The organism is Hymenobacter antarcticus (assembly GCF_039539545.1).
GTDB lineage: Bacteria > Bacteroidota > Bacteroidia > Cytophagales > Hymenobacteraceae > Hymenobacter > Hymenobacter antarcticus.
The window spans coordinates 57,672-113,702 of the sequence record NZ_BAABDI010000005.1; the positions used below are offsets into that span (position 1 = coordinate 57,672).

General features: G+C 62.9%; 51 protein-coding genes (2 of these 51 running past the window's edge). 26 read left to right on the plus strand and 25 right to left on the minus strand.

The features are described from left to right. From ABD819_RS05590 to ABD819_RS05620, 7 genes are all read right to left on the minus strand, one after another. Positions 1–687 carry the 5' portion of a universal stress protein gene (locus ABD819_RS05590; RefSeq protein ID WP_345121888.1) on the minus strand. The gene continues 189 nt to the left of window position 1, outside the view, so 687 of the gene's 876 nt are visible here — the first part of the coding sequence; its start codon is at positions 685–687; the stop codon falls past the left edge of the window. Positions 688–850: 163 nt separating this feature from the next. Beyond that, positions 851–1,696: a universal stress protein gene (locus ABD819_RS05595; protein ID WP_345121890.1), complete on the minus strand. Its 846-nt coding sequence runs from the start codon at positions 1,694–1,696 to the stop codon at positions 851–853. A 373-nt stretch (positions 1,697–2,069) separates the two neighbouring features. Next, entirely contained in the window at positions 2,070–2,933 is an 864-nt protein-coding gene (locus ABD819_RS05600) for a universal stress protein (RefSeq protein WP_345121892.1), read from the minus strand. A 135-nt stretch (positions 2,934–3,068) separates the two neighbouring features. Further along, entirely contained in the window at positions 3,069–4,523 is a 1,455-nt protein-coding gene (locus ABD819_RS05605) for a BON domain-containing protein (RefSeq protein WP_345121894.1), read from the minus strand. Positions 4,524–4,934: 411 nt separating this feature from the next. Further along, positions 4,935–6,476, minus strand: a complete 1,542-nt coding sequence (locus tag ABD819_RS05610) for a L,D-transpeptidase family protein (RefSeq protein WP_345121896.1) — start codon at positions 6,474–6,476, stop codon at positions 4,935–4,937. A 36-nt stretch (positions 6,477–6,512) separates the two neighbouring features. Further along, positions 6,513–7,520 carry a 2-hydroxyacid dehydrogenase gene (locus ABD819_RS05615; RefSeq protein ID WP_345121898.1) on the minus strand — a complete coding sequence of 336 codons (1,008 nt, stop codon included), beginning with the start codon at positions 7,518–7,520 and terminating at the stop codon, positions 6,513–6,515. 12 nt (positions 7,521–7,532) lie between these two features. Next, entirely contained in the window at positions 7,533–7,691 is a 159-nt protein-coding gene (locus ABD819_RS05620) for a hypothetical protein (protein WP_345121900.1), read from the minus strand. A gap of 153 nt (positions 7,692–7,844) precedes the next feature. On the opposite strand from ABD819_RS05620, the gene ABD819_RS05625 reads away from it, so the two are divergent. Continuing rightward, on the plus strand, positions 7,845–8,669 hold the full coding sequence (locus ABD819_RS05625; RefSeq protein WP_345121902.1) for a universal stress protein: 825 nt from the start codon (positions 7,845–7,847) through the stop codon (positions 8,667–8,669). A gap of 370 nt (positions 8,670–9,039) precedes the next feature. Further along, on the plus strand, positions 9,040–9,594 hold the full coding sequence (locus ABD819_RS05630; protein ID WP_345121904.1) for a hypothetical protein: 555 nt from the start codon (positions 9,040–9,042) through the stop codon (positions 9,592–9,594). A 144-nt stretch (positions 9,595–9,738) separates the two neighbouring features. Here ABD819_RS05630 and ABD819_RS05635 read toward each other — a convergent pair whose 3' ends face one another. After that, positions 9,739–10,215: an energy transducer TonB gene (locus ABD819_RS05635; RefSeq protein WP_345121906.1), complete on the minus strand. Its 477-nt coding sequence runs from the start codon at positions 10,213–10,215 to the stop codon at positions 9,739–9,741. A 196-nt stretch (positions 10,216–10,411) separates the two neighbouring features. Here ABD819_RS05635 and ABD819_RS05640 point away from each other — a divergent pair, with 196 nt between their 5' ends. Next, complete coding sequence (locus tag ABD819_RS05640; protein WP_345121908.1) at positions 10,412–10,711, plus strand: hypothetical protein; 300 nt, start codon at positions 10,412–10,414, stop codon at positions 10,709–10,711. 272 nt (positions 10,712–10,983) lie between these two features. Further along, positions 10,984–13,824 carry a S8 family peptidase gene (locus ABD819_RS05645; protein WP_345121910.1) on the plus strand — a complete coding sequence of 947 codons (2,841 nt, stop codon included), beginning with the start codon at positions 10,984–10,986 and terminating at the stop codon, positions 13,822–13,824. 262 nt (positions 13,825–14,086) lie between these two features. Here ABD819_RS05645 and ABD819_RS05650 read toward each other — a convergent pair whose 3' ends face one another. Both ABD819_RS05650 and ABD819_RS05655 read right to left on the minus strand, forming a co-directional pair. Continuing rightward, complete coding sequence (locus ABD819_RS05650) at positions 14,087–15,418, minus strand: Y-family DNA polymerase (protein ID WP_345121912.1); 1,332 nt, start codon at positions 15,416–15,418, stop codon at positions 14,087–14,089. A 113-nt stretch (positions 15,419–15,531) separates the two neighbouring features. Further along, positions 15,532–15,984: a LexA family protein gene (locus ABD819_RS05655; RefSeq protein ID WP_345121914.1), complete on the minus strand. Its 453-nt coding sequence runs from the start codon at positions 15,982–15,984 to the stop codon at positions 15,532–15,534. Between the two features lie 230 nt (positions 15,985–16,214). Between ABD819_RS05655 and ABD819_RS05660 the strand changes: the two genes are divergently transcribed. Beyond that, entirely contained in the window at positions 16,215–16,463 is a 249-nt protein-coding gene (locus ABD819_RS05660; protein WP_345121916.1) for a hypothetical protein, read from the plus strand. Positions 16,464–16,553: 90 nt separating this feature from the next. Here ABD819_RS05660 and ABD819_RS05665 read toward each other — a convergent pair whose 3' ends face one another. After that, a complete protein-coding gene (locus tag ABD819_RS05665; protein ID WP_345121918.1) occupies positions 16,554–17,243 on the minus strand; it encodes a TIGR02117 family protein in 690 nt (229 codons plus the stop codon). Positions 17,244–17,544: 301 nt separating this feature from the next. Here ABD819_RS05665 and ABD819_RS05670 point away from each other — a divergent pair, with 301 nt between their 5' ends. Genes ABD819_RS05670 through ABD819_RS05680 form a run of 3 tightly spaced genes read left to right on the plus strand, consistent with a single transcriptional unit; the run spans position 17,545 to position 20,386 of the window. Then, positions 17,545–19,140, plus strand: coding sequence for a MutS-related protein (locus tag ABD819_RS05670; RefSeq protein WP_345121920.1), 1,596 nt, complete (start codon positions 17,545–17,547; stop codon positions 19,138–19,140). Positions 19,141–19,174: 34 nt separating this feature from the next. Further along, positions 19,175–19,621: a hypothetical protein gene (locus ABD819_RS05675; protein WP_345121922.1), complete on the plus strand. Its 447-nt coding sequence runs from the start codon at positions 19,175–19,177 to the stop codon at positions 19,619–19,621. A 33-nt stretch (positions 19,622–19,654) separates the two neighbouring features. After that, entirely contained in the window at positions 19,655–20,386 is a 732-nt protein-coding gene (locus ABD819_RS05680; RefSeq protein WP_345121924.1) for an EcsC family protein, read from the plus strand. 76 nt (positions 20,387–20,462) lie between these two features. Here ABD819_RS05680 and ABD819_RS05685 read toward each other — a convergent pair whose 3' ends face one another. Both ABD819_RS05685 and ABD819_RS05690 read right to left on the minus strand, forming a co-directional pair. Continuing rightward, positions 20,463–21,008 carry an REP-associated tyrosine transposase gene (locus tag ABD819_RS05685; protein ID WP_345121927.1) on the minus strand — a complete coding sequence of 182 codons (546 nt, stop codon included), beginning with the start codon at positions 21,006–21,008 and terminating at the stop codon, positions 20,463–20,465. Positions 21,009–21,194: 186 nt separating this feature from the next. Continuing rightward, entirely contained in the window at positions 21,195–23,474 is a 2,280-nt protein-coding gene (locus tag ABD819_RS05690) for an aconitate hydratase (protein WP_345121929.1), read from the minus strand. A gap of 248 nt (positions 23,475–23,722) precedes the next feature. Here ABD819_RS05690 and ABD819_RS05695 point away from each other — a divergent pair, with 248 nt between their 5' ends. Together ABD819_RS05695 and ABD819_RS05700 are read left to right on the plus strand one after the other, a co-directional pair. Continuing rightward, entirely contained in the window at positions 23,723–25,033 is a 1,311-nt protein-coding gene (locus ABD819_RS05695; protein WP_345121931.1) for a peroxiredoxin family protein, read from the plus strand. Between the two features lie 137 nt (positions 25,034–25,170). Continuing rightward, positions 25,171–26,043 (plus strand): universal stress protein, encoded by an 873-nt coding sequence (locus ABD819_RS05700; RefSeq protein ID WP_345121933.1) that lies wholly within the window; start codon positions 25,171–25,173, stop codon positions 26,041–26,043. Here the strand turns inward: ABD819_RS05700 and ABD819_RS05705 are convergent. Then, the gene (locus ABD819_RS05705; RefSeq protein ID WP_345121935.1) at positions 26,035–27,447 is read right to left on the minus strand and encodes a cytochrome P450; all 1,413 of its coding nucleotides are present in this window, start codon (positions 27,445–27,447) and stop codon (positions 26,035–26,037) included. The genes ABD819_RS05700 and ABD819_RS05705 overlap by 9 nt on opposite strands. Positions 27,448–27,589: 142 nt before the next feature. On the opposite strand from ABD819_RS05705, the gene ABD819_RS05710 reads away from it, so the two are divergent. Next, complete coding sequence (locus ABD819_RS05710; protein WP_345121937.1) at positions 27,590–27,889, plus strand: hypothetical protein; 300 nt, start codon at positions 27,590–27,592, stop codon at positions 27,887–27,889. Between the two features lie 378 nt (positions 27,890–28,267). On the opposite strand, the gene ABD819_RS05715 is transcribed toward ABD819_RS05710, so the two are convergent. Beyond that, positions 28,268–29,275: a polyprenyl synthetase family protein gene (locus tag ABD819_RS05715; protein ID WP_345121939.1), complete on the minus strand. Its 1,008-nt coding sequence runs from the start codon at positions 29,273–29,275 to the stop codon at positions 28,268–28,270. 174 nt (positions 29,276–29,449) lie between these two features. Between ABD819_RS05715 and ABD819_RS05720 the strand changes: the two genes are divergently transcribed. Then, positions 29,450–30,310, plus strand: coding sequence for an alpha/beta hydrolase family protein (locus ABD819_RS05720; protein WP_345121942.1), 861 nt, complete (start codon positions 29,450–29,452; stop codon positions 30,308–30,310). Continuing rightward, positions 30,307–30,804, plus strand: coding sequence for a 2-amino-4-hydroxy-6-hydroxymethyldihydropteridine diphosphokinase (folK, locus tag ABD819_RS05725; RefSeq protein ID WP_345121945.1), 498 nt, complete (start codon positions 30,307–30,309; stop codon positions 30,802–30,804). Before ABD819_RS05720 ends, folK begins: the two co-directional genes overlap by 4 nt. On the opposite strand, the gene ABD819_RS05730 is transcribed toward folK, so the two are convergent. The 3 genes from ABD819_RS05730 to ABD819_RS05740 all read right to left on the minus strand — a co-directional run bounded on the left by ABD819_RS05730 (position 30,751) and on the right by ABD819_RS05740 (position 36,251). After that, complete coding sequence (locus tag ABD819_RS05730; RefSeq protein WP_345121947.1) at positions 30,751–32,046, minus strand: ArnT family glycosyltransferase; 1,296 nt, start codon at positions 32,044–32,046, stop codon at positions 30,751–30,753. The genes folK and ABD819_RS05730 overlap by 54 nt on opposite strands. Positions 32,047–32,293: 247 nt before the next feature. Beyond that, entirely contained in the window at positions 32,294–33,184 is an 891-nt protein-coding gene (gene fabD / locus ABD819_RS05735; protein ID WP_345121949.1) for an ACP S-malonyltransferase, read from the minus strand. Between the two features lie 169 nt (positions 33,185–33,353). Beyond that, entirely contained in the window at positions 33,354–36,251 is a 2,898-nt protein-coding gene (locus ABD819_RS05740; protein ID WP_345121951.1) for a T9SS type B sorting domain-containing protein, read from the minus strand. A 293-nt stretch (positions 36,252–36,544) separates the two neighbouring features. Here ABD819_RS05740 and ABD819_RS05745 point away from each other — a divergent pair, with 293 nt between their 5' ends. The 6 genes from ABD819_RS05745 to ABD819_RS05770 all read left to right on the plus strand — a co-directional run bounded on the left by ABD819_RS05745 (position 36,545) and on the right by ABD819_RS05770 (position 42,595). After that, a complete protein-coding gene (locus ABD819_RS05745) occupies positions 36,545–37,303 on the plus strand; it encodes a succinate dehydrogenase cytochrome b subunit (RefSeq protein ID WP_345121954.1) in 759 nt (252 codons plus the stop codon). A gap of 104 nt (positions 37,304–37,407) precedes the next feature. After that, entirely contained in the window at positions 37,408–39,342 is a 1,935-nt protein-coding gene (locus ABD819_RS05750) for a fumarate reductase/succinate dehydrogenase flavoprotein subunit (protein ID WP_345121956.1), read from the plus strand. Between the two features lie 132 nt (positions 39,343–39,474). Next, positions 39,475–40,230 (plus strand): succinate dehydrogenase/fumarate reductase iron-sulfur subunit, encoded by a 756-nt coding sequence (locus tag ABD819_RS05755; RefSeq protein ID WP_345122148.1) that lies wholly within the window; start codon positions 39,475–39,477, stop codon positions 40,228–40,230. 78 nt (positions 40,231–40,308) lie between these two features. Next, positions 40,309–40,611 (plus strand): DUF3817 domain-containing protein, encoded by a 303-nt coding sequence (locus tag ABD819_RS05760; RefSeq protein WP_345121958.1) that lies wholly within the window; start codon positions 40,309–40,311, stop codon positions 40,609–40,611. A 45-nt stretch (positions 40,612–40,656) separates the two neighbouring features. Next, positions 40,657–41,898, plus strand: coding sequence for an MFS transporter (locus ABD819_RS05765; RefSeq protein WP_345121960.1), 1,242 nt, complete (start codon positions 40,657–40,659; stop codon positions 41,896–41,898). Positions 41,899–42,067: 169 nt separating this feature from the next. Next, a complete protein-coding gene (locus ABD819_RS05770; RefSeq protein WP_345121962.1) occupies positions 42,068–42,595 on the plus strand; it encodes an NADPH-dependent FMN reductase in 528 nt (175 codons plus the stop codon). Between the two features lie 383 nt (positions 42,596–42,978). Here the strand turns inward: ABD819_RS05770 and ABD819_RS05775 are convergent, their stop codons facing one another. After that, on the minus strand, positions 42,979–43,506 hold the full coding sequence (locus tag ABD819_RS05775) for a DUF2062 domain-containing protein (protein WP_345121964.1): 528 nt from the start codon (positions 43,504–43,506) through the stop codon (positions 42,979–42,981). 87 nt (positions 43,507–43,593) lie between these two features. On the opposite strand from ABD819_RS05775, the gene ABD819_RS05780 reads away from it, so the two are divergent. Further along, positions 43,594–43,827, plus strand: coding sequence for a hypothetical protein (locus tag ABD819_RS05780; RefSeq protein ID WP_345121966.1), 234 nt, complete (start codon positions 43,594–43,596; stop codon positions 43,825–43,827). Here ABD819_RS05780 and ABD819_RS05785 read toward each other — a convergent pair. Then, the gene (locus tag ABD819_RS05785; protein ID WP_345121968.1) at positions 43,811–44,128 is read right to left on the minus strand and encodes a DUF2062 domain-containing protein; all 318 of its coding nucleotides are present in this window, start codon (positions 44,126–44,128) and stop codon (positions 43,811–43,813) included. The genes ABD819_RS05780 and ABD819_RS05785 overlap by 17 nt on opposite strands. Positions 44,129–44,233: 105 nt before the next feature. On the opposite strand from ABD819_RS05785, the gene ABD819_RS05790 reads away from it, so the two are divergent. The 5 genes from ABD819_RS05790 to ABD819_RS05810 all read left to right on the plus strand — a co-directional run bounded on the left by ABD819_RS05790 (position 44,234) and on the right by ABD819_RS05810 (position 49,716). Further along, positions 44,234–45,175: a YihY/virulence factor BrkB family protein gene (locus tag ABD819_RS05790; RefSeq protein ID WP_345121971.1), complete on the plus strand. Its 942-nt coding sequence runs from the start codon at positions 44,234–44,236 to the stop codon at positions 45,173–45,175. A gap of 288 nt (positions 45,176–45,463) precedes the next feature. Next, a complete protein-coding gene (locus ABD819_RS05795) occupies positions 45,464–46,915 on the plus strand; it encodes a DEAD/DEAH box helicase (protein ID WP_345121973.1) in 1,452 nt (483 codons plus the stop codon). Between the two features lie 143 nt (positions 46,916–47,058). Continuing rightward, positions 47,059–47,388, plus strand: a complete 330-nt coding sequence (locus ABD819_RS05800) for a low molecular weight protein tyrosine phosphatase family protein (protein WP_345121975.1) — start codon at positions 47,059–47,061, stop codon at positions 47,386–47,388. 18 nt (positions 47,389–47,406) lie between these two features. Beyond that, positions 47,407–48,720, plus strand: a complete 1,314-nt coding sequence (locus ABD819_RS05805) for a hypothetical protein (protein ID WP_345121977.1) — start codon at positions 47,407–47,409, stop codon at positions 48,718–48,720. A 36-nt stretch (positions 48,721–48,756) separates the two neighbouring features. Beyond that, positions 48,757–49,716 (plus strand): zinc-dependent peptidase, encoded by a 960-nt coding sequence (locus ABD819_RS05810; RefSeq protein ID WP_345121979.1) that lies wholly within the window; start codon positions 48,757–48,759, stop codon positions 49,714–49,716. A 35-nt stretch (positions 49,717–49,751) separates the two neighbouring features. Here ABD819_RS05810 and ABD819_RS05815 read toward each other — a convergent pair whose 3' ends face one another. Next, complete coding sequence (locus ABD819_RS05815) at positions 49,752–51,284, minus strand: alpha/beta hydrolase family protein (protein ID WP_345121981.1); 1,533 nt, start codon at positions 51,282–51,284, stop codon at positions 49,752–49,754. A 167-nt stretch (positions 51,285–51,451) separates the two neighbouring features. Next, on the minus strand, positions 51,452–52,450 hold the full coding sequence (locus tag ABD819_RS05820) for a fasciclin domain-containing protein (RefSeq protein ID WP_345121983.1): 999 nt from the start codon (positions 52,448–52,450) through the stop codon (positions 51,452–51,454). Between the two features lie 214 nt (positions 52,451–52,664). Between ABD819_RS05820 and ABD819_RS05825 the strand changes: the two genes are divergently transcribed. Next, the gene (locus ABD819_RS05825) at positions 52,665–53,570 is read left to right on the plus strand and encodes a hypothetical protein (RefSeq protein WP_345121986.1); all 906 of its coding nucleotides are present in this window, start codon (positions 52,665–52,667) and stop codon (positions 53,568–53,570) included. Positions 53,571–53,652: 82 nt separating this feature from the next. On the opposite strand, the gene ABD819_RS05830 is transcribed toward ABD819_RS05825, so the two are convergent. The 3 genes from ABD819_RS05830 to ABD819_RS05840 all read right to left on the minus strand — a co-directional run. Continuing rightward, positions 53,653–54,375, minus strand: coding sequence for a pirin family protein (locus tag ABD819_RS05830; RefSeq protein ID WP_345121988.1), 723 nt, complete (start codon positions 54,373–54,375; stop codon positions 53,653–53,655). Positions 54,376–54,506: 131 nt separating this feature from the next. Beyond that, the gene (locus tag ABD819_RS05835; protein ID WP_345121990.1) at positions 54,507–55,331 is read right to left on the minus strand and encodes a helix-turn-helix domain-containing protein; all 825 of its coding nucleotides are present in this window, start codon (positions 55,329–55,331) and stop codon (positions 54,507–54,509) included. Positions 55,332–55,447: 116 nt separating this feature from the next. Beyond that, positions 55,448–56,031 carry the 3' portion of a hypothetical protein gene (locus ABD819_RS05840; RefSeq protein ID WP_345121992.1) on the minus strand. It continues 223 nt past the right edge of the window, so only the last 584 of its 807 coding nucleotides appear in the window; the start codon falls outside the window, past its right edge — the gene reads right to left on this strand; its stop codon occupies positions 55,448–55,450.

Genomic DNA, 56,031 nt, shown 5'->3' on the forward strand with positions numbered 1-56,031 from the left:
GGCCAGCACGCCCTCGCAGTAGTTGCTGTACTCGTAGCCCCGCAGCTCGGGGGTGATGTCGCCCACCAGGCCGCTGGCCTGCACGGCCCGCAGCGCCGCGCCGCAGCCGGCATCGTCCTCCACCCCGCTCGATACGTGGGCCACCACCACATCGGCGCCCGCCTGCGCGAGCAGCTGGCAGAGCGGCTGCGCGGCCGGGGCCAGAGCAAACGGCTCCCGGTCGGCCGCAATCAGCATGCGGTGGGGGGCGCGGGTGGCCGGCGCCCGCATGGGCACCACCAGCAGCGGGTAGTGGCCGGCACGCAGCAGCTCGGCGCAGGACATGGCCACGCTGGCCGCCGAAGGATGATTGAGGTCGGGCTGGCCCAGCACAAACAGGGTCGGCCGGTGGCGCTCGGCCACATCCTGGGCCACGGCGGGCAGCAGGTCGGTGGCAATTTCGACGGTGGTGGGCGTGCGCAGGGCTTCGGCTTGCCGGTAGAGGGCGGAGGCCGTGTTGGCCTCGTGGCTTAGCTCAACCGTGTGGTAGCCCTCGCCCACCAGCGCGTAGGGGTCGTAGAGGGAAGCCCGGTTGACGTGCAGCAGCACCAGCCGGCCGTGCAGGGCTTCGGCCAGGATGTCGGCGTAGTGCACGGCATGCCGGGCCGACTCGTAGAAACCAGCAAAGGCAACGATGGTAAGTAGCATGGCTGAAGGGTTTTTAAGTACTCAGTCATAAGTGGTCAGATTTGAATCAGTTTTTTGACTGACAGTGCCTTGCTGTCTCATTACTGACTACTTAATTCTGATTACCTGTTTGACGTAAAAGCAGCAGTGAGCCGCCGGCGCAGATTAGGCTGGCCGGCTCGGCTCATTCATCCCAGGCGGTTATTTCGGCCGATAGCAGCAGCACCGGCACCGGGCTGTGGCGCAGCACATGGTCGATGATACTGCCCTTGAAGAGCTTGTGTATCCAGCCGTGGCCCAGGTCGAGCAGGCCCACCACATCGGCCGACAGCTCCTGCACGGCCTCCAGAATGCCCGCGGCCGGCAGGCTCCCGATGACTTTGTGCAGCCCGCTTTGGGGCATGGCAGCGGCCAGCCCGCAGTGCTGAGCGGCTTTCAGCCCCTCCCAGCCGCTGGCCCGCTCTTCTTCCGTCAGCACGGAAACCGTCACGATATCGAGCCCCAGAATATCGAGCAGCGGGGCCACGGCCGTAGCCGAAGTAGCCAGCCGGAAGCCCCGGTCCTCCACGGCCAGGGCCAGGCGGGCGGGCAGGTGCAGGGCGGTGTCGGGCAGGTGCTCGGGCACCAGCAGCAGCGGGTAGCCGGTGCGGTGGGCCAGCGGCAGGGCCCGGTTGCTCAGCCACTCATCGAGCTGGCCGTGGGTGGCCGTGAGGCCGGCCACCAGCAACAGCGGCTGGTGCTGATGCACGGCCTGCTCCACGGCCTCGTACCAGCTGGTTTCGATGAGCTCGGCGGTAGCGGGCACGGGCAGAGCATCGGCCACCCGCTGCAGCGAGCGGCGGGTTTCCCGCACGTAGCCTTCGTCGATGTAGGGCAGCACCATGCCGTATTCGGTGGCCGTGGGCGTGGGCAGAAATACGTGAACCAAGTGCAGCTCGGCCCCCAGCGGCGCGGCCAGCACCGCGGCGTAGGCCCGCGCTCGTTCGGAGGCGGGTGAAAAGTCTGTTAAAACGACAAGATTGGGTTTCATGGCGAGGGTCGCTAAGTAGGCAGTCAGCGTTGAGCAGTCAGTAGCAGGGCAGCAAAATGCTGCTAATCAGAAAAATGAGCAAATCCTGACTCTTGATTACTTATGACTGACTACCTGGTCATTGGTCTGTGTGGGCCGGCAGCTGTAAGCCGTCGTTTTTAAGTACTTGTGCAGAAGTAAGCGTGTTCAAGTCGGACCGGCTGAAGCAACAACGACTTCGGTCCAACGGCAACCGGTCGGACCGCCTAGGGCGGTCGGACCGGGGCATCCGCTTACTTCTGCACGAGTACTTAGCTACTATAATCATGTAATCATATGATTTACAATAAATAAGGCGCTTAAAAGAGTACTCCCGGCGTGGCGGGTCAAGCCATCAGGTCAGGCTGGGCATCCAGGTGGGCTGGCCCTGGACCGTGGCCGGCACCAGCAATACCGGCACGGGGCTGTGGCGCAGCACTTCTGCCGTGACGCTGTGGTGGAAAAGCCGCCCCAGAAAGCTGCGCGGCCGGGCAATGAGCACCAGCATATCAGCCTGCGTGTCAATGACGGCCTGCAGCACGCCGGCGGCCGGGCGCACATGCGCGGCCTCATACAGCTCCAGCGGCTGGGCGGCGGGCACCAGTCCGCTCATTTTCAAGTGGTTCAGAGCGCGCTGGCCGGGGTAGGCCTCGCGCTCGCCGGGCACCAGCACATGCACGGCGGTGTAGGCCGCGTGCCAGCTGGTGAGGAGCGGTAGCAGGGCCTGCGCGGCCTCGTTGAGGTGGAACTGCTCGGCATCCACGGCCAAGGCAATGCGGAGCGGCAGGCGGAGGGGTACCGCACTTTCGGGCACCAGCAGCAGCGGGCGATGGGTGGTGCGCAGCACGGGCAGCGCCTGATTGTGCAGGAGCTGGTCGAGCAGGGTGTGCTCGGCGCTCAGGCCCATCACCAGCAGCAGCGGGTCGCCCTGGCACACGGTTTCCTGCACGGCCGTGACCAGGGGCTGCACCGATACCTTCACTTCGGCCGGCACGGCCAGCTGATAGGCCCGCTCGCGCAGCAGGGCAGCGGTTTCGGACTGGGTGCGGAAAGTGTGCGCGGCCGTCACGGTCACCAGCTCGGGGTCCAGCACGGGGTCGTGGTAGAGGTGCAGCAGCTCCAGGTGGGCCTGCTGCGACGCACCCAGCACGGCGGCGTACCGCGCGGCCTGTTCCGCCGCGGCCGATAAGTTAGCCAGTACAACAATGCAGGGGCTCATGGCAGCAGGGGATAAATGGCGGTTTTGAATTAATTAAAAATTAAGAATTAAGAATTAAAAAGTTGATGGCCAAAATTTTAATTCTTAATTCTTAATTCTTAATTCTTAATTCATTTATACAAGGCGAAAAATGCGCTAGCCCCGGTCGTGGCCGGCGGCCACCCGCAGGTGGTTGTTCACGGTGTGGGCACCCATTTCCAGGGCATCGAGGGCGGCCTGTTTGCGCTCGTGCCAGGTATGCACGGTGCCGTTGAGGGTGACGCGGCCATTGTCGACCTGCACTTCCACATCCTGGGCGTGCAGGGCCGCCGACCAGAAGTAGCACGTCCGAACACGGGCCGCCAGGGCGTGGTCGGGGCTGAGGCCATCGGCCGGAAAGGGTGCGGTAGCGCCCGCTGGCACGGTACCCGCCGGCTGGTCGCCGCCGAATACTTCCACCCGGTTTTCGATGGCCGCCACGCCGTTCACGCCGGCGGCCACAGCCCCGGCCTGCTCCTGCTCAAAATGGCTGTTGGTGCGCCCGTAGAGGTACACTTTGCCGTTGTACACGTTCACGCTGAAATCCGTGCAGCCCACGTAGGGGTCGCGGGCCAGGGCCGCGACCACATCACGCCGGATGTCGCTGTCGGTGAGCAGCTGCCCGGCCCGCACGCGCAGCAGGTTGTGCACGTCCCACACGCCCACCACGTCGCGGGCATCCTGCTCGGCGGCCTGCTTGGCGCGCAGGTTGCTCACGGTGCCGGTCAGAGTCACCACGCCGGCCTGCACCTGCACGGTGGGCTCGTAGGAGAGCACCCGGGGGTCGAAGCGGAACGTGTCGCGCACGGCGGCCCCGATTTCGGCATCGGCTTTGGGGGCAAGCTTATCGGGGCGCAGGTGGGGGTCGAGGGCCCAGCAGGCCACAAACAGGTCGCGGGCATCCACGCGCACGGCCCCGGCCTGGTGGGCGGTGGCCACCACCCGGGCCTTCTCCTCGGCCGTGCCCACCGTGCCCGTCAGGTGCACCACCTGCTGGCTGGTGCGCACCTGCACCAGCACGCTGTTCACCCGAATATCCCAGTCCAGCAGCTCCTGAATCTGGGCCGTAATTTCCTCATCGGAATTCACCAGCCCGCTCCCGCGAATGTCGAGGTGCCCGGCCTCGATGCCGCGCACCCCGCGCACGCCTTCCAGCACCCGCAGCACCAGCTGCTTCTCAACCCACGACTGCACCATGCCGGTGAGGGTGGCCACGCCCTGGGCCACGGCGCAGCGCACGTTGTAGTCGGCCGTGGCGGCGTCGCTGCTCAGGGCCAGCTCCACATCGCGCAGCAGCTGCTGGTCAGGCACTTCCTGGGTGCGAACGACCAGCTCGTTTATCACGCCGCGCACGCCCCGCACGGCCAGGGCCAGCTGCTCGGCACGGGACCGGGCCAGCAGGTTGTCGGTGAAACCGGCCAGCTCCACGATGCCTTCCCTGGTCACGATATCGATGAGGTGCGCATTCACGCCCCGCTTCGTGTGAAAAAGCATTTCGACGGCCGTCGTGATGTCCGCGTCCGCCACGCGCTCCGGCCGGGCCGGAGTGGTTTGGGTATCTAAGGTTTGCATCAGGTTAGGACGTTGATTTATAGTAGTTTTGCTTTTAGTGTGCTGAGTTAAAAGTTGAGAGTTAAAAGTTAAAAAGCAGATACAATGAGTTTTAACTTTTAACTCTCAACTTTTAACTTTCTGCAAAAGTGTATACCAACCTGGAAACCGCTGTAGAACGAGCTAAGAACCCGGCGGCTCAGGTAACGCCCGGCCCGGTGCCCAGGTGCCAGCCCAGCCGGACGAGCCCCAGGCCCAGCAGCACCGAAAGCAGCAGTAGCAGGATATTCATGACGGAAGCGGCGCGGTAACTGGATTTTGGCCGCGAGCCCAAACGGGCAGGCATTCAGCGCGGGCAACATACTTTCACCAAAGGACGACAAATGGGCCAGCCATTGCGCTGATAACAATTGCGTTGACGCATGATTTTTGTCATTTCGCTTCCCCACCCCACGCGGCCGCACTGGGCAAGGGCCCGAATAATCCCTGCCGCACCACCTCATCGTAGCGGTAGATATCGGGCAGAAAGCGCAGCTGGCCGCCCGCCACCGTGCAGGTAGCGTAGCGCACATGAATGGGCATGGCACGCCGCAGCTGCACATCGCGCGGGGTGGGCTGGCGGGCGCAGGCCGCTTCGCTGGGCAGGCTTACCGGCTGGCCACCCCGGCGCAGCAGGTAGGCCGCCAGCTCCATGGGCGCGGCCATGCGGATGCAGCCGTGGCTCAGGGTTCGCACGGGGCGCTCAAAAAGGGAGCGCGCGGGCGTGTCGTGCAGGTACACGGAGTACGGGTTTTTGAACCGGAACACAATGTTGCCCAATGCGTTGTCGCAGCAGGCCGACTGCCGGAAGGTATACGGGAAATTGGCCGGCGACACCCGCGCCCAGTTGATGCGGTACGGGTTCAGGGCCTGCCCCCGGCGGTTGTAGAGCGTCATGTTGTTGCGGGCCAGGTAGCCGGGGTTTTTCCGCAGGCTGGGCAGCACTTCTTTAGTGGCGATGGAGTTGGGCACGTGCCAGTCGGGGGCCAGCGTGAAGTAGCTGATTTGGCTGCTGAGCGTGGGCGTGGGCGTTTCGGGCTTGCCCACAATCACGCGGTGGCGGCGGCGCACCGAATCCCCTGCCACCACCTGCAGCTCGTAGGCGGGCAGGTTTATCAGCAGGTATTCCGGGTCGGCTATCGGGTTCCAGCGCCAGCGCTCCAGGTTGAGGGCCACCTGCTGGTAGCGGGCCTGCTGCAAGTCGGCCGAGTCGGGGTTGGTGGGCTGGGCCAGCCAGCGCACCAGCGCCCGTTGCAGCTGGCGGTACTCGCGGTGCGTGGGCTGGGCCGCATCAATGGCCTCGGGCACGCGGTGCGCGGCCAGGGCGGCGCGCAGCACGGCCGCCGGCTGGCCGGCCGGGCCGGCCGCTTTTTCGCGGGCGGTGGGCGTGTACGGGTGCAGGCGGCCCCGGCTGAGGTCGCGCAGCAGGCGCAGCAGCGCATCGCTGAGGTACACTTCGAGGGCAGCCTGCTGGCGGGCACGCACGGCCGGGGCGATGGTGCCAGGGGGTTGCGCCAGCGAGTCGCGCAGGGTACGCAGGCGGCTTTGGTGGTAGTCGGCAGGGCCCAGGCCGTACTCGGTGGCGCGGGCCAGGCGGGTCAGGGCGGCCGTGGCATCGGGGTTGAGGCTGTCGCTGAGTGGCGTCCAGGCCGGGGCGTAGTCATCCCCAAAAAACTGCCGGACCTCGGCCGCCGCCAGCAGGCCCAGCCGGGTATTGGCGGCCCGCAGGCTGCCGGCCGCCGTGGTGTCAAGCAGCGCCTGAATCCGGGGCGCGACCGGCTCGGCCCGCGGCGGGGCCGGCCCCGAAACCCGCGTGGCAATGACCGGGGTTGCCAGCGGCAGCCCGCGCTCTTCCGTCTGAGATAGCGAGCCGCACCACGGCACGGCCAGCGCCAAACCGAGGCAGGAACAGAAAACGCGAACGGAGGGAATCATCAGTGAAAACGGAAAAATGAAGCCCGCCCAAACGGCTCATGCCACCACCGGGCTGGCCGTCAGCTCGTGCTCGGCGGGGTGGTGCTGGGCCCAGGCGTCGAGGCTGGCGATGGTGGTGGCGGCAATGCTGGCCAGGGCTTCGCGGGTGAGGAAGGCCTGGTGGGCGGTAATCAGCACGTTGGGCTCGGCCAGCAGCTCGGTCATGAGCGAGTCGGTGGGGGGCTGCTGCGAATGGTCTTCGAAATACAGGCCCTTTTCGTACTCGTACACGTCGAGGCCGAGGTAGCCCAGCCGGCCGGCGCGCAGGGCGGCCAGCGCGGCGCGGGTATCGAGCAGCCCGCCGCGACTGGTGTTAATAATCATGGCCCCGGGCTTGCAGCGGGCCAGCATCTCGGCCCCCAGCAGGTGGTGCGTGGCGGGCATGAGCGGCGCGTGCAGGCTGATGATGTCGGCGGCGGCGCAGAGCTCGGGCAGGGGCAGGTAGCGCATGCCGTAACGCTCGGTGAGCTCGGGGTTGGGCTGAATATCCTGGCCCAAAAGCTGGCAGCCGAAGCCGTGCAGAATGCGCGCCAGCACCGCGCCAATGTGCCCGCAACCCACCAGGCCCACGGTTTTGCCGTGCAGGTTGAAGCCCACCAGCTCGTCGAGGCGGAAGTCGGCGCGGTGCAGCAGGGACTGGCTGCGCGGCAGCTGGCGGTTGAGGGCCAGCATGAGGGCCACGGCGTGCTCGGCAATGGCGTGGGGCGAATACTCGGGCACGTTGGCTACTTGCAGGCCCAGGCGCTGGGCGGCGGCCAGGTCTACCTGGTCGTAGCCGGCGGCGCGCACGGCCACGTAGCGGACTCCCAGCGCGTGCAGGGCCTCCAGCACGGGCGCGGAGGCATCATCGTTGGCAAAAATGGCCACGGCCTGGCTGCCCTGGGCCAGGCTGGCGGTGGCCAGGCTCAGGGCCGGGAGCTGCAAGTGAAGCTCGTGGCGGCCCTGCGCGGCCTCCAGCAGAAAGGGGTGTTCGTACTGATGGGCGCTAAAAATTGTAACTTGCATACAATGAACTGATTATGAAAATACGTGAAGCGTGAGAGGCTGTTTGCGTTGGTTGAGCTGGCGGCCTGCGGCGGTGGGCCGCTGCGGGCCGGAGCGGGAAGCCAGCGTGAGCAGGTATACGGAGCCCGTGACGCAGTGGGCGGCTTCGGGAAATTGCAGGCTGACATCCATAAAAACAGGCCGAAAAGAAGCTCCACAAGGTTACGGGGCCGGGCCGGGCGGGCACATGACCAAAATCATTCGCCCGCCTTACTTTCAGCATGTTCCGGTGGGCCAGCGGTTCCGTTTTTTGCCAGCGTTTTCACCCTTTCCGTTCGCGTACTCATGGCCGTATCCCTGCTCATTCTCACCGATTTTTTCCAGGCCGCCAACCACGCCCTCAACTACGCCACCAACCTGGCCCTGCCGCTCAAGGCCCGGCTGGTGCTGCTGCACGTGCGCCGCGACTCGGTGCTCGACCCGGAGCGGTTCACCGGCCATCTTTCCAACCTGAGCCAGCAGGCTATCAATCTGGCGTTAAGCCGCGTAGCCCACGACCTGCCCGTGCCCGTGGTGGCTGAAATTGGTCACGGCCAGGTTGCTTTTGCCGTGGCCGATGCGGTGAGCCGCCACCACCCGGCCCTCATCGTACTGGGCCGGCCCGACGAGTCGTCGGTGCCCGATGAGCTGGTGCAAACCACCTCCCTCGACATCCTGCGCACCTCCCCCTACCCCATGCTGGTGGTGCCGCACACCGTGCCGCGGGCCACGCTGCCCCGGCGCGTACTGCTGGCCGTCGATGGCGATGCCTTCAGCCTGGGCGAGCACGCGGGCACCGTCCGGCAGCTGCTCACCGCCCTCGGAGCCGCGCTCACGGTGCTGTACGTAGCTCAGGCCAGCCCCACTATCGAAGCCGAAGCCGCCGCGGCGCTGGTCACGGTGCAACAAACCGGCCTCACGGTGGGTCTGCCGGAAGTACAGGTTCGCGACGTGGCCAGCGACCACCCCGCCGAGGGCATCCTGAAAACGGCCCGAGCCGCCGATTTCGATATGGTCATTCTTATTGCCCGCCCCCGCAGCTTCCTGGGCAAGCTTTTTCACCGCAGCGTAACGGCTCAGGTGCTGCTGCACAGCACCTTGCCGGTGCTGGTGGTGCCCGCCGTCGAGTAGCCGCCGCCAAAAAAGCGGAGTCGTAGCACGCTTGTTGACACATTACTAGAGCAGATTCCAAGTTGGTATATGGGGTGTAGAGACGCGACACTTCGCGTCTCCTCGCGTGGGAATCGTTCAACGAGGAGACGCGAAGTGTCGCGTCTCTACACCCCGTACAGCAATCCGAAAACTGCTCTAGTTGCCCCCTTACAGCAGTTTCCAAGTCCATGTACAGAGTTAAAAGTTGAGAGTTGAAAGTTAAAAGTCAGACGTAGTGGGTTTTAACTTTTAACTCTCAACTTTTAACTGTTTTAAAAAATGTACACTGACTCGGAAACTGCTCTAGCTTGGGAGCCTGTCGGGCGCAGCGCCTACCTTCGGCCCACGCATGCCCGCCCTCCCGCCCGACCTCCGCAAAGCCCTGTTTCAACTGCCCGAAAAGGAGAAAGACCAGCTCCTGGCCCGCCTCGTGGCCCAGGATGCGGTGCTGACCGAGCAGCTGGCCTTCCGGCTGCTGGAAGGTCCGGCGGCCCTCGAAACCCGCCGCGCCAGCCTGCGCACCCAGGTCGACGACCCGGTGCGCGGCTTCCACCAAACGCCCAACGACCTGCTCGTGATTCTGCGGCAGCTGCAGGCACGGCTGGCCTACCACGCCCGCATTACCGACGATACTTTCGGCGAAATCGAGCTGAGCTGGCGCTTGCTGGCCAACGTGTTCCGGCACCAGGCCGCGGCCACCGTCCGGCTGCACGGCCCCACCCAGCCGCTGCTCCAGCACCTCACCAGGCGCACCCACGAAACCCTGAAACAAACCGCCCGCCTCCACGAAGACTACCACCTGGAGCTGGCCGAAACCGCCAACGCCGTGCTGGCCGCCCTCTGGCAGTCCGGAGCCGCCCCGCTGGCCCGGGAGCTGGGCCTGCCAAGGAGTTTTGAGAGTTGATTTTGTAGGGTTGAGGGTTGAGTTTTGAGAGAGGACTACTGGTCTGAACGTGCTTGGCCCTCACTCAAAACTCAGCATTCAAACCTCAACATCCAAACCTCAGCATTCAAACCTCAACATTCAACCCTACAAACTCAACCCTCCCTACAGCGCCCGAAACACGATGGGCATGGTGAGCGTGACCCACACGGGCTGGCCCTGGATTTTGCCGGGCGTCCACCGAGGCATGAGGCGCACGAGGCGCAGGGCCTCTTCGTCGAGGCCGGAGCCGAGGCCACGCACTACGCGCGGGTCGTGCAGGTGGCCTTCGGAGTCTATGGTGAAGGTGATGAATACCTTGCCCGAGAGGCGCTTATCGAGAGCAGCCGTGGGATAGTTGAGGCGGCCGCTCAGAAACCTGAGTAGCGCCGCGTCGCCGCCGGGGAAGGCGGGCATTTCATCGGCCGTGAAGTAGATGGTGGGCGTGGCGGCGGATGCGGCCGACGACGATGACGGCGATGATGCAGGCGCGGTCTGCACGCCGCCATCGGCCACGGACGGCGCGATGATGGAGGCAGTCTGGGCCCGGACCGGACCAGCAGCTACGGCCAACAAACCAGCAGATAGTAGATAACGAAGCATAGACTAATCCGGGTAAAGTTGCTGACAACAAAGCTACCGGGGCGGCCCAGGGCCCAGATACAGCGCGTATTATGGTTCTGTTGCGCTTGTGTTGGTAACATGGCGGCGACTAGCGGCGCAACATTACCGGAATCCTTTCCCAGCCAACCACAGTACAATAGCCTACACTTTTCTGCTGCCTTACCCCGCCGCCATTATGTACACCACCGACCCTGATTCTGCGCGCACGCCCCAGCTGTCCGAAACCCTGTTGCGGCAGGCGCTCGACGAGCTTGATGCCAAAATCAAGACCCTGCACAACCGCGCCCAGGCCACGGTAGCCGGCTCGGCCAATACCTACGAAGCTCACGCCACGGCCCTCGAAACCAAGCGCGCCCAGCTGGCCGAGCAGTTGGCCCAGGCCCCCGCGCCCGCCACCGGCCCCGAGCCCAGCGTGTGGTCTCAAATCCAGCGCGGCATCGAAACCCTGCGCCAGGACATGCGGGAGCTGCTGTAAACCAAGGCGCTCAAGCGCTACACGTACAGCAAGGGGATATAGCCGCCCCTTGGCCGCCGACGCAAACGTGCATCGCCGAAGGGTTGTGAGATGGAGCGGTACGGAGGGAACGGCACGTGACCGCGAGGCGCGGGCCTGCCGGCTCCCGGCCGCGCCGACCGCCTGGCCCGGCGAGCTGGGCTTGAATTTTGTCCTGGCCGGCAGTCCAGCCGAGGAAGCGGGTACGCCAGGACCTATCTTTACCTACCAATTAATACTTATCCTTCTGCCTGATGCGAAACGTGTTACGCCTGTACTGCTTTATCCTATTCGCGGGAATCACGGGGCCGGCCCTGGCCGCGCCCGCGCCGCCCACCGTGCCCGGCCAGCTGGTAGTTAAGCTGCGGCCCGGCCAGGTGCCGGCCGCCCTCGAAGCCGCCCTGCGCACGCTGGATGCCGGCAGCCCGCGCCAGAAGTTTCCGCGCGCCCAGGCCCCCGGTGCCGAGCGGCCCGGCAGCGTGGAGCTGCGCGGCATCTATCAGGTTACGGTGCCTGTTACCCTGACCCTGGACCGCGCCCGCGCCATCCTGCTGGCCACCGGCGCGGTGGAGTACGTGGAGCCGCTCTACATCCGCCAGCCCCAGTACCAGCCCAACGACCCGCTGGCCGACTCCACCCTGACCAGCCTCACGGCCAGCCAGTACTACCTGAAGCAGGTTAGAGCCTACCGCGCCTGGGACGTAACCCGCGGCGACAGCTCCATTGTCATCGGCATCACCGATGGCGGCTTGCGCCTCACCCACCAGGATTTGCGCCCGCAGCTGAAGCACAACTACGCCGACCCCGTGAACGGCCGCGACGACGACAACGACGGCTACGTGGACAATTTCACCGGCTGGGACCTGGCCAATAACGACAACGATGCCGGCTACGATATCAACATCGTTCACGGCTCGCTGGTAGCGGGCGTGGCCGCCGCCCGCGCCGACAACGGCGTGGGCATTGCCGGCCTGGGCAACAAGTGCCGCTTGCTGCCGCTCAACATCTACCCCAACACGCCCACCGGCAGCTTTGCCGGCTACGAGGCCGTGGTGTACGCCGCCGACCACGGCTGCCAGGTCATCAACATGAGCTGGGGCGCGCCGGGCGGCTATTCGCGCTTCGAGCAGGACGCTATTACCTACGCCGCCGTGAACCGCAACGCCGTGCTGGTGGCCGCCGCCGGCAACACCAGCGCCGACCTGCTCTTCTACCCCGCTTCCTACGACCACGTGCTGTCGGTATCGGGCGTGGGCAGCACCGACCAGAAAAGCCCCAGCGCCACCTTCAATCACCGCGTGGATATGGTGGCCCCCGGCCTGAGTATCCTCACCACCTACGGCTACCACGGCCCCACCGGCAGCGGCGCGGCCGATGCCGACTACATTGCCGTGGGCGGCACCTCGTTTGCCGCGCCGCTGGTGGCGGCGGCGGCGGCCTTGCTGCGCTGGCAGTTTCCGCAGTTTACCTCGGCGCAGATTGGGGCCCAGCTGCGCCAGACCGCCGACAATATCGACGGCCTCCCCGCCAACGCTGCCTGGGCCGGCCGCCTGGGCACGGGCCGCCTCAACGTGCTGCGCGCCCTCACCCAAACCCGCCAGGAAGCCCGTGTGACCACCAGCACCTTCGCCCCGGCCCGCGTTGCCTACGCCCCCGGCGATACCCTGCGGCTGGCCGTAGCCGTGCAAAACCTGTTGCAGCCCGTGGCCGGCCTCACGGTCACGCTCACCTCGCTATCACCTTACCTCACGGTGCGGCAGGGTAGCTTTGCAGTAGGAAGTTTGCCCACGCTCGGCCAAACCACCAACGCCGCCGCGCCCTTCCGGCTGGCCGTGGCCACCAGCGGCATTCCCCTCAATACTACGGCCACGCTGCGCTACCGCATCACGGCTAGCGGCGGCTTTCAGTACGACCAGTATGTGAATGTGGTGTTGAATCCTGACTACGTGGTGCTCAATGCCAATGACTTGACCATGAGCCTGACCAGCCGCGGCAATCTGGCGTATGATAACCTGGCCGGCACCGTGGGCGCTGGCCTGAGCTACCGCACCAGCACCAATATCCTGAGCGAGGGCGGCCTGCTGCTGGCCACCAGCCCCACCCGGGTGTCCGACCGCCTGCGCAGCAGTGGCGGGCAGTCGCGGCAGTCGTTTTTCAGCCTGCGCCAGGCTACCCGCCAGCAGCCTGGCCCCCGCGCCGACCAGGAAGCCCGCGTGGCTTTCCAGGACACGATTCCGGTGGCGGGCAGCCGCATCCGGAGCGTGGGCGTGGCCGTGCGCCAGCGGGCCTACGCCTGGGCCACGCCCGGCCGCCGCGATTTCGTGGTGCTGGAATACTCGCTCAAAAACCTGACTGCTGATACCCTCAAGCCGCTCTACGCCGGCATCTTTACCGACTGGGACCTGCCCATGCCCGACGGGGCCGGCCGCAATGCCGCCGATTGGGACAGCACCCGCGCCCTGGGCTACTGCTACGCGCTGGGCGTGCCGGCTATCGGCACCTTCCCCGCCCGCTACGCCGGCGTGCGGCTGCTGCGCGGCGGAGCCCCGGCGGTGTACTCCATCAACAGCAGCGCGCCCGCGGGCAGCCCCATTCGCCTGGCCGATGGCTTCTCGCTGGCCGAAAAATTCCTGGCCCTGAGCAGCGGCACCGGCCGCACCCACCGCAGCGCCGGCCTGCCCAACGGGGCCGATGTGGTGCAGGTAGTGGGCACCCGGCTAGCCCGGCTGGCCCCCGGCGATTCCGTTACCGTGGCATTTGCCGTGCTGGCCGCGCCCACGCTGGCGCAGCTGCAAGCTGCCGCTGATGCGGCCGCCCTAACCTATGCCACGCTGCTGCCCAGCCGGCTGGCCGCCCGCGCCCTCGACTTCACGGTGTACCCCAACCCCACCACCGGCGCGCTCCGGGTAGAAGTAACCGCGGCTTTTGGGCTGCGGGCGGTACGGGTTGGCAACGCCCTGGGCCAGGAGGTGCTGCGACAAGCTGCCAGCGGCACCGCCGCCAGCCTCAGCCTGACGAACCTGGCCCCGGGCATCTACACCGTCCGGGCCGAGGGTGCGGCCGGGGTGCTCACGCGCACCGTGGTGCTGCACTAAGAGCCTATCCGAATAGGCCCAAAAAAAGAACGGTCATGCAGAGCGCAGCGAAGCATCTTTACCGCGTAACTAATTCTTTTCCTGGATTACTACTGAGGTAAAGATGCTTCGCTGCGCTCTGCATGACGGCCTATTCGGATAGGCTCTAAGTTGTTAGTCATTAGCTGTCAGTTGTTATTTGGTCGATAAACAGTTGACCAACAACTAACAACGAGCAACTAACAACCCGTTTGCTTTAGAACGACTACTTAAACCTGGCCGGCTAGCCCACCCTCCAGAGCTCGTGCCAGCCGGTGGTGTACCGCGGCGAGCAGTACGCCGAGCGGCCCGCCCAGGCAGGGGCTTTGGGCTGACCGTTAGCGTCCTTCGCTACGCCGGCCGCGGCCAGCCCCACCAGCTGCCGGCCAAAGCGGGCGTTCAGCTTATCCATGGTTGCCATTAGCTGCTGGCGGCGGGGCTGGTCGGCGGCCGGGGCGGCGAAGAGGCCGAGCTGCGCCTGCGCGGCGGGTTCGAGGCCGCTGAGCAGCACGCCGGCGCGGTGGTAGGCCGTGCCCGGGCGGCGCAGCCGGTGCAGGCCGTGCAGCGCCGCCTGAGTAAGGGCCGCCGTGTCGTTGGTGCTCACCGGCAGGCTCACCACGCCGGTGTGCGTTGTGGGGCCGGCAGTGGGCGCGTACCGGTCGGTGCCCAGTATCACCGTTATCAAATGGGCCGAGAGGCCCTGTCGGCGCATTTTCTCCGCTGCCCGGGCCACGAAGGTGGCGATGGCCTCGGCCAACACGGCGGCCTCGTGCTGCGGCCGGCCGAATGAGCGGGTACAGGTGATGCTGTGGCGGCGGCTGGCGGCGGGCTGCAGCTGGTCATCTTCGTCCCACTCCGCGGGGTTCCAGCCCTGGCAGGGCTGGCCGTGCAGCTCGTGCCACAGCTGCTGCCCCACCACGCCGCCCAGGTGCCGGCGCAGCCAGTGCTCCGGCAGGGCGGCCAGGGCGGCTCCGGTCAGGATACCCATTTCCTGCAGCTTGCGGCCGTAGCGGCGGCCCACCCCCCAGATATCAGCCACGGGTGTGGCGGCCAGGGCGGGTTCCCACTGCTCGGAGGTGGATAGCACCAGCACGCCGGTGGTGGCCTGCCGCCGGGCCAGGCGGTTGGCCAGCTTGGCCAGGGTTTTGGTGGGCGCAATGCCCACGCAGGTGGGAATGCCGGTATGCTTTAGGACGGTTTTTTTCACCCGGATGCCGTAGGCCGGCAGGTCGGGTGCCAGCAGGCTCATCCCCGAAAAATCCAGAAATGCCTCGTCAATGGAATATATTTCCAACTCCGCCGCGAAGTTGCTCAGCACCTGCACCACGCGCCGGCTCATGTCGCCGTACAAAGCGTAGTTTGAGGAAAAAACCCGCACCTGCTGCTGCTCCAGCAGCGGGCGTACCAGGTGGTAGGGTTCACCCATTTTCAGTCCCAGGGCCTTGGCTTCGTCGGAACGCGAAATCAGGCAGCCGTCATTATTCGAGAGCACGACCACCGGCCGGCCGGCCAGCTGCGGCGCAAACACCCGCTCGCAGGACACATAGAAATTGTTGCAGTCGACGAGGGCATACATGGTGTGAGACCGGGCGTTGGACGAGAAATAGGAGCCATTCAGCAGGCAATGGAAATTAAATAAATTATATATTCTACTTTTACAAAACTTTCAGCCGCATCTGGTTGATTACCTTATACCACCACCTGCGAATCAGCCAGCGAATGAATAACGTGCGTCACCACTCCCCACACTGTCAGGCCGGCCTCCGGGTCGATGGGCAGCGGCGGGTAACGGGCATTTTCGGCCACCAGCCAGGGCTGCCCGGCCCGCAGCTGCAGGCGCTTGAGGGTGTGCTCGCCTTCCACCACGGCTACCACAATGCTGCCGTGGCGGGCCCGCAGGGCACGGTCCACGGCCACGAGGTCGCCGGGGTGAATGCCGGCTCCGGTCATCGAATCGCCGCTGACGCGGGCCAGAAACGTGGAAGCCGGGTTCCGGAACAAGTGCCGCGTGAGGTCGAACGGGCCATCGAGGTGGTCGTCGGCGGGCGAAGGAAAGCCGGCCGGTACCGCGCAGCCGAAGAGCGGAAGCTGGGTTTTGCTAAATCCAGGGGACGCGATAAAATCGTAAACTGATGCAATCATTACAATATTCAAACTTGTCAGCAGAAGCACTGACAATGCTATTTACTAAACAAGTTAGTATATTGTTTTTTATCGTACCTTCACTCTGATTGACTTAGCTAATACTGCAAAAAATGTTTTCGCGGTATAATCACATGATTATAAACGTTAAAAGCGTATTAAACCTAAAAAAGACAAAATAATATTCGCTTCAGATTTTTTAAATTCCCGCAAATTTAGTATCTTTGAGTATGTCGAAAGTCAAGCTACCCACGCCGCTGCCCTTGCAGCAATTTGCCCGTTGCGTGAACGACGCGCAACGCCCGGCCGACTACGTTGGCGACTGGCCCGAGGCGGGCCGCGTGTATGCCGTGCGGGTGTTGCCCCACGTGCGCACCGGCGAGCTGCAGGTCCACGTCCTCGGTTTTTACGCCGAGCGTCCTTACGGCGCCTTCGCCGCCCACCGCTTCGAGGAAGTGGCGGACGTGTGGCTGAATTAAGCGGCCCCAGTAGGCGGCCCGATGGTTTCATCCCTTATGGCCCCGTTGGCTTCGCAGCCGGCGGGGCCAGTTTGCGTCTGGGATAGTAGGCTAGCGGCCGTAGATGCCAAAGATTCCCTTGTCGGAGGGCGTCCAGAGGCAGGCCCGCTGGCCGCTGGCTTTCAGGGCGTCGTTGGTCCAGGTGTTGCAGGTGTAGAGGAAGCTGTAGACGCGGTGGGCCTCGTAGAAGGCATCGTCGGGGCCGTAGCTGTGGCCGGCGACGTGCTGCACGTTGCCGGCCGCATCCAGCTTGAAGCTGGCCTGGATGTAGGCAATCAGGCGGGCGTATTCGGCCTGGCTGAGGTGGAGGGGGATGGTTTTGGGGCCGGCCTCCAGACCATGAAAATAGGTGGTGTGCATGGCCGCCGTGCCCAGCCAGAAAGCCGCCTTGAAAGCGGTGCTGAAGGTGAGGTCGGCCCAGGTGGGCGTGTCGAGGTAGAAGCCTTTGTCGCCCCAGCCAAAGGCGATGTAGCGCATGGTGCTGTCGCGCGACGGGATGTTGGCGAAGGGCAGCTGCTGGCTCCAGTCAATCTGGCTGGTTTTGATGGGCAGCACAATGTCGGTGTGCACGCCGTTGGTGTGCAGGAAAACCGTGACATCGGCGGGCGCATTAGGCTGGGTTTTGGGCACCGGGATGGCGGAGAGCACCACCGCCGAGCCCACGTACAGGGCTGCGATTCCCACGATGGAACCGACGGTATAACCCGTGATTTTAAGTGTTTTGCGAAGCGTAATCGGCATAAATCAGTAACAGAAATCCAAGGCTGCATCCGGCAGTTCAGTGATGAGCGGCAGGCACAATACGGGAGAAAACCGACTCAGGTCGGAATAGCGGTTGGCCACGGGAATTCCGGCCAACCGGCCGCGCCGGTTTTTGCAGGGAAACAGCCAGGAACAGGCCGGGCATCAGCCCCGGCACGCACCGGCCTGTTTCTACTGTTTCAGAAGCGACGAAAAGCGAGGGCAGCGGAGGGCTGCCGCCGTCCGTACTTTTGCCCCGCCTCCGCACCGCTAATTGGGTACGGCGGCCCTCCCCTCCCCCATGTGGACTTCAACTTCCGAGCGGCTGGCGGCCCTCGATGCCGAATGGCAGCAGCCGACGGCCCGCTTCCGCAACTTCCCGCTCATTGCCCGCTACCACGCGGCCGTGCAGGCCGAGCCCGCCTACCATCGCCTCGACGACCAGACCTGGACCGACCTGAACGGCGAGGAGCTGTTCACGCTGCTCGACGGCACGGTGAGCCGCGTGGGCCAGCAGTGCCTTTACCAGCGCCTGCGCAGCCCGCTGGCCGATGCTGCCGCCCTGCGCGAATTCGACGAGGCGGCCACCTTCTTCACCGGGCAACCCGCGCCGCGCGGCCGGGCGCTGCTGGCCCTCAGCCGCCTCTCCTCCATCGAGGCCTACTACCTGCCCGACCTGCTGGCCGGCAACGCCCTGCCCGCCCTGCCCTGGACGGCCGCCGCCCCGGCCCTGGTGCTGCTGCTGCTGGCCACGGTGGTGGGCGGCTTCTGGCAGCCGCCCCTGTGGCTGCTCACGGCGCTGCTATTTATGGGGCACACGGTGCTGCACTATTGGTACCGGGGGCGCGTGCTGGCCGGCGTGCGGCCCATGCAGCAGCTGGGCAGCCTGTACCGCGCCGGGCGCGATTTGAGTCGGCTGGACTTGCCCATAGCCCCCTTGCGCCAGCTGGCGGAGCCGTTGAAACGGCTGGGGGCCATTGTGGGTAAGGTGGCCTTTTTGCAGGTGGAGGGCCAGCTGCAATCCGACATCGTGGCCCTGCCGTGGCTGCTGCTGCAATACCTGAAGATTGTGCTGCTGCTCGATTTCATCGTGTACCACAACTGCCGGCGCGACATGCAGGCCCACGCCGCCGCCATTCGGGTCGTGTACGAAGCCGTGGGCTACACCGATTGCGCCGTGGCGGTGGCCGGGTTCCGGGCGCGGCACCCGCACTGCGCGCCCCGATTTACGGCCGGGGGCACCGGACTGCACCTCACGGCGGCCTACAACCCGCTGGTGCCCGGCTGCATGCCGAATGATTTGGCCGTGGATGGCCAGGGCATCCTACTCACCGGCTCGAATATGTCGGGCAAAACCACGTTCATGCGCACCATTGGCCTCAATGCGCTGCTGGCCCAGACCATTGCCACCTGCCCGGCCTCGGCCTACGCCGCCCCATTCCGGCGGGTGGTATCCAGCATCAACCTCGCCGACAGCCTGCCCGAGGGCAAGAGCTATTATTTTGCCGAAGCCGAGGCCGTGCTGGGTTTCATTCGGGCCGCCGAGGCGGGCGAGGGCGGCTACCTGTTTATTCTGGACGAGCTATTCAAGGGTACCAACACGGTGGAGCGCATCGCGGCCACCCAGGCGGTACTGGCCTACTTGCAGCCGCGCAGCCTAGTGGTAGCCTCCACGCACGACGGCGAGCTGGGCGCGTTGCTCCACCCGGCTTTTACCGAGTACCACTTCTCCGAAACCGTGACCGAGGCCGACTGGTATTTCGACTACCTGCTCAAGCCCGGCCCGCTCACCACCCGCAACGCCATCCGGCTGCTGGCCCGGGTGGGCTACCCGGCCGCCATCGTGCAGCAGGCCCTGGCCCTGAGCCGCACGCTGGATGCGGAAGCCAGAAAGTAGGGATGTAGGTGGGCAGGTGCTTAATTTTGAGCCTATGCCAACACCCCAGCCCGCAACTACGTCCCAGAAAGAATACGCCATCCCTACTGCCTACCGGAAGATGGAAAACCTGCACATCCTGTTCTGGCTGGTGAAGGATATCAGCTGGTGCATGATTTGGCGGCCACTGGGCCTGCTGATGGTGGTGCCCACGCTGGGTATTGCCCTGGTCATTACCTGGCGCACCCGCGCTAATAAGTCGGAGCTGGCCCACAACCTGGCCATCGTGTTCTGGATTACGGCCAACTCCTACTGGATGAGCAGCGAGTTTTTTGGCTTCGATGCCGTGCGGGTGCTGCCGCACGTCACGGGGAAGGAGCTGGCGCTGGTGCCGTTTCTCATCGGCCTGGGCATTCTGGCCTATTACTACCTGGTGCAGAAGCCCCGCGAAACCCCGGATTCTCCGGTCGCTGCGGTATCATCAGCAGCGCCGGCCGCGTAGCTTCGGGCGCGCATCCTATCCCCCGCCCTCCCTATGTCCTCGCAAGAACAGCAGGCCCGCACCGAGCTCCACGCCTGGCAGCAGCAGATGCAGCGGCCGCCCTCGCTGCTGAACCGCTTTGCCCGCCGGGTACAAATCCGTCTCAACGCCCTGCTGCCCGAGCGGGTGCATCAGGCCATCACCGCCGCCATCAAGCAAATGGTGCGCGGCGTGCTCTTGGGCTCCAAATACACCACCAGCAAGCCCGTAGCAGAAGCTTCGTTCGCGGCGCGGGAGGCCGCTGTGCGCACCCGCATCCGCGACTACCGCACCATGGCCACCGCCGAAGGAGCCGTGACCGGCGCGGGCGGCTTCCTGCTCGGCCTCGCCGATTTCCCGCTGCTGCTCAGCCTCAAGCTCAAGCTGCTCTTCGACACGGCCGCCCGCTACGGCTACGACGTGCACGACTACACCGAGCGGCTCTTCCTGCTCCACGTTTTCCAGCTGGCCTTCAGCAGCCAGCACGCCCGCAACGAAACCTACCGCCGCCTGGCCGACTGGGACGCCTACCGCCTCACCCTGCCCCTCGACCCCAACGAGTTCGACTGGCGCACCTTCCAACAGGAATACCGCGACTATATAGACCTCGCCAAAATGGCCCAGCTCGTGCCCGTCATCGGGGCCGCCGTGGGCGCGGTGGCCAACTACAAGCTCATTGAGCAGCTCGGCGAAACGGCCATGAACTGCTACCGCATGCGGCATTTCGCGGCCGAGCAGCCGGAATAGCTCTTTCGGAGTTCTACTCCGGAAGCCCGCCTACCAGGGGCTTGCAGCCCCGCCCCACCATAGCCCCACCCCAAACTCACCCCACAAAAAGCACTTCCAGCAGCCCACCCTGCTCCGAGTAATTGGATGCCGAACTATACACGTAGTGCTCCGCCTCGGCCACCAGTTCCGCCCGTACGGGGTTCTGATGCAGGTAATTCAGCTTTTGCAGCGTAAAATCCCGCCCAAACAATTCCTTCGCCTCACTCCCACGCTGCCAGAATTTATAGGTGTCGCTTTTGGTATCAATCCGGGCATTGAAGGCAAAGCGGTGCAGCATCCATTGCCGCCGGCTTTCGGGGTCGCGCTGAATGGCCGTCGTAATGGCTTTGCTGGTGAACCGCTTGAAATCACGCAGAATATCCGACAAATGCTTGTCGGGGGCCGCCCCCGCAATCAGGTGCAAGTGGTTGCTCATCAGGCACCAGGCGTATAGCTCCAGCCCCTTGTGCTGCTGGCAATAGCGCAAGGCATCCACGATGATGTGCCGGTACGCCGGCCGGGTAAAAACATCAACCCAGTCCACCACCGTCATGGTAAGAAAGTAGATGTGGTCGGGGAAAATGCGGTTTTTCAGGCCCATGCGGCCAAGGTAGCGGCAATCGCGGGCATTCTTCTACGCCGGGGCTATGAGCCCCTGGCAGGTGGCTTCCGGAGTAGAACTCCGAAAAAGCAGAATGCGCTTAGTTAAACAATGACCATCATAACCACAACGGCCGCCCCAGAATCCTGAGGCGGCCGTTGCTACTTAAGCTACAAGCAGGAGGAATTACACCAACTGGCCAGCCTCTTTCAAACGAATCAAATTCAAAGCCGAGCCGGCTTTGAACCACTCGATTTGGCCTTCGTTGTAGGTGTGGTTCAGCGTAATCAGGTCGGTATCGCCATCGATGTGGTGCAGGCGGGCCTGCAGGGGCTGGCCGGGCTGGAAGTCCGTCAGGCCGAGGATATCGATGGTGTCGGCTTCCTCGATGAGGTCGTAATCGGCCTTGTTGGCGAAGGTGAGGCCGAGCATGCCCTGCTTTTTCAGGTTGGTTTCGTGAATGCGGGCGAAGCTCTTCACAATCACGGCCCGCACGCCCAGGTGGCGGGGCTCCATGGCGGCGTGCTCGCGCGAGCTGCCTTCGCCGTAATTCTCATCGCCGATGACCACGGTGCCGATACCCAGGCTCTTGTAGGAGCGGGCCGACTGCGGCACGGTGGTGTAGCCGTCGCCCTGCACGGCGAAGTTGCGCACCGAGTTGGCCTCGCCATTGAAAGCGTTGGTAGCCCCGATGAGCATGTTGTTGGAGATATTGTCGAGGTGGCCGCGGTACTTCAGCCACGGGCCGGCCATCGAAATATGGTCCGTCGTGCATTTGCCCTGGGCCTTGATGAGCAGGCGCAGACCCTTCAGGTCGGTGCCCTCCCAGGCCTTGAAGGGCTCAAGCAGCTGGAGGCGGTCCGAAGCCTGGGCCACCACCACCTGCACCGTGCTGCCATCGGCAGCAGGGGCCTGGAAGCCGGCATCCTCCACGGCGAAGCCCTGGGGAGGCATCTCCAAACCCATCGGCTCATCGAATTTTACGGGGCCGTCTTTGCCGGGCAGCGTGTCAGTGAGCGGATTGAAGGTCAGGTCGCCGGCGATAGCGAAGGCCGTCACGATTTCGGGCGAAGCCACGAAAGCGTGGGTATTCGGGTTGCCGTCGTTGCGCTTGGCGAAGTTGCGGTTGAAGCTCGTGATGATGGAGTTCTTGCGCTTGGGGTCGTCGGTGTGGCGGGCCCACTGGCCGATGCACGGGCCGCAGGCATTGGCCAGCACTACGCCGCCCATGTCGGCGAAGGTGTCGAGCAGGCCGTCGCGGGCCACCGTGTAGCGCACCAGCTCCGAGCCGGGCGTGATAGTGAACTCGGCGTTCACTTTCAGACCTTTATCCACGGCCTGCTTCGCGATGCTGGCGGCGCGGGTAATGTCCTCGTAGCTGGAGTTGGTGCAGGAGCCGATGAGGCCGACCTCCAGCTTCTCGGGCCAGCCGTGCTCCTTCACGGCGGCGGCAAACTGCGAGATGGGCCAGGCGGCGTCCGGCGTGAACGGGCCGTTCACGTAGGGCTCCAGCGTGTTGAGGTCGATTTCGATGAGCTGGTCGTAGTAGAGTTCGGGCTGGGTGTACACCTCGTCGTCGGCGCGCAGGTGGGCGGCCACGGCGGCGGCAGCTTCCGCGATTTCGGCCCGGCCGGTGCCGCGCAGGTAGTCGCCCATCTTCTCATCGTAGGCAAACACCGAGGTGGTCGCCCCGATTTCCGCGCCCATGTTGCAGATGGTGCCTTTGCCAGTGGCCGAGAGGCTTTCGGCACCGTCGCCGAAATACTCCACGATGGCCCCGGTACCGCCCTTCACGGTCAGGATGCCGGCCACTTTCAGAATCACGTCCTTGGCCGAAGTCCAGCCGCTCATTTTGCCGGTCAGCTTCACGCCGATAACCTTGGGGAATTTCAGCTCCCAGGCCATGCCGGCCATCACGTCCACCGCATCGGCCCCGCCTACGCCGATGGCTACCATGCCCAGGCCGCCCGCGTTGGGGGTGTGCGAGTCGGTGCCAATCATCATACCGCCGGGGAAGGCGTAGTTTTCCAGTACCACCTGGTGGATGATGCCCGCGCCGGGCTTCCAGAAACCAATGCCGTATTTATTGGAAACCGAGGCCAGGAAGTCGTACACTTCCTTGTTTTCGGTGTTGGCTTCGGCCAGGTCGGCGGTAGCGCCGTCTTTGGCCTGAATGAGGTGGTCGCAGTGCACGGTGCTGGGCACGGCGGCCGTGGGCTTGCCGGCCTGCATGAACTGGAGCAGCGCCATTTGGGCGGTGGCATCCTGCATGGCCACGCGGTCGGGGGCGAAATCGACGTAGGAAACGCCGCGCTCGTAGGCCTGCTTTACTTCGCCGCCGTGGAGGTGGGCGTAGAGAATTTTCTCGGTGAGGGTGAGCGGGCGCGCCACGGCGGCGCGGGCCGCCTCGATGCGGGAACCCATGCCGGCATACACCGTGCGAATCATTTCCAGGTCGAAAGCCATAGGATGCGTGTTAATAAGAGTGGTTGTGCAAATGTAGCACCCACGGGAAGTTGGACCTAGCCCAAATGCGCCGATGCGGGTTTTGGGTGGGTTAACGTGGGTTTTGGCGAAGGTGTTCGGAGGGTGGCGCGGTGCCGGGTTACCGCTGAGGGCGCGGAGAATTTCGCAGAAGGCCGCTGAGGCCGGTAGCAACCTATTGAGCTAGGTGGTGGTTTGTGGGGCTTGCGTTTGCATTTTTGCGCTTACTTATGAAAACAATACCCATTCGCCTACTGGCCTCGGCCGCCCTCGGCATGAGCCTGATTACTGGCTGCGATACCTCATCGACTAAAAAAGAAGCGGCCGAGACGCCTGCCGCCGAAACTGCCGGGGCCAGTGCTGCCCTGCCCGCCAGCCTCAAACCCGGCCACTGGAAAGGCTGGGTTATGGCCCAGAATAAGGCTATTTACTTTGCATTCGACGTGGCTACAGAGGCCGGCAAGCCGGTAGTATACCTAATAAACAAAGGCCTGAGCGGCGAGGAGCGGCTGCGCTGCGACGAAATATCCTCGGCCGGCGACTCCACCACCATCCGCCTGCATGCCTTCGATGCCGCGCTGGTCGTGCGGCCTGAGGGCGCGGATAAGCTCACCGGCACTTGGGTGAAATACGATGCTAAAACCCCATACCGTGTGCCTTTGGTGGCGTTGCGCGGCGAGCGGCCCCAACCACAGCCCGAGGCCGGCACGCCAGACTTCGCGGGGACCTGGCGGGTTACTTTTAAGGAGGATGAAGGCAAAACCTACCCAGCGGTGGGCATTTTCAAGCAACAGGGCACCAGCATTACCGGCACGTTCCTCACCACTACCGGCGACTACCGCTACCTCTCGGGCGCGGTGCTGCCCAGCGGCATGGGCCTCTCCACGTTCGATGGTAGCCATGCCTTTCTTTTCCAAGCCAACAAGCTGGCCGATGGTACGCTCAAGGGCGACTTCTACTCCGGCAAGTCCGGCCACGAAACCTGGACCGCCGTGCTCGACCCCAAAGCCAAACTTCCCGACGCCGGCACCCTCACTTACCTCAAAAAAGGCCAGAGCCGGCTGGATTTCAAATTCCCCAACGTGTTTGAGGGCGGGGCCGTGTCCCCCACCGACCCCAAGTATCAGGGCAAGGTGGTAGTGGTGCAAATTCTGGGTTCGTGGTGCCCCAACTGCATGGACGAGACCAACTTTCTGGCTCCGTGGTACGAGAAGAACAAGGCACGCGGCGTGGAAGTAATCGGCCTGGGCTACGAGCGCAGCCCGGACTACAAAGTGGCCTCGGCGCGGCTGCGCAATATGCGCGAGCGGTTCAATATCGGCTACGACGTGGCCGTGGCGGGCGTTTCCAACAAGGATTCGGTGGCGAAGTCACTGCCGCAGCTGGCCAAGTTTCTGGCCTTTCCCACCACCATTTTCCTCGATAAAAAAGGCAACGTGCGGAAGATTCATACGGGCTTTGCCGGGCCGGGCACGGGCAAGTATTACCAGGAAGAAATTGCGGGCTTCAACCGGGAAGTAGATAAGCTGCTGAAGGAATAAGGCCGGGCAAAACGCGGGGAAAGTGAAGAAATAAATTGTTATCCAACTGGTTGCTACCAGAGCCGCCGTTCTGCGTAGACCTTGGTGCGGCTGCTGCAACACCCGCTTTTTCTTTCTTCACTTTCTCACCTTTTGCTATGAAAAACATCCTCGTTCCCACCGACTTTTCGGCCGAGTCGCACTACGCCTTCGAAGTGGCCCTGATGCTGGCCCGGCACACCAGCGGCACGGTCACGCTGCTACACGTACTGGAAGCCCCCGAGGCCGCCACGGCCAATTTCAGCACCTTTGGCGGCCCCGTAAACGGCGGCGAGCTCCCCAACAGCACGGGCAGCATCGACCAGATTTTCATGCTCAAGCTGATGGAAGCCACCAAGGGTCGCCTCCACGCCCTAAAAAACGAAGCCCAGGCCCTGGCCCCCGGCGTGCCGGTTGAAGACACGGTGGAAGTGAGCCGCATCGGCAACGGCATTCTCACTGCCATTGAGCGCCACGGCATCGATGTGGTGGTGATGGGCGCGCAGGGCCACGGGGCCATGGAAAACTTTTTCGTGAGCTCGACCACCGAGCGGCTCATTCGGCTGGCCCCGTGCCCGGTGCTCACCGTGAAGCACCAGCAGGCGCAGTTTGAGGTGCGAACCATTGTGTTTCCGTCCGATTTCACCACTGATGCCGTGGGAGCTATCGCGGGTCTGCAGCAGGTGCAGGCCACCTTCCCCAACGCCATGGTACACCTGCTGCACGTCGTATCCGGCACCGATGGTCTCACCACCCAACAGCATCAGCAGGCGTTTGCCCAGCAGGCGCGGCTCACCAATTTCCAAACCGGCGTTATCACCGCCGAAAGCACCAGCGCCGGCATCGAGCAGTATGTCAAGCAGGTCAAAGCGGACTTAGTAGTGCTCCCGACGCACGCCCGCTCGGGCCTCAGCCGCTTTCTGCAAACCAGCATTGCCGAAACCGTGGCCACCCACGCCTTTCCGCCGGTGCTCACCTACCACTTAGCGTAGCCGCAGCCGCACCTGAAAATCGCCGCGCGGCCGCAGCGTGATGAGTGGCTGCATGGTCACGGGCGGCTGGCCGGCCACCCACTCAATATCGAAGCGGCGCAGCAGCTCCAGCGTCACGAGCTGCATTTCGGTGAGGGCGAACTGCATGCCGATGCACAGGCGCGGCCCACCCCCAAAAGGCACGTAGGCATTGGGCTGCACCGGCCGGGCCTGGCCGGGCGCGAAGCGGCCGGGGCGGAACTCCTCCGGCACGGGCCAATACTTCGCATCATGATGCAGGCCGTGGAAATAGAGCGAAAACAGCGTGCCTTTGGGGATGCGCAGGCCCTCGTACTCGTCGTCGGCCAGGGCCACGCGGTCTACCATCCAGGCGGGCGGGTAGTGGCGCATGGCCTCCTGCACGGCATACAGAGCGGTGGTCAGGCGCGGCAAGTCCTCGAAGGCCGGGGCGCGGCCCGCCAGCACGGCGGCGGTTTCGGCCTGAACAACCTGGGCTTCGGTCGGGTGGTGGGCCAGCAGGTACGTGAGCCAGGTGAGGGCATTGGCGCTGGTTTCGTGGCCGGCTACCAGCAGAATGAGGGATTCGTCGATGACCCGGTCTGGGGTCATGGGCTCGCCGGTGTCCTCGTAGCGCACATCGAGCAGCATTTGCAGCAGGTCGTCGGGCGGGGTGGCGGCGGGCTGGGCGTTGGCCTGCTGGCGCTGGGCAATGAGGCCGGCCAGCAGCGTGCGCAGCTCAGCCGCCAGCGCATCGTGGTACCGGAACCGGCCCCGCAGCCGAAACCACGGCTTGAGGTAAGGCTGCCGGATGGAGCGCACGAAAAACGCCTGCATCTCGGTGATGAGCCCGGCCAGCCGGTCGAGCTCGGCCTCCGGAAAATTGGTACTGAATACCGAGCGGGCAATGATGCGAAACGTGAGCCGCGTCATCAGCTCGTGCACAGCCACGGTAGCCACGCCGCCGGCCGCCACCGCCTGGGCCGCCAGCGGGGCCAGGGTTTCGGCCGTTATTTCCTGCATCAGCCCGGTGAGGCCCGCCACCCGCTGCCGATGGAACCCGGGCTGAATGAGCCGGCGCTGCCGCAGCCAGTCGGGCCCCTCGTTGGTGAGCAGGCCGTGGCCCACGTAGCGCGAAAACGCCTGTGTAAACTTCGATTTGGCGTAGTTGCGGTTGTTTTTCTGCAGAATATGCTGAATCAGGCCGGGGTCGCGGGTGAGAATGCTCCGCTCCACTCCGCCGATGTACAGCTCCACGGTATCGCCGTGCCGGGCCAGCACAGTATCGAGCACCGGCAGCGGGTCTTTGGCCAGCGCAAACGAGCGCAGCAGCGAGCGCCAGCGCGGCACCCGTGGCAGTACAAATGAAGCTTTCGCGGCCAGGGCCGCCGTTTCGGTTTCTCCCATCACAAGGGGCCGCAACCAGATGCAGCCATCAAAAATAACCCGCCGCCCCGGTCGGCTCATCTTTTTCAAACCGGCCGCGTACAGCCAAACAAGCTCCGGCGCGCCTCAGCCCCACCATTCCCGTCACCAACTCCCTCACCTTATGTGGATTCAGCAAAACCCCAGCACTCCCGCCCCGCTCGCCGACCTGCAGGGCCGCGCCGTCGGCCTCCGGTTTGAATGTGAGCAGTGCCACACCGAAGTCTTCACCGACCTGCTCGGCGTGCCCGCCCCCAACGACCAGGCCGACTCGCCGGAACACGCCAACAACCACGAAATAGAGGAGATTAAATGCCCCGGCTGCGAAATCACCCATTCCCTGGAAGTCGACAGCTCCTTCGACGGTGTAATGTTCAAAGTAAGCGACGCGAAAAACGTGAGCTACCAAGTATCACGGATTTAACGGATTTTAGCGGATTGCACGGATTTTGTAGTCGATTATAGCTGCTTCGTACTTTAGGATGTGTGCCCGACAGGTTAATCCTACCACATTTTGCAGCGACTTGGCGCTACTCCATTCGTATCAAATCGTAAAAGGGCGCTCAAATAGCGCCCTTTCCTACTCCACGCCAAATATTAAATTCGGGCGATGGTCTAATCGCAGGTGATGCGGTAGGAACGCACCACGGCGCGTTCATCGCCTGCGCCGGGTCGCCTCAGTTATTCGAGGAGTGAACGCGCCATGGCGCGTTCCTACAATCACCCTGCTTTAGACCACTGCCTAAATTCGCGCCAACCACAAAATCCGTGAAATCCGCTAAAATCCGCGTAATCCGTGATATTATTTATTGCGCTCAATCGTGTAATTAATCAGCTGTTCCAATGACGTGCGGCTGGGTGATTCCGGGAACGTATACAGTATTTGCAGGGCCTCGTCGCGGTAGCGTTTCATGGTCTGAATTGCGTAATCCAGGCCACCCGATTTTTTCACGAATTCAATTACCTGCTGCACCCGGTCGCGGTGGCCGTCGTTATTTTTCACATTGAAAATAACTTTGCGCTTTTCCAGCCAGGACGCTTGCTGGAGGGCATAAATCAGCGGCAGCGTCATCTTTTTTTCCTTGATATCGATGCCCACCGGCTTGCCAATTTCAGCCGTCCCAAAGTCAAATAAGTCGTCCTTGATTTGAAAAGCAATACCTACCTTTTCACCAAATAAGCGGGCCCGCTCAATGGTCTCTTTATCGGCCCCGACAGAGGCTGCGCCTACGGCCGTGCAGGAGGCAATTAGCGAAGCGGTTTTCTGCCGAATAATATCAAAATAAACGTCTTCGGTAATATCCAGCTTGCGGGCTTTTTCAATCTGCAATAATTCGCCTTCGCTCAATTCGCGCACGGCGTTGCTCACGATTTTCAGCAGGTCGAAATCGTCGTTTTCGAGAGCTAATAATAAGCCGCGTGACAGCAGGTAATCGCCGACCAGCACGGCTATTTTATTTTTCCAGAGCGCATTGATGGAGAAAAAGCCACGGCGGTAGTTGCTCTCGTCCACCACGTCGTCGTGCACGAGCGTGGCGGTGTGCAGCAGCTCGATGAGGGCGGCTCCGCGGAAGGTGGCATCGGGCAGCGGGTCGCCGGTGGCGGGCTCGAGGCGGGCGGCGCGGGCCGTCAGAAACACGAACATCGGCCGGATTTGCTTGCCCTTGCGCTTCACGATGTAGCCCATTATCTTGTCGAGCAGCAGCACTTTCGTGCGCATCGACTGCCGGAACTTGTGCTCGAACTCTTCCATTTCGGCCGCGATGGGGGCCTGAATCTGGTCGATGGATAAGGGGAGATTGTGGGGCATTGCGGCGACAATGATACGGCGGAACCTTAAAAGAAGGCCTAAGGGCGGGAGGATAAGCGGGTAGGAGGGATAAAAATCAGCCTCCCGGCCCACCCTCTTACCCGCTTACCCTACTACCCAAAATCCCCCCTGCCGCCCTGCCCTCCCACCCAAAATACCTCCTACCTTCGCCGCATGCTTACCCACGCTTCTTTTCTGCTCACCGGCCCCGCCCACGGCCGGGCCTTCGAGGCCGATGCCACCTATCGGCCCGATGGCCAGGCCAAACCCGTGCTGCTGTTCGTGCATGGTTTCAAGGGATTTAAGGATTGGGGCCACTTTCCGCTGCTGGCCGATTTCTTTGCTGAGCAGGGTTTTGTATTTGTCAAGCTGAACCTGTCGCACAACGGTATCGTGGTGGGCGGCACCGGCGATTTGGAGGACCTGGACGCGTTTGGTCGCAACAATTTCAGCATCGAGCTCGATGATATTGGCCAGGTGATTGACGCGCTATTCACCCCCGGCAGCGCGCCCGTGCCCGCCACGGAGATGGATTTGACCTGTTTTTTTCTGGCCGGCCATAGCCGCGGCGGTGGCCTGGTGCTGCTGAAAGCCGCCGAGGACCCGCGCGTGAAAGCCGTAGCTACCTGGGCTGCCATCGCGGAAGTGCATCCCCAGTGGCCCCAGCCCCTGTTTGAGGAGTGGCAGCGCACCGGCGTGCTCTACGTGCCCAACACCCGCACCGGCCAGCAGCTGCCGCTGCACTACCAGATTGTGGAGGATTACCAGACCAACCGCGCGCGGCTCGACATTCCGCACAACGTGCGCCGCAAGCTGCGCCAGCCCCTGCTCATCGTGCACGGTGACCAGGATGAGACGGTGGCCGTGGACGCGGCCCACGCGCTGTACCGCCTCCGGCCCCAGGCCGAGCTGCTGCTCGTGCCCGATGCCACGCACATGTTTGGCGGCGCGCACCCCTGGCCGGAAACCGAGCTACCCGCCTCCGCCCGCCACATTGCCGAAGCCACGGCAGCATTTTTTAAGCGGCAGCGATGAGCAAGCCGGTGCTGGCCTACCTGCTGCTGGGTAGCAACCTGGGCGACCGCGCCGGACTGCTGCGGCAGGCCCGGGCCCAGCTGGCCGCCGTGGCCGGACCCCTGGCGGCCGAATCCGGCCTGTACGAAACGGCCGCCTGGGGCCGCGAAGACCAACCGGCGTTTCTCAACCAGGCAGTGGCCGTGCGCACGGCCCTGTCGCCGGATGCCCTGCTGGCCGCCTGCCTGGCCACGGAGCAGCAAGCCGGCCGCGAGCGCCTAGAGCATTGGGGCAGCCGCACGCTGGATGTCGACATCCTCTTTTTCGGGGAGGAAATCATTGATACGCCCAGCCTGTGCGTGCCGCACCCGCGGCTGGCAGCGCGCCGCTTTGCCCTGGTGCCACTGGCCGAAATCGCCGGTTCGCTACGCCATCCGCGACTGGGCGAAACTATTGATGCCCTACTCGCCCGCTGTCCCGACCTGCTTCCCGTGCACCCCTGGACCGGGGACTGATGGGGGATTGAGTGGGGTAATTCGCCGCAAATCGAGCGCCACATGCCCTACCCGAACTGCCGCGCCAAGCAGCCAGCTGGCCAGCAGTACCCGCCCAAGCCACTGCGCCCCCCTGGCCGGCCACGCCGCCAGCACCAGCAGCACCACGGGGCCAAACAGCACACTGGCGTAGCGCTCGGCATCGTGAGTGCCGGCGGCACTCTGGGCGAAAACCGTCAGGCCCGCCACCACCGTCACCAGTGCCAGGGTCGCGCTCCAAAGCGCTTGCAGCATCAGGCGGCTGGCGGGCTCCGGGCGGGAAGCCAGCATGACCAGGGTTTCTGAGGCAGCGGGTGCCACTACTTGCTGCTCCGCTCCTCTCCGCGGCCACAGCAGCACGAAAAGGCCCACCAGCACGGCCGCCCACAGCATATGGGGCAGCATGGTCCGCCCAGTGCTGGGCAAGGGCAGCAGCCAGCGGCTTAGCACGAAGCCGTAGTCGGCCCCGGAGCTTAGCAGCTGGCTCCAGCCCCGGCTGGGGTGGTAGCGACTGGGCCCGGCCACCAGCAGGGCATACCATTGCCAGAGCATACCGCCCGCTACGCTCACCACCAGATGCAGCAGCAGCGGCCAGCGGCGCACGGCTCCCGGCGTCTCCCGCGCCCCCACCAAGAGGAACACTCCTACCCCCGCCAGCAGAAACAGCCCCAGCGTGCGCTGCAAAGGCAGCAGCACCCCGACAGCCGTGGCCACCGCCCACCACGCCCACCGCCCGGTGCCCAGCCAGTGCCACAACGCCACCGCATAAGCCGCAAACAGTAGCAAAAAAACGCTTTCGGCCCACACAAACTTGCTCACCAGCAGCCACGGCGTACTCAGCGCCAGCAGTACCGGCACTACCAGCGCCCGCCGGGCCGGTAGCAGCTGCCGGCCCAGCCAGCTCCAGAGCAGCAGGCTGCCCAGCAGGCAGAGCCCGTGCAGCACCCGCACGCCGGTCGGCAAGCCCACGGCCCGCAGCAGCACCGGGTACAGCGGCGGCCAGTAGCGGTAGGGCGTGCCGTCGGGGTTGAGCAGGTGGCCAGTGTCGCGCAGCGTCTGGGCGGCGTGCAGGTAATAGCGCGAGTCGCCGGTGCCGGCCAGGCCGAGTGCCGTGACGTAGCCAAACAGCGCCAACTGCAGCAGCCCGGCCGCGACCAGCAGCCCCACAAAGGGCCGCCAGTAGCGCCGGGCTGCGGCAGCAGCAACGAAAGCAGCATCGGCCATCGGGGCTAATGAAATGTAGGGCGGACTTTTAGGCGGCGCCCCAAAGGCGGCTTGCGTGAATGGGGAGTCATTGGCCGAGTACCCCGAATTACCAATTCGGCCCGTATGGGTTGTTGGAACGACCACGCCTGGTGGCGCGCACGGGCCGAATTGGAAATTCGGGGTACACGTTCCGGCAGCCGAATTGGAAATTCGGGGTACACGTTCCGACGGCCGAATTGGAAATTCGGGGTACTCGGCTAATCGGTTAGAAGCTGCCGACCGTGGCCGTGGGCACAATTTTCTTCACCAGGCCTTGCAGCACTTTGCCGGGCCCGCACTCCACGAAGTCGGTGGCTCCATCGGCGGCCATGCGCTGCACCAGCTGCGTCCAGCGCACGGGGGCGGTGAGCTGGGCCAGCAGGTTGGCTTTGATTTCGGCCGGGTCGGTGTGCGGCAGGGCGTCCACGTTCTGGTACACGGGGCAGCGGGCGGGGCTGAAAGTCGTTTTTTCGATGGCGGCGGCCAGGGCGGCGGCGGCACTCTGCATCAGCGGCGAGTGGAAGGCCCCGCCCACGGGCAGCGGCAGGGCCCGCTTGGCCCCGGCGGTTTTCAGGGCTTCGCAAGCCTGGGCCACGCCTTCGGCCGAGCCGGAAATGACCAGCTGACCGGGACAGTTGTAGTTGGCCGCAACCACCACGGAGCCCAGGCTGGTAATTTCCTGGCAGATGCTTTCCACCACCGCGTCATCGAGGCCCAGAATGGCGGCCATGGTGCCGGGCTGTTCCTCGCAGGCGGCCTGCATGGCCTGGGCGCGGCGGGCCACCAGCGGCAGGGCATCCTCGAAGCGGAGCACGCCCGCCGCCACCAGCGCCGAGAACTCGCCCAGCGAATGGCCAGCGGTGCTGGCCGGCCGAAAGCCCGGCCGGGCCACAAACTGCGCCAGCGAATGCACGAAAATGGCGGGCTGGGTCACGTCGGTCCGGCGCAGGTCCTCGTCGGTGCCGCCAAACATGATGTCGGTCAGGCTAAAGCCCAGGATATCGTTGGCGTGCGTGAGCAGGGCGCGGGCCTCCAGATTTTGGTCGAACAGCTCGCGGGCCATGCCCGGAAACTGGCTGCCCTGGCCCGGAAATAATACAGATTGGGAGGAACTCATCGGATTTGGTGAAGTATAGATTGGCGGTGAGATGGTCGTGGTTTTTTACGCAGACCAACCAAACCGGGCGCAAGCTGCACAAAAACCGGCAGTGCCCCAAACAAGAAGCGCGGACCACCGGCCCGCGCTTCTTGTTTATCCAAACCGATAAATCCATCCAAATCCGTGATTACCGGATGATTTCGACCCAGCCCTTGTACGTGCGCTTAGTGTTGGCAAAATCGGCAAATTCCACTTCGGCCAGGTAGTAATAGATGCCATCGACCACCTTGGCCCCCGTGCCGTTAGACTCGCCCACCGGCCCGCCGCCATCCCAGTTGATGAGAATACGGTCGGCCGAGGTAGTGGTGTTTTCGAAAACCTGCACGCCCCAGCGGTTGAATGCCTTGAAGCGAATGCTGCGAACGGGGCTGTTATTCTTGGGCCGGAACACGGCATTCTGCGCATCACCGTTGGGGGTGAAAATGTTGGGCAGCTTGAAGAATACGCAATTATCCTGGCAGGCTACGTTGCTCGTGTCGCTCCGCACCCCGCTCGGCGCAATAGCCTGCACCGCGTAGCACCCGCCCGAAAACTCCAGGTTGTCGTGCACGAAGCTGGGGAAGGTAGTAGTGCCGATGAGCGCGAAAGCCCCCGTCGGCATGGGCCGGTAATACACGTTGTAGCTGGCGATGGTGGCATCGCAGCCGGTGGGCTGGTTGCTCAGCGTCCACTTCAGGCGGTTGGCGTAGCGCTGGCTCAGGCCCGGGAACTCCTGCAGCGAGGCCAGGCTATCGCAGTTGGTGGCTTGCAGGGCCAGCACGGGCGTGCAGGGGGGGCTGTTGAGCACCATGCATTTTTCCTGACTCTTATTGAGGAGTGAGCTCAGGAAGCTGAATCCGGCGTAGCGACCATTGGTCTGCACATAATAGCAATAGTTTTCGCCCTTGCGCAAGGTGGGGTCGCGGTCGGTGTAGGCGCCGCCGGTGGCGGTGCTGGTAGCCGTGCCAATGGCTACGTAGGGCCCGGTTCTGCCCGTGCGGCGGTACACGGTGGTGGGCTGGGCGGTGTTATCCCAGGGCACATTATAGGTCCAGGTGACGCTCACAGCCGTGGCCGCGGGATTAGCAGGCACGGCATTGGTGCGCACGCTGGTGGCCGTGGGCGACGTTTCCGTAATTGCCGGCACACTGCCGCCGAACGTGCGCACAAACTGCAGCCGGTAGGTGTACTGCAAATTCTCGGTATTGAGCCCGGTGTCGACATACGACGTATCGGTGATGGCCGTGAAAGGAGCCCGGACCGGCACAAACGTGCCGGGGTTAGCCCCCTCACCCCGCGAGAGCACATACGACAAGGCCCCGTCGAACCCGCCCGGAGCCGAAGTCCGCGGTTTCGTCCAGCGCACCTGAATCTGTCCGGCCGAAGTGCTGGTGTTCACCACATCCACGTTGGTCAGCATGGCCGCCCGGCCGGCGATGGTTACGCACGCCTCCTGCGAGGCAATGCTGGCCCCGCCCGCCGGCAGCGGAAACTCGGCGTAGATGCGGTAGCAATAGGTTTGCCCGCGTTCCAGCGGCACGGTATTATCAACGAAGGAAGTGGCCGTCGGGGCCACGTTCCCGATGCGCGTGTAGCCCGCCGAGGCCGGGATTCCGGTATCGCAGGGCCCCGGCACAAAGCCCGATGGGTTCACCTTGCGGTAAATATAAATTTGCGCGGCATTGGCGCACTGATACAGGTTCCAGTCCAGGCGCACACTGCTCACCAGGTTGGTGGCCCGCAGGTTTTGCGGCGCGGGCCCCACCACCGTAATGCTCCAGGTCTTCTGGTCAATCAGAATGGGGTTGGTGGGCGAAGGCGGGTTGGGCGAGTCCTGGGCCTTAAATACGACCAGATAAGGCAGCCGGGCCACGTTGCTGCAGTTGGTTTGCCAGTTGAAGGTACCACGGGCCGTGGGCGGCCCGGTCTGGGTTTGGGTGAACGTAGCCGGCGGGATAATGCCCGAGTAGGCAAAGAGTGAAACCGGGGTTTGCGGACTGGCAGGTGCCTCGGCATCGGTGGCCGTAACCACGCCCGTCACGCGCTGGCCAGCCACCACGCACAAATCGGCCGGAATAGTAATGGTAGGGCGCAGGTTAACGCTGGCCGTTACGATAATCTGCATGTCGCGAATCACCGTGCCAATCAGGCGCTTACTCGCCGCGGTGCGCCGCCATTCCTCCACCACAATCGCCGCGTTGTAGATGCCATTCACCACGGGCGCGTTCCACGTCAGCTGCCCGGTGCGCTCATTAATCACAAACAGCGCGGGTCCAACTGGGGCTGGTGGTACGGTCACGGGAGCCGTGCCCGGGGTCACGAGCGGGTCGTTGGGGTAGCGGTAGTTGGGGCAAATCTGAGGAGCCGGGGTGTTATTGCCGGTAGCGCCGGGGCAGGGCGGGCCCACGGTACCAAGCACGCCCAAAGGCACCTGCTGGCAGGTGCGCAGCTTAAACGAGAGCGAGTCGCCATCGGCATCATACGCGGCCGGGTTGTGCAGAAATACCTGGCCAATGGCCCCTCTGTCCACCGCCGGGGCCGTGAGCACGGGCGAACGGTTGAGACCCAGCGCGGGGTCAATGGTGATGGTAGTGCTGATGAAAAACGTCTGATTAGCCGAATTACTCATGTTCAGCACGCCCGCGTTGCGGTTTTCGCCGATGTAGCTAACCAGAAAAGAACCTGTAGAAGGATAAGTGTGTTCGAAATAATAGATATTGACATCGGTATCGGCATTGCCAGGAATAAGCCGTTTCGTGGCGCGGACAACACCGCCGGCGCAGCTTGACGTACCATCACCGAAAAAAATGGCAACCCGGGCCTCATCCACATTCGAGGTAACCCGGTCGGTGTAAAGGACCATCTTGAAGAATATCCGACGCGGGTTGGGATTGGCCGTAGTGTCGACTTTGGCCTGAATATCGCCGGCGCGGATGTGCGTGGCCCAGGCCGCACCGGCCCGCAGCCCGATGGCCGCCAGAAGCACCATCGTCAGTAGCGCAAGCCGCGCCAGGGCCCCAACCCGAAGTGGAGAAAATTGTATCATACCAGAGGTGTTGAACAGTAGGGAAAGAAGAGGCTGATTAAGTGCGGTGCAAAAACGAAGCAGGCTGGCCACGCCAGTCTCCTAACATACGACGCCGATACCGGGTTTATAAAGAGCCGCCACGCCCGCTCGTGTAAACGATGCCGGCAGCGGATAGATTCACCACGCCGCGCAATGTTTCTGCGGCGTTGCCCCACGCGCAAGAATCGGACCCGTTCGTTGTTCGGTTAGCGGGTGGGGCCTACCTTTGGGCGCTTAAACATACCTCTTCACTTCCCAAGTTTGGCTACTTTATGAGTTGGATAACAAAAACTTTAACCAGCAGCATCGGCCGGAAGATTATCATGTCCCTTACGGGCTTGTTTCTATGCACGTTTCTGGTGGTGCACCTCGTTGGCAACCTGCAGCTGTTCAAGCACGACCAAGGGCTAGCCTTCAATACCTATTCTCACTTTATGGGCACCAACCCCATCATCCGCACTATCGAGTGGGGCCTGGTGCTGGGGTTCGGCTTTCATATTTACGAGGCCTTTGCCCTCTCTCGTCGCAACCGGGCGGCGCGTGGCGCACAGGGCTATGTTTCCAACCATTCAGAGCAGAACAGCGAATGGACGTCCCGCAACATGGGCATTCTGGGCAGTATCATTCTGATTTTTCTGATTGTCCACCTCTACAATTTCTTCTGGCGCGCCCGCTTCGGCGGCCTGCCCAAAGTGGGCGGCAACGACATTGAAACCCAAGACCTGGATAATCTGTACCTGGCCGTGGTCGACTCCTTCCACGTCTGGTGGTACGTGCTGCTCTACGTGGCGGCCCAAATCAGCCTGGGCTACCACCTGTGGCACGGCTTCCGCTCCGGTTTCCAGACCCTGGGCCTGAACCACCGCAAGTACACCCCGCTCATCAAGTATGTGGGCTACGCATTCGCCGTGGTCGTATCGGCCGCTTTCGCGTCCATGCCGCTGTACTTCTACCTGTTCACCAACGACCAGGGCGACCTTAAGGCGGCCATTGCCTCCCCTATCCTACACGCCGTGGCTTCGGCATTTTAAATTGTTTTGGAGCGATAAAAAACCGCCAGTCTCGCTAACACCTATTGCGTTTGGCGGTTATCCTGTCGTTCAACTACTCCGTCACTCCATCACTCCGTCACTCTATGCTGTTGGATTCCAAATTACCCGAAGGCCCCCTCGCCGAAAAGTGGGACAAGCACAAGTTCAACGTGAAGCTCGTGAACCCCGCCAACAAGCGGAAATACGACGTGATTGTGGTCGGCACGGGCCTGGCTGGGGCCTCGGCCGCCGCCTCGCTGGCCGAGCTGGGCTACAATGTGAAGGCCTTTACTTACCACGATTCGCCCCGCCGCGCGCACTCCATCGCCGCGCAGGGCGGCATCAATGCCGCTAAAAACTATCAGAACGACGGTGACTCTGTGTTCCGCCTGTTCTACGACACCATCAAGGGTGGCGACTACCGGGCCCGCGAAGCCAACGTGTACCGCCTGGCCCAGGTATCGGTGAACATCATCGACCAGTGCGTGGCCCAGGGCGTGCCGTTCGCCCGCGAATATGGTGGGCTGCTGGCCAACCGCTCCTTCGGCGGGGCGCAGGTGAGCCGCACGTTCTACGCTCGCGGCCAGACCGGACAGCAGCTGCTGCTGGGGGCCTACTCGGCCCTGAGCCGTCAGATTGCCTACGGCAAAGTGAAGATGTACACCCGCTCGGAAATGCTCGATGTGGTGGTGGTTGACGGCAAGGCCCGTGGCATTGTCACGCGCAACATCATCACCGGCGAGATTGAGAACCACGCCGCCCACGCGGTGGTGCTAGCTACCGGCGGCTACGGCAACGTGTTCTATCTGAGCACCAACGCCATGTATTGCAACGTGACCGCCGCCTGGCGGGCGCACAAAAAGGGGGCGTACTTCGCCAACCCCTGCTTCACCCAGATTCACCCTACCTGCATCCCCGTGAGCGGCGACTACCAGTCGAAGCTGACGCTGATGTCGGAGTCGCTCCGTAACGACGGCCGCGTGTGGGTGCCCGCCACCAAGGAAATAGCCGAGCGCCTGCGCAAGGGCGAAATCACGGCTACGGATATAAAAGAAGACGACCGCGACTACTTCCTGGAGCGCAAGTACCCGGCTTTCGGTAACCTGGTGCCGCGCGACGTGGCCTCGCGCAACGCCAAGCTGATGTGCGACGAAGGACGCGGCGTGGGCAGCACCGGCCTGGCCGTGTATCTCGACTTTGCCGACATCATCAAGCGTACGGGAGCCGAGGCGGTGAGCCAGAAGTACGGCAACCTGTTTGCCATGTACGAGAAAATCACCGACGAAGACCCCTACACGCTACCGATGCGCATTTACCCGGCGGTGCACTACACCATGGGCGGCCTGTGGGTCGACTACAACCTACAAACCAGCGTGCCCGGCCTCTACGCCACCGGCGAGTGCAACTTCTCGGACCACGGAGCCAACCGCCTCGGGGCTTCGGCCCTGATGCAGGGCCTGGCCGACGGCTACTTCGTAATCCCCTACACCATTGGCGATTACCTGGCCCAAACGCCACCCACGCCCGTGAGCGTCGACCACCCGGCTTTTGCCGAGGCCAAAGCCGGCGTGCAGGCCCGCACCGAAACCCTGCTGGCCATTAAGGGCAACCGCACGCCCGATGAGTTCCACAAGGCCCTGGGCCTCATCATGTGGGAATATTGCGGCATGGCTCGCAGCGCCGAGGGCCTGCGCTATGCCAAAGCCGAGATTCAGAAAATCAAGAAAGGTTTCTGGAGCGACGTGAAGGTGGTGGGTACCGGCGAGGAAATGAACCAGGCCCTGGAGAAAGCCGGCCGGGTCGCCGACTTCATCGAGCTGGGCGAGCTGATGGTGGACGACGCCCTGAACCGCAACGAAAGCTGCGGCGGTCACTTCCGCGAAGAGTACCAGACCCCCGAGGGCGAGGCCCTGCGCGACGACGAAAACTACGCCTACGTGGCCGCCTGGGAGTATCAGGGTGAAAACCAGCCCGAGAAACTTAATAAGGAAGAACTGACGTTCGAAAACGTGAAGCTGACCCAGCGCAGCTACAAATAGTTTAATTAATAATTATGAATTAAGAATTAAAAATTGGGTTTTGACGACGGGTTTTAACGCGTCAATTCTTGATTTTTAATTCTTAATTATTAATTCAAAAAAATGGCCGGTTCCAACCCCAACGCTAAACCAATGAACCTGACCCTGAACGTATGGCGGCAGCCCAACCGCCAGGCCAAGGGGAAAATTGTGGAGTACCACGTGAAGGACATTTCGCCCGATATGTCGTTTCTGGAAATGCTCGACGTGCTGAACGAGGACCTGCTGCACGGCGGCCAGGACCCGGTGGCGTTCGACCACGACTGCCGCGAAGGCATCTGTGGCTCGTGCGCCCTGTTCATTAATGGCCGCAGCCACGGGCCCGAGAAGGGTACCACCACCTGCCAGCTGCACATGCGCAAGTTCTCGGATGGCGACACCATCACCATCGAGCCCTGGCGCGCCTCTTCGTTCCCCGTAAACAAGGACCTGAGCGTGGACCGCTCGGCGTTCGACCGCATCATTCAGTCCGGCGGCTACGTGAGCGTGAACACCGGCGGTGCGCCCGACGGCAACGAGATTCCGATTCCGAAGGAGATTGCGGACCGTGCATTTGAGGCGGCTACCTGCATCGGTTGCGGCGCGTGCGTGGCGGCCTGCAAGAACTCGTCGGCCATGCTGTTTGTCTCGGCCAAGGTGTCGCAGCTCGCGCTGCTGCCCCAGGGCAACGTGGAGCGCAAAACCCGCGTCGAAAACATGGTGGCCCAAATGGATAAGGAGGGCTTCGGGGCCTGTTCCAACATTGGTTCGTGCGCGGCGGAGTGCCCGGTGGGCATCTCGCTGGAGAATATTGCCATCCTGAACCGCGAATTTCTGGCGGCCAAAGCGACTTCGAACAACCTGGCCTAAGCGGCTGAATAAGCGGCTGAAAGCAATTTGTACGAAAGGCGCGACGGTAACTCGTCGCGCCTTTTTTATGCTCAACCAATGAATTTTATATCAACTGCCCTGGGCCGTCTGCGCCTCATTGCCATTCTGGAAGGGGTTTCGCTTCTGGTGCTCCTGCTCATTGCTATGCCCCTGAAGTACCTGGCCGGGCAGCCGGGGGCCGTGCGAGTGGTGGGCATGGCGCACGGGGTGTTTTTCGTGCTCTACGTGTTGCTGCTTATTCAGCAGGGCATTGCGCGCCGGTGGTCGTGGCGGACTATGGCGCTGGGTTTTGTTGCGTCGTTGGTGCCGCTGGGCACATTTTGGGCCGACAAAAAGCTGTTTCAACCGGCTGGGGCGTAACCATCCGGGGCCTGCTGCCCTATCCGAGCCCCCTATTTTTGCGAGGTGCCTGCCCTTCCCCCCGACCGTCGCCTGACGCTACTTTACGCCATTATCCTGGTTGACGTGGTGGCGGGCGCGGCCCTGGGGCCGGTACTGCCGGAGTTTGTGCGGGGGCTGCGGCAGCCGCAGCTGTGGCTGTCGGTGGGCACGGGGCTGTTTCTGGGGGTGCAGCTGTTTTCGGCCCCACTGCTGGGGCGGCTGAGCGACGGCTACGGCCGGCGGCCCATCTTTATCCTGTCGGCCGTGGGCACGCTGCTGGCCAACGCGCTGCTGCTGCCGGTGCGGACGGGGCTGTACTTTGTGAACCGGGTATCGGATGGGCTCACCAATGGCATGTACGCCACGGTGCGCGCGGCCATTACCGACATTTCGCCGCCCGAGCGGCTGTTTCGCAACCAAGGCATTGAGGGCGCTATCATTTCCCTGGGCTTCGTGCTGGGGCCAATGGCCGCCGGGATTTTGCTCACCCTGCTGCGAGTGCCGCCCGCCCAGCAGGCCGGCTACGTTGTCCGGCTAGCCGTAGTGCTGGCCGCCCTCAATGTGCTGCTGAGTGCCTGGCTGCCTGAAACCCTGGCCCAGCCCAATGCCGTGCGCGGGGCCGAGCTGCGCGCCGAGCTGGCCCGGAGCATCAACCCGCTCACGCTCTGGGCCCGGCTGCGGGCCAAAAATGCCGGCAACCCCGGCATGCGGCGCATTGTGCTCACGCAAGTGGCCCTCACGCTCAGCACGGGCTATTATTTCTACTTCGTGCCGTTTGTCAGCCTGGGGGAGCTGCACCTCGATGCGCGGGCTATTTCCTATTTTTTCATGTATTTCGGCACACTGAGTATCGGGCTGAATTACGTGTTCTACACCTACCTCGCCGACCGCATCAACCAGCGGCGGGCCGTGGTGTGGCTGGCCGCGCTGGGCGTGCCGGTGCTGGCGGGCTACGGCCTGATGGGCACCTCGAAAGTCGCGCTCTACGCCCTGATTACCTTCGACTGCTTCACCCTGTCCCTGATTCAGGGCTTGCTGGAAGGCCGCCTGGCCCGCCACACCTCGGAGGCCGACCGGGGCGAGATTTTCGGGTTGAACCAGGCATTCCAGTCATTGGCCAGTGTGGCGACTACGCTAGTATTCGGCGCGCTATCGGTGCTCGATTTGCGGCTGCCGTGGGCCTGGTTTGCCCTGTGCCTGGTGGCGGTGGCCGTGCTGGCGGCTCACCGGGAGCCCGGCGCTGGCGCATCAGCTGAAGCCCGGTAACTGATGAGGTCGTGCGCCGAATACCAATTGGCACCGCAGCAAGTCCCCCAATAACACCAGCTAACTCTTCTTGCCGCACCCGGAAAATCAAACTCTCACCAGCAGCACATAACCTATACCCCGGCAGTCGGGTTAGGGCATAAGTTTTACATTGCTATCCCATTCTGTTTTGATAACCATCCTCGCCGGAACCAACCGGCCCAACTCCCGCGCCCGCCGCATTGCCAACTACTACCGCACCGTTCTCACGGAACTGGGGACCGAAAGTCAGATTCTGGACCTGACCGAGCTGCCAGCCGATTTTGTGGCTACCGCGCTCTACGCCAATGCCGGCACCCACCCCGAGTTCAATGGCCTGGCGGCCATGCTCGACGCTGGCAACAAACTGGTCATCATCATACCGGAGTACAACGGGTCTTTTCCCGGCGTGCTGAAAGCGTTTATCGACGGGCTGCCCTATCCCGGTGGTATTCATGGCAAAAAAGCGGCCCTGGTGGGCATCAGCAGCGGCGGCCAGGGTGGCCTGCTGGCCATGACGCACTTGAGCGACGTGCTCATGTACCTGGGCACCTCGGTACTACCCCAACGCGTGCGCCTACCCTTCATCAACCAGGATTTGAACGCCGAAGACGGGCTGAATCAAGACCTTTCGCGCCAACTGCTGCGCGAGCAGGCAGTGGCCCTGCTGGCATCGTAGCGCCGGGGCAGGCGCTGAGAGGCTATCCGAAAAGGCAAGAAAAGAACGGTCATGCCGAGCGCAGCCGAGGCATCTCGCGTGCAGCAGTAATCAGCCGCCACCTCAACAAAGCGGGCGAGATGCCTCGGCTGCGCTCGGTATGACGGCCTATTCGGATAGCCTCTAAGTTGAAGCGGTTTCCAAACCGGTATATCATTTTTGAAGGAATTAAAAATGAATAATTAAAAATTAAAAGGTCTGACTGGCAGATTATTCATTTTTAATTCTATTCAGCAAGGCCGAAACTGCTGTTAAGTTGTTAGTCAGTTGTTAGCAGGATGGCAATCGTCTGACTGACAACTAATAATAAGCAACTGACAACCCGTTTACTTTTGAACGACTGCTTAAGCAGCCTTATTGGCGGCCATGCGCCGGAACAGCGGCAGGAGCGCGAAATACAGCACCGTCGCCAGGGGTATGGATGCCGCCAGCCACAGCATCATTGCCCCCAGCTCGGCCCGCCACAGCAGGTGCAGGGCGGCGCGCCAGTCCTGAGCAAACAGCTGGCGTATCTGGCTCAGGCTCAGGGCCTGTTCGTCGGCGTTGCCCAGCAGGTGGGCTCCCTGGCGCAGCAGCGGTACAAATAGAAGCAGCTGCAGAGGCGTCATCATGTGGCTTACCAGCTGAATGGCGGCCATGTTGAGACGCAGCCGCAGGGCCAGCAGCCCCGCCACCGTGGTAATGGCGCCCAGCATTGGCACCAGCCCCACCACCACGCCCAGCGCTACGGTAAGGGACAGCTTTTCGGGAGCCAGCCCCTGCCGCAACAGGGCCAGCAACGGGGCAACCAGCCGGCGGCGCCACCAGCCCACGGGCGGCGCGGGGGCACCGGGGGCGGCTTCGGGCAAAGGCGATAGAGGGGCATCGGGCATAGGTTGGGCCGGGTTTCGGGGGCGTTTCCGAAGCCAAATGTAGTACGGCGCAGCCCCGCCAGAGCGACGAGAGCACCTGGCTAGCCCGTGACGTCAGCCGCGGAGGCCAGGGCCGATGCCTGCCGGGCTAGCACGCGCCGGAACACGGTTCGAAACACGAAGTACAGCACCGTGACCAGCGGCACGGCGGCCACGGCCCACAGTAGCAGCCCCCAACTGAGCCCGCCACAGCAGCTTCCCCACCGCGCCCCAGCCCTCGTAGTCGATGAGGTGACGCAGGCTTTTCACCGTCAGGTACGCCACTTTATCGCCCTGCTCTGATGGCTCCGCCACGTAAAAAAGGAATGAGCAGGGCCAGCTGAAAGAGGCTCATCAGATGGGCGACCAGTTGCATGGCGGCTTGATTGAGGCGCAGGCGCAGGGCCACCGCGGCACTCACGATAGTGGTGATGCCGAACGTGGGAACCAGCCCAAACGCCACGCCCAGCCCCACGGTGAGGGCCAGCTTTTCGGGCGAGAGCCCCGCTTTGAGCAGGTCCAGCAGGGGGTCCAGTACGCGGCGGCGCAGCCAGGAGCGCGGCGGGGCAGGCGGAGGTAGCGGCGGGGTTTCAAAAGGCATCATAGAGAAAGCGAACGGGGCGGAAAGCCGGGCGGCACGGCAGTCCGTACCTTCGCCGAGGGACTTCTTACGTACGGCTGCGCCCCAGAATGTTGCCCTTCGGGTGTTATGACAAAGTTAGATTCTCCGGCCGAGTTGCCGGGCCCGTGGTGGCGCGAGCTGCCGATTTTGCTGCACCGCGCCGCCCGCGAGCTGGGGGCCAACGACCCGCTCCGACTGGGCGCGGCCACGGCGTTTTTCACCTCGTTTGCCCTGCCGCCCATCCTCATCATTCTGGTGCAGCTGCTCAGCTCGCTCTACCCGTCGTCCATCGTGCGGGTGATGCTGCTGGGTAAAATCAGCAATCTGGTGGGGGCCTCCGGGGCGGGGCTGGTGGCGCAGATTGTGATGAACGTGGCCGACCCCAGGCGCAGCCGGCTGGTAACGTGGGCGGGCTTCGCCTTCCTGGTGTTCGTGGCCACTACGCTGTTCACCATCATTCAGCACTCGCTGAACCAATTGTGGCAAATCCGGCCGAAGCGCGGCACAGGCCAGTTTTCGCAGGCGGTGAGGGAGCGCGCCCGTTCGGCGGGCATTCTGCTGGCCACGGCGGCCCTCTCACTACTGGCCTTTGGGGCCGATGCGGCGCTGAACCTGTTTGCCGAAAGCATTCGTGATTTCGACCCCACCGCCGGTTACTTCGTTGTGCGCGGGCTGAATACTATAGTGGCCTGGCTGATTCTGGCGACTTGGTTTGGCGTCACGTTTCGCACCCTGAGCCTCGCCAAAGTGCCCTGGCGGGCCGTCACGCGCGGGGCGGCGCTCACGGCCCTGCTCATCAACCTGGGCGAAGTAGTGCTGGGCCAATTACTGGTGTCGCAGGATTTGGGGCCGGTGTATGGCCCGGCCTCCAGCCTGGTGCTGGTGCTGCTGTTCGTGTTTTACTGCGCCATGATATTCTACTTCGGCGCGGCCTTCACCAAGGCCTATGCCCACCGCATCGGGCTGGACATTCGGCCCAAGAAAACGGCAGTGCGCTACCGACTGGTGAACGTGGAGGAGGAAGCATAAGGACCGGGGGCCCGCACCGGCCCATGGCTGCTCGTGCCGGGAGCAAGTGCGGGCCTCAACTGCCTTCGTCACCGCGTGCCGGGTGCTCCCGAGGCTCTCAACTGCCTTCGTCACCGCGTGCCGGGTGCTCCCGAGGCTCTCAACTGCCTTCGTCACCGCGTGCCGGGTGCTCCCGAGGCTCTCAACTGCTCCCAACTCAAGGTGACAGGAGCAGTTGAGAATTTTTGCCCCGCCGCCTACTTGCTCGGCTATGCCGCCCGCCCTTACGCTAAGCCGTACCTTTGCCCCGTGCAAACTCCTGATACCTCCGCCGCTGGCGCTTCGCCCGACACCCTCTTCGTAGCCAAGCCCGACCTGCAATTCGCTGATTTCGCCCTCTCCCCCGCCCTGCTGGCGGGCGTGGCCGAGCTAAAATTCACCCAGCCCACTCCTGTGCAGCAGCTGGTGCTGGCCCCCGCCCTCGAAGGGCAGGATGTGGCCGGCCAGGCGCCCACGGGCTCGGGCAAAACCGCCGCCTATGGTCTGGCCGTGTTGCAGCAGGTCGACCCCACTTCGGCCACCATGCAGGCCCTGGTGCTGGTGCCCGCCCGCGAGCTGGTGATGCAGGTGCGCGATGCCCTGCGCAGCCTCGGCAAGCACATGCCCAACCTGCGCGTGGCCGGCTACTACGGCGGCCACGCCATGCGCGAAGAAGTGAAGGGCATGCAGCAGATGCCCCACGTGGTGGTGGCCACCCCCGGCCGGATGCTCGACCACCTGGAGCGCCGCACTATCGTACCCAACCGCCTGAAAGTGCTGGTGCTCGATGAAGCCGACAAGCTGTTGGAGCTGGGTTTTCAGGAGGAAATGGCCACGATTATCAGCCGCTTGCCGCAGCGCCGGCAGACGCTGCTGTTCTCGGCCACTATGCCTGATAAGGTGCTGAACCTGGTGCGCGAGTACCTCACCCGGCCCCGCGTGATGAACGTGGGCGGCCTGAATGCCACCACGCTGCCCGAGAGCCTGGTGCTGCGCGGCCACGTGGTGAGCGCCGCCGACCAGAAGCCGGCCGCCCTGTTTCACCTAATCACCCAGCCCACCGCCGGGCGCTCGCTGGTGTTCGCCAACACCCGCGACCGGGTGGAGGAGCTCACCCGCTTCCTGCGCGGCCGGGGCCTGGCCGCCGAGGCCCTGCACGGCAAGATGCTCCAGCCCGAGCGCGACAAGAGCATGATGAAGCTGCGCAATGGCTCGGCCACCGTGCTGGTAGCCACCGACGTAGCCGCCCGCGGCCTCGACGTGAATGAGCTCGACACCGTGGTGCAGTTCGACCCGCCCCACGAAACCGATACTTTCCAGCACCGGGCCGGCCGCACCGCCCGCGCCGGAGCCGTGGGCACCGCCCACCTCATCGTGACGCCCTACGAGCAGGAGAAGCTGAAAAACTGGCCCGCCGCCAGCACCGTGCAGTGGGCCGGCCTGCGCCCCCCTGTCCTGCCCGATGCCCTGCCCAAGGCCCCGCGCCCCAGCACCGTCACGCTGCACGTATCGGCCGGCAAGAGTGAGAAAATCAGCCGGGGCGACCTGGCCGGGGCCTTCGTGAGCGTGGGCGGCATGGAGCGCGATGCCGTGGGCCGCATCGAAGTCTTCGACCACCACAGCTTCGTGGCCGTGCCCGAGGCCCAGGCCGAAGAAATACTGGCCCGCATGCAGGGAGCCAAAGTGAAAGGCAAAAAGGTGAAGGTGGCCCTGATTCGGTAGGAATACAACATCAAATCGAACGTCATGCTGAGCGCAGCCGAAGCATCTCGCGTGTGGCAGTAATCCTGACGATTGAGTTTACCATTGCACGCGAGATGCTTCGGCTGCGCTCAGCATGACGTTCTTTTATTCATTCTCACTACTTGAGAATCCTCTTCATCTGTAGCCAGAACAAGTGGCGCAGCCTTACCGCTGAGCGGCTTTTCGACGACCACCCGCACTACGAGGCCCGCTCGGCCGGTACCGAGCCGGGCGCACGGGTGCGCGTGGCGGCCGGGCATATCGGCTGGGCCGAAATCATATTCGTGATGGAGCGCCGCCACGCCGATAGAATCCAAGAGAAGTTTGCAGAGGAGCTGCGCGACAAAACGGTGGTCGTACTGCGGATTCCGGATAAATACCCGTTTGGCGACAGCACGTTGATTGCCTTGCTGCGACAGAAGCTGACGGCGCATTTGCTGCTACTTTCGTAACTGCATCATGCTACCCTTATGCTGAAACGAATACTACTGCTACTCACCGCTTCGCTGTTTTACACCTTCCAAACCCAGGCCCAGGCCTACGAGCCGGGCCTGCTGGTGCGCACCAACGGCGACACGCTGCGGGGCGAAATTGAAAACGGCTTCTGGACCGAGCCGCCCGCCTTCATTCGCTACCGCAGCACGCCCGACAGACCCAGTCAACTCTTTCAGCCCCGCCAGCTGCGAGCGGTGAGCTTCACCGGGGGGCGGTATTTTCGCTACGAGGCCCTGCCCATCGACTACGCGGCGGAAACCCGGCTCGACCGCCTGCCGGGACGCTCTTTTACGAACGTACTAATTGACTCGCTGCTGGCCGACGTGCTGGTGGAAGGCCCGGTCACCCTGTTCCGCGTGGGCGGGTCGGCCACTACGCATTACCTGCTTAGTAGCCCCGGCCGACCCGTACTGGATATGAGTGCCCGGCGCTATTTCAGCCGTACCGGTAATGGCACTGACGTGGTAGTTGACGGCAATAACTACCTCAATCAACTTGCCTTGTATTTTGGCGATTGCCCGGCCGCTTACCAGGCTGCCCGGAAAGCCACTTTCACGCCCGCTGCCCTGGCCGAAGTAGTGCAGGCCTATAATCAAAGCTGCGCGCCAGCCCAATCGCCCGGCCGCAGCTGGGTGGCCCAAACCAAGCCGCGCCGCGTAGTGGCCTTTCAGGGTGGAGTAGTCGGCGGTGTGCGCTACAACCGTACCGAAGCGGAATCGGAGCCCCAAAGCGGCGCCTGCGCCGATTGCCGGCCTCATCCTTTTGCGGGTCTGTATGGCGAGCTGCTGCTATCGAGCCGGGCCTTGGCGCTCTACGGTGAGCTCAGCGTGAGCACCTTCCGTGGCAAAAGTTACCAGGGCTACTACCTCTCGCCCCAGCAGCTTGACCCGCTCTATCACCATTTCACTTACCAAGCCTTGCTGGGCACGGCCCGGCTGGGGGTGCGCTACTATCTTCCTCTGGCGCATGAGCAACAGCTCATACTAGGGTTTGGCTACGAGTTGAATACGGTGCGAAATCCCACGCTTAAAACCGCGCCGGGCCCGGCGGGAGCGCCCGACCTTCAGTACCTGGAATTTCATAGCCCAACGCTTCTGCCCAATGTGGCCGTGGGCTGGCGCGCCCAGCGTCTCACGCTCTTTACTGATATACAGCTCTACAACAGCTTCCTTGACGATTCTTATAGTACCCAGTTTATCACCTCCAACCTGGCCCTGCGGCTGGGCATGAGCTACCGCCTGGGCGGCAACCCGGACGTGGCCGGCAAAGGGCCGCCCACCGCGCGCTAGTCCAACCCGAAGTCCCGCCAGCCGTTTAACCGGCCCATGGTCTATCTCATTTCCCTGGCCGTGCTGGCGGCCGTGCTCTACGCTTTTTACCGCTACGTCACCGCCGACTCGCACCGCCGCACGGCCGCCCTGGCCCAGGAGTTTCCGGCCGCCTGGCGGCAATTACTGAGCGAGCGAGTTGCCTTCTACCTGGCCCTGAGTGCCCCCGAAAAGGTGCGCTTTGAGCAGCAGGTGCAGGTATTTCTGGCCACTACGCGCATTACCGGCGTGCAAACGGATGTGGACGACATGACGCGCCTGCTGGTGGCGGCCTCAGCCCTGATTCCGGTGTTTGGGTTTCCCAATTGGGAGTACCGCAACCTGGGCGAGGTGCTCATCGTGCCCGATGCCTGGACGCTCCCCGACGACCCCGGCCACGAGGTGAAGCCCTTGCAGGGCACCCTGCTGGGCTCGGTGCAGGGCTTCCAGAATCAACATTACATGCGCCTCTCCAGGGCCTCCCTCGAACAGGGCTTTCAGAACGCGGTGGACCAGCAGAACGTGGGCATTCACGAGTTCGCGCACCTGCTCGACGAAGCCGACGGGATGATTGACGGCCTGCCCAAAGCGGCCCTGCCGCCCGAGCTGCTCCGGCCCTGGGCCGAGGTGATGCAGCGCGAGATAGAAGCCATTCGGGCCGGGCGCTCGGAAATCAACGCCTACGCCGGCACCAACGAGGCCGAGTTCTTCGCCGTGGTCACCGAGTATTTCTTCGAGAAGCCCGAGAAGCTGCAGCAACACCACCCCGAGCTCTACGAGCTGCTGACCCGCGCCTTCCACCAAAATCCGCAAAAGCGCTTTCTGCGCATCGTCATCGACCCGCGCGAGTGGCTGAAAACCCTGCGCGGCCCGCGCAAGTTTAGCCGCAATGCCCCGTGCCCCTGCGGCAGCAGCAAGAAGTACAAAGACTGCCATCTGGACCGGGCAGCCTTAGCCGGTACACGCTCCGTTGGGTAGTGCAATTCCCCTCAGGGGTGCGGGCACTTTCTAAACTAGCGGCCAATCAGCTTATTATCCTGCTCTAGTATCCAGTCCCGCACCGTTTCCAGCATCGAGCCCGACACCAGCAAGTCCGCAGTGCCCTCACTACCGACCAGCAGCTCACCCACGGGGGTCTGAAACCAGTGATTGACTCCCGGCAACCGGCGCACGGTCACGCGCTTGTTACTTTTCAGGCCTTTTTCGAGCGCCGCCAGGTTGCTGGTGGCATTCACTTCGGTATCATCGGTGCCGTTGAGCAGCAGTACCGGGCACTGCACCTCGGCTATGTTGAGCTGGGGGTCAAACTTCAGGTAATAGCGGTACCAGGGCGTGATGAGCTGGCTGGCCCGCGCGCGGGCCAGCGCGGGGTCCTGGTCGGGGTAGCGCTGGCGCAGCATATTTACCACAATGGCCTGGGCCTGGTCGTCGCTGGCCGTTTGGCGCACAATCTCCAACATCGTCCGCCGAAACCTGAGCATGGCTTCCACCCGTTTCCGCTCCTCGTTCCTGAGCTTGAGGCGCTGCTGCGCCACGTAAGTTTCTACCTGGGCGGCATTGGAACCACTGGTGCGCAGCTTTTCGGCTTTATTCAGCACATCAGCCCAGAGCTGGCGTCGCGCCGCGCCGGCCAGGGCGGTATCGGCGGAAGTGGTTACGGGCTCGGGCTGGCTGGCCAGCAGGTCCATTCCCACCAGGCCGGAGGCGGCCAGCGTCACCACAAAGCCGGGCGGCTCGGGCTGGGCAGCGGCCAGCAGCGCCACGTTGCCCCCTTCGCCATGCCCAATCAGGCCGGTCTGGGCCGCATCGATGCTGGGCCGCAGCCGCAGATATTCGAGCCCGGCCCGCGCATCACGCACCAGCTCAGCAGTTGTGGTTTGGCTCCCAACGCCCTCCGACTGCCCCACGCCCCGGTCATCGAGGCGCAGCACGGCTACACCCTGCCGGGCCAGGGTCGCTGCCATGGTGGCAAACAGACGGTAATCGCCCTGCCGGGTGTCGCGGTCCTGGCTGCCCATGTCAGAAAGCAGTACCGCGGCCGGAAACGGCCCGGGACCGTCCGGGATACTCAGGGTTCCGGTCAGCTTGGTTTTGCTGGGTTGGCTGGTCAGGGTCACCGCCTCAATATGGTAGGTAGTGGCCTTCACGGCCACGGCTTTGCTCCCGCTCGTAATCAGCGACGTGCCGGGCACGAACCGGGCCAGGGTGAGTGGCACGCGCAACCCTGGCTGGGTCCAGATGCCGCGCAGCTCCCGCCCGTCGGCGCTTTGCACGCACACGAAACGACACTCCACCGTCACGGCATAAAACAGCAGCGTATCGCCCCGAAACGTGAGCGAGGTCGGCACCCGGCTCAGACGTTTGGCGGGCAGGTCCAGCGTGATAATATACTTGTTGATACCTGGCTGACTAATTGCAAATTCAACCGGCACGCTACCCCCCGGAATAGATAGTGGCCCCTGCCAGCGCCCCGCCAAAGCAGCCGGAGCGCTGGTCGCCGGACCTGGATTTGTAATCGCTGTGGCGGGCACCGTGGTTTGGGCCATGGCCCAAGCCGGAAGTAAGTACGCCCACAGTCCCGCAAAGCGGATTAATCTGGTTAACATATTTTTAAAACCTGCCATCGATTATCATCCTGGCTACCTCCAGCCAATAATTCCTGTAATTCGTACGGTATTAGCGCACTGATTATCTACTCAACTACCCACCTTAACTACGGCAGCAGCACGCGGTCGATAACGTGTACCACCCCGTTGGTGCATTGCACGTCGGGAATGGCCATGTTAGCGGGAACGGTATTGCTGCGGCCTTTCACGGTGAGTATACCGTTGTTGAATGCACCCAGCGTGACCGGGCCACCCGCCGCCGTAATGGTCGTATTTTCGGGCAGCTCTGAGGTGAATTTACCGCCCTGCGCCCCACCCAGCACAACGTGGTTGAGCAGCACCGCCGTGACGGTGGCCACCGGCAGCTTCCGGATATCAGCCGGCTGATTGAGCGCGACGCCCAGAATCACGCCCAAATCCTTAAACGCCTGGTCGGTTGGGGCAAAAACCGTTAGTTGCGGGCTGCCGGGCGTACCCGTGAGCGCACCCTGCAAGTTGCAGTACACCACCGCTTCGACCAGAAAGGTCAGCTCCGGCTTCACAAAAACGCTACCGCTTTGCAGGGCCAGCGCCGAATTGAGCACGTCGGCGCCAGTCGCCAGCAGCACTTTGTCGATGGGATGAATCAGCCCGTTTGCCGCCCGTACATCGGTGCCCACAATCCTGGAGCCATTCACGTACAGGCTGCCATCGGCCCGGCGGATGATGCGCCGCTGCAAGCCAAGGGCCGAGGCCGAGGCACTACCCGGCGTGAGCGCGCTGCCCGGCAGCGTGCCGCTGAATACGTGGTAAAACAGGGTATTGCGCAGAAATGGCTGTTGCAGCGCGGTCAGGTCCTGTGCCGAGTTCAGCCCCAGGCGGGAAAAGGCCGCATTGGTAGGCGCGAACACCGTGTAGTTGCCCCCGCTGGCCGGGTCGGGATTCTTGTTGCCCAGCGTAACCGCCACGTCACCACGAATGGCAGCATCTTCGAGCGTCTGAAAGTCGGGGTTAGTCACCGCGATATTCGTAATCGACGGGTCGATATCTTTATTTTTTGCGCAGCTACCCAGCGTCAATAGGGAAATTACCACTGCACCGGTTTTAAACAGGAAATATTTTTTCATCGTGTAAAAGAATGTGTTAGTCGAGGTTACTAGTAGGTTCATCCCAAACCCCTGACTATAAACGTGTTTTAAACCCCCTTTGGATTGCGCTAAGGTAAATCCAACACCCTGAGGGCTCACGTAGATTGCAACATTAATAGGCCTGCCGGAGTTTTTTTCAAGCACGCTTTTGCAGCTTATTAAATATAGTAAATCTTCTAGTTAATTACGCTTTATGCAAAAATTTACCGCCTTCATTCTGGGTGCATTTCTAATTGCCGGCAGCACCGGCTCGCTCCGCGCCCAAGGCCTTGTGAGCGGGTTTATGGCTGGCAAGGGTCACGGGTCCGTGGTTGTATCGGGCACCACCGAGCGCTACGAAAGCGTATACCTGGCCCCGGACAAAATCGACGGGGTGCCTGTTTTTCAGGAGGTCCGCGTCAATTCGCTCAACCTGTATGCCACCTACGGCCTTTCCGATAAGATTGACGCCATCGTGAGCCTGCCCTACATTCAGTCGAAAGGTAAGGCCCCTGGCACCGTTGTGAACGACCTGAATGCCCTCTACTCTACCCAGGGCTACACCAATACCCGGCAGGGGTTGCAGGACATTACGGCGCTGCTGAAATTCAAAAGCTACTCCGTAGAGCTTGGCAGCAGCATTCTGGACCTGTTGGGCGTTGTGAGCTTCAGCACGCCCATCAGCAACTACCAGACGAATACCGGCTATGGCTACATCATTGCCATCGGCAACCGCGCCACCAAGTACACCGCGGCGGGTGTGGCGCACCTCAAAACCAGTACGGGGGTATTTGCTACCGCCCAAGTGGGCTACAGCCTGCGCACGGGCCTGGTGCCCAACGCCCTGGTAGGCGAAGCCAAAATAGGCTACGCCGGCCCCAAAAATTACTTTGAAGGCTTCGCCTCCTTCCAGGAATCGAACGGCGGCACCGATATTTCGGAGGCTGGATTCACCGGGTTTTTTCCTTCTACCCGGGTCAATTACGTCCGTCTCGGAGCCAGTGCCTATCGGCCCATTGCCAATGGGTTTGGCCTCACGCTGGGGGCCAGCACGTACGTATTGGGCCGCAACATTGGGAAATCAACTGGCTTTTCGGCAGGTGTTACCTACAATTTTTAAGTAGAATTTCTGCTTCTGTTAACTAATTAATTGCACAAAAAAAGCCGGAATAATTTCCGGCTTTTTTTGTGCAATTAATTAGTTAATAATTTGCTTCGGTAGCGGGTAAATCAATTAGGACAAACTGGGAATCTTTAACGGCCCGAATTTGCACCACGTCCTCGTCGGTCATGCGGGCCTGGTCGTTGGGGCCCAGTTCGGTACCGTTCACGAAAATGACGCCTTTCTTCACATAAATAAACGTGAGGCGAATAGGAAATGTCTTGAATTCAATGTCATTTCCTTCGTTGAGATTAGACCAGTAAACGGTGCTATTGGAGTTCATGTATACCACGTCTTCCAGCACTTTCTGACCAGTTACGAGCGGCACCAGCTCGTTTTTATTAGTAGTGGTGAAATCCAGGTCTTTTTGCTCGTAGCTGGGGGCCAGACCGCGCTGGCTGGGAATGAACCAGAGCTGGTAGAGGTGCAGGGGCGCATCCTGCCGGTTCAGCTCGGAATGGGCCAGGCCGGTGCCGGCCGTCATGCGCTGCACTTCGCCGGCTTTGATGACAGTGTTGTTGCCCATCGTGTCCTGGTGCGTGATTTCACCTTCGAGCACCAGTGTCACAATTTCCATTTCGGAGTGCGGGTGCTGCGGAAAGCCCGACTGCGCGGCCACATTATCGTCGTTGAATACCCGCAACGGGCCGAAATGCATATTGGAGCGGTCGAAATAATCGGCAAACGAAAACAGAAAATAGCTGCTCAGCCACGCGGCGGGGGCAGCATGATGACGGTCGGCGGCGGAGAGGTACTTAAGCATAGCAGGGGGAGGTGAGTGCGTGCCCGCATACGCGCAGACAGCTTGTTTGGTTAGCGCCGGGCCAAAAACAAAGCCCTTCCGCGAGGCGGAAGGGCTTGCGGCACAATAGTTACCATTACCGATACGGCGGGCTACACTTTCCGGAGCAGCGCCACCTGCTGCTGCAAGTCGAGCACGAGGCTGGCCACGCGCTCCAGCGAGAGCTCGGCGATGGGGAACGTGCTGCTGATGTAGCTCTTGGCTTCCCAGATTTCCAGCACATCGTCGGCTTTCACATCGTAGGGCGAGAAGTTGGGATTGTCGGAGTGCAGCACGAACATGGAGCCCGAGCGCAGCTTGTTGAATACGCGCTTGAACACGATGCCATCGCGGCTGCTCACCACAATGCACGGCGTACCGTCCTTAATGCTGGACCATTCTTCCACGTAGCGGCCCACGATGACCGTGCCGCTGGCAATGGGCAGCATGGAGTCGCCGGCGATTTCGAAGGCGCGGTAGGTGCCCGTTTGCGAGAGCATGGGCAGCCGGAACTTGGGCAGCACCTCCAGGTATTCGCGGTCGGCATAGCCGTTGAGGTAGCCGGCAGCGGCCTTCTGGGGCACCAGCTCGATGTTCTCGTTCTGGTCTTTGTCCACGGTGAAGGCCAGCACGCGGAGCTTGCCACCGGCGGGCGTGGGCGGCTCGGGCTGGTCGTCGGTATCGGGCGCGTTGGGGTCGGGCGCGGGCAGCGAACCGATGATTTTGGTGTTCTTCTTTTTGCTAAAGTCAGTGGTTACCAGCTGGTCGAGCGTGATGCCGAACAGGCGGGCCATATTGACCAGCGTAGCGAGGCGGGGTTCGGCGCGGCCTTCTTCGTAGGCACCCACCAGGGAGCGTTTGATGCCGAGCTTCTCGGCCATCTGGGCCTGCGTGAGGGCGAGCTCGCGCCGGCAAAATTTGAGGTTAGTATTAATCATCGGGGGAGGCAGCAGCCGGGAATAGCATTAGCTTCAACGCAGATTCGGCTGGTGAAGTTAGTAACGCAGACGCAAAGTTACTAATTCACTTAGCTAATATTTTTCTGCCCACCACTTTAGCGTTGAGCCAGTTGCTTTTCAAACCACCATTCGTCGTTTTTCCAGAAGGTATCCCAGCCCACGCGGGTGTATTTGCGGTTGATATTGCCACTGCGGTCCCCCATACCAAAGCGGGTAAGGACTTGCCGGGTCACGGCAATGCCCTGCTTCCACAAGGCGGGCACGGCTTCGGCGGCGGCATCATTGCGCCATTGCCCGTCGAATAGCAGGCCGCCGTTGCGGGTGGTGGGGTTGGCCGTAGTTTCTATCAGCACGGCCCGCTTGCTGGGCGTCAGCTGAAAATCGAGGGCAACGCGCCCGCTGAACTCCCCGCCCAAGCCGTGGCTACTGGTAGCTCGCAGGGCAAAGCCGCCCGTGGCGCAGTACGTGGGCACGCTGGAAGGATTGTCATCAGCATCGTACACTTTCACATCGGCCGGCAGCCGCTGCACCTGCTGGAGCTCAATGCTGCCCCGAAAGGGCGTGACATCGCCGTAGCAGCGAAACTTGCCGGCTACGAGGTAGCGGCCGGGGCTTTTGGCATCGGGCCGCACGGTGGTGAACACGAATTCGAGCCGGCGCCCATCGTAGCCGAAACAGC

What these genes read in the sequence shown, in the direction of transcription:
- ABD819_RS05595 (WP_345121890.1), bottom strand. Translation starts at nt 1,696, where the DNA reads ATGAAACCCAATCTTGTCGTTTTAACAGACTTTTCACCCGCCTCCGAA.
- ABD819_RS05600 (WP_345121892.1), bottom strand. Translation starts at nt 2,933, where the DNA reads ATGAGCCCCTGCATTGTTGTACTGGCTAACTTATCGGCCGCGGCGGAA.
- ABD819_RS05605 (WP_345121894.1), bottom strand. Translation starts at nt 4,523, where the DNA reads ATGCAAACCTTAGATACCCAAACCACTCCGGCCCGGCCGGAGCGCGTG.
- ABD819_RS05610 (WP_345121896.1), bottom strand. Translation starts at nt 6,476, where the DNA reads ATGATTCCCTCCGTTCGCGTTTTCTGTTCCTGCCTCGGTTTGGCGCTG.
- ABD819_RS05615 (WP_345121898.1), bottom strand. Translation starts at nt 7,520, where the DNA reads ATGCAAGTTACAATTTTTAGCGCCCATCAGTACGAACACCCCTTTCTG.
- ABD819_RS05620 (WP_345121900.1), bottom strand. Translation starts at nt 7,691, where the DNA reads ATGGATGTCAGCCTGCAATTTCCCGAAGCCGCCCACTGCGTCACGGGC.
- ABD819_RS05625 (WP_345121902.1), top strand. Translation starts at nt 7,845, where the DNA reads ATGGCCGTATCCCTGCTCATTCTCACCGATTTTTTCCAGGCCGCCAAC.
- ABD819_RS05630 (WP_345121904.1), top strand. Translation starts at nt 9,040, where the DNA reads ATGCCCGCCCTCCCGCCCGACCTCCGCAAAGCCCTGTTTCAACTGCCC.
- ABD819_RS05635 (WP_345121906.1), bottom strand. Translation starts at nt 10,215, where the DNA reads ATGCTTCGTTATCTACTATCTGCTGGTTTGTTGGCCGTAGCTGCTGGT.
- ABD819_RS05640 (WP_345121908.1), top strand. Translation starts at nt 10,412, where the DNA reads ATGTACACCACCGACCCTGATTCTGCGCGCACGCCCCAGCTGTCCGAA.
- ABD819_RS05645 (WP_345121910.1), top strand. Translation starts at nt 10,984, where the DNA reads ATGCGAAACGTGTTACGCCTGTACTGCTTTATCCTATTCGCGGGAATC.
- ABD819_RS05650 (WP_345121912.1), bottom strand. Translation starts at nt 15,418, where the DNA reads ATGTATGCCCTCGTCGACTGCAACAATTTCTATGTGTCCTGCGAGCGG.
- ABD819_RS05655 (WP_345121914.1), bottom strand. Translation starts at nt 15,984, where the DNA reads ATGATTGCATCAGTTTACGATTTTATCGCGTCCCCTGGATTTAGCAAA.
- ABD819_RS05660 (WP_345121916.1), top strand. Translation starts at nt 16,215, where the DNA reads ATGTCGAAAGTCAAGCTACCCACGCCGCTGCCCTTGCAGCAATTTGCC.
- ABD819_RS05665 (WP_345121918.1), bottom strand. Translation starts at nt 17,243, where the DNA reads ATGCCGATTACGCTTCGCAAAACACTTAAAATCACGGGTTATACCGTC.
- ABD819_RS05670 (WP_345121920.1), top strand. Translation starts at nt 17,545, where the DNA reads ATGTGGACTTCAACTTCCGAGCGGCTGGCGGCCCTCGATGCCGAATGG.
- ABD819_RS05675 (WP_345121922.1), top strand. Translation starts at nt 19,175, where the DNA reads ATGCCAACACCCCAGCCCGCAACTACGTCCCAGAAAGAATACGCCATC.
- ABD819_RS05680 (WP_345121924.1), top strand. Translation starts at nt 19,655, where the DNA reads ATGTCCTCGCAAGAACAGCAGGCCCGCACCGAGCTCCACGCCTGGCAG.
- ABD819_RS05685 (WP_345121927.1), bottom strand. Translation starts at nt 21,008, where the DNA reads ATGGGCCTGAAAAACCGCATTTTCCCCGACCACATCTACTTTCTTACC.
- ABD819_RS05690 (WP_345121929.1), bottom strand. Translation starts at nt 23,474, where the DNA reads ATGGCTTTCGACCTGGAAATGATTCGCACGGTGTATGCCGGCATGGGT.
- ABD819_RS05695 (WP_345121931.1), top strand. Translation starts at nt 23,723, where the DNA reads ATGAAAACAATACCCATTCGCCTACTGGCCTCGGCCGCCCTCGGCATG.
- ABD819_RS05700 (WP_345121933.1), top strand. Translation starts at nt 25,171, where the DNA reads ATGAAAAACATCCTCGTTCCCACCGACTTTTCGGCCGAGTCGCACTAC.
- ABD819_RS05705 (WP_345121935.1), bottom strand. Translation starts at nt 27,447, where the DNA reads ATGGGAGAAACCGAAACGGCGGCCCTGGCCGCGAAAGCTTCATTTGTA.
- ABD819_RS05710 (WP_345121937.1), top strand. Translation starts at nt 27,590, where the DNA reads ATGTGGATTCAGCAAAACCCCAGCACTCCCGCCCCGCTCGCCGACCTG.
- ABD819_RS05715 (WP_345121939.1), bottom strand. Translation starts at nt 29,275, where the DNA reads ATGCCCCACAATCTCCCCTTATCCATCGACCAGATTCAGGCCCCCATC.
- ABD819_RS05720 (WP_345121942.1), top strand. Translation starts at nt 29,450, where the DNA reads ATGCTTACCCACGCTTCTTTTCTGCTCACCGGCCCCGCCCACGGCCGG.
- folK (WP_345121945.1), top strand. Translation starts at nt 30,307, where the DNA reads ATGAGCAAGCCGGTGCTGGCCTACCTGCTGCTGGGTAGCAACCTGGGC.
- ABD819_RS05730 (WP_345121947.1), bottom strand. Translation starts at nt 32,046, where the DNA reads ATGGCCGATGCTGCTTTCGTTGCTGCTGCCGCAGCCCGGCGCTACTGG.
- fabD (WP_345121949.1), bottom strand. Translation starts at nt 33,184, where the DNA reads ATGAGTTCCTCCCAATCTGTATTATTTCCGGGCCAGGGCAGCCAGTTT.
- ABD819_RS05740 (WP_345121951.1), bottom strand. Translation starts at nt 36,251, where the DNA reads ATGATACAATTTTCTCCACTTCGGGTTGGGGCCCTGGCGCGGCTTGCG.
- ABD819_RS05745 (WP_345121954.1), top strand. Translation starts at nt 36,545, where the DNA reads ATGAGTTGGATAACAAAAACTTTAACCAGCAGCATCGGCCGGAAGATT.
- ABD819_RS05750 (WP_345121956.1), top strand. Translation starts at nt 37,408, where the DNA reads ATGCTGTTGGATTCCAAATTACCCGAAGGCCCCCTCGCCGAAAAGTGG.
- ABD819_RS05755 (WP_345122148.1), top strand. Translation starts at nt 39,475, where the DNA reads ATGAACCTGACCCTGAACGTATGGCGGCAGCCCAACCGCCAGGCCAAG.
- ABD819_RS05760 (WP_345121958.1), top strand. Translation starts at nt 40,309, where the DNA reads ATGAATTTTATATCAACTGCCCTGGGCCGTCTGCGCCTCATTGCCATT.
- ABD819_RS05775 (WP_345121964.1), bottom strand. Translation starts at nt 43,506, where the DNA reads ATGCCCGATGCCCCTCTATCGCCTTTGCCCGAAGCCGCCCCCGGTGCC.
- ABD819_RS05785 (WP_345121968.1), bottom strand. Translation starts at nt 44,128, where the DNA reads ATGATGCCTTTTGAAACCCCGCCGCTACCTCCGCCTGCCCCGCCGCGC.
- ABD819_RS05790 (WP_345121971.1), top strand. Translation starts at nt 44,234, where the DNA reads ATGACAAAGTTAGATTCTCCGGCCGAGTTGCCGGGCCCGTGGTGGCGC.
- ABD819_RS05805 (WP_345121977.1), top strand. Translation starts at nt 47,407, where the DNA reads ATGCTGAAACGAATACTACTGCTACTCACCGCTTCGCTGTTTTACACC.
- ABD819_RS05810 (WP_345121979.1), top strand. Translation starts at nt 48,757, where the DNA reads ATGGTCTATCTCATTTCCCTGGCCGTGCTGGCGGCCGTGCTCTACGCT.
- ABD819_RS05815 (WP_345121981.1), bottom strand. Translation starts at nt 51,284, where the DNA reads ATGGCCCAAACCACGGTGCCCGCCACAGCGATTACAAATCCAGGTCCG.
- ABD819_RS05820 (WP_345121983.1), bottom strand. Translation starts at nt 52,450, where the DNA reads ATGAAAAAATATTTCCTGTTTAAAACCGGTGCAGTGGTAATTTCCCTA.
- ABD819_RS05825 (WP_345121986.1), top strand. Translation starts at nt 52,665, where the DNA reads ATGCAAAAATTTACCGCCTTCATTCTGGGTGCATTTCTAATTGCCGGC.
- ABD819_RS05830 (WP_345121988.1), bottom strand. Translation starts at nt 54,375, where the DNA reads ATGCTTAAGTACCTCTCCGCCGCCGACCGTCATCATGCTGCCCCCGCC.
- ABD819_RS05835 (WP_345121990.1), bottom strand. Translation starts at nt 55,331, where the DNA reads ATGATTAATACTAACCTCAAATTTTGCCGGCGCGAGCTCGCCCTCACG.